This is a genomic window from Saccharicrinis sp. 156 (genome assembly GCF_050589685.1).
Classification (GTDB): Bacteria; Bacteroidota; Bacteroidia; order Bacteroidales; family Marinilabiliaceae; genus Saccharicrinis.
Genome location: NZ_JBNGOS010000009.1, coordinates 57,672 through 115,342 on the forward strand (window position 1 = coordinate 57,672; position 57,671 = coordinate 115,342).

Annotated in this window: 25 protein-coding genes and 1 pseudogene (2 of these 26 cut by a window edge); 23 read left to right on the forward strand and 3 right to left on the reverse strand. The window is 38.7% G+C overall.

All coding sequences use genetic code 11. The features are described 5' to 3' along the window. From ACRD64_RS07180 to ACRD64_RS07195, 4 genes are all read left to right on the forward strand, one after another. On the forward strand, nucleotides 1–2,946 hold the 3' portion of the coding sequence (locus ACRD64_RS07180; protein WP_430932596.1) for a glycosyl hydrolase. It extends 570 nt beyond the left edge of the window; only the last 2,946 of its 3,516 coding nucleotides appear in the window; its start codon lies off the left edge, out of view; it ends in the stop codon at nucleotides 2,944–2,946. Between the two features lie 328 nt (nucleotides 2,947–3,274). Next, nucleotides 3,275–5,527 carry a glycosyl hydrolase gene (locus ACRD64_RS07185; RefSeq protein WP_430932597.1) on the forward strand — a complete coding sequence of 751 codons (2,253 nt, stop codon included), beginning with the start codon at nucleotides 3,275–3,277 and terminating at the stop codon, nucleotides 5,525–5,527. A gap of 24 nt (nucleotides 5,528–5,551) precedes the next feature. Beyond that, nucleotides 5,552–8,827 carry a glycosyl hydrolase gene (locus ACRD64_RS07190; protein WP_430932598.1) on the forward strand — a complete coding sequence of 1,092 codons (3,276 nt, stop codon included), beginning with the start codon at nucleotides 5,552–5,554 and terminating at the stop codon, nucleotides 8,825–8,827. A gap of 207 nt (nucleotides 8,828–9,034) precedes the next feature. Next, nucleotides 9,035–11,341, forward strand: coding sequence for a hypothetical protein (locus tag ACRD64_RS07195; protein WP_430932599.1), 2,307 nt, complete (start codon nucleotides 9,035–9,037; stop codon nucleotides 11,339–11,341). Between the two features lie 304 nt (nucleotides 11,342–11,645). On the opposite strand, the pseudogene ACRD64_RS07200 reads toward ACRD64_RS07195, so the two are convergent. Both ACRD64_RS07200 and ACRD64_RS07205 read right to left on the reverse strand, forming a co-directional pair. Next, a pseudogene (locus ACRD64_RS07200) lies at nucleotides 11,646–12,672 on the reverse strand (IS1595 family transposase). Between the two features lie 268 nt (nucleotides 12,673–12,940). After that, nucleotides 12,941–15,583 carry a beta-glucosidase H gene (locus tag ACRD64_RS07205; RefSeq protein ID WP_430932600.1) on the reverse strand — a complete coding sequence of 881 codons (2,643 nt, stop codon included), beginning with the start codon at nucleotides 15,581–15,583 and terminating at the stop codon, nucleotides 12,941–12,943. Between the two features lie 110 nt (nucleotides 15,584–15,693). On the opposite strand from ACRD64_RS07205, the gene ACRD64_RS07210 reads away from it, so the two are divergent. The 8 genes from ACRD64_RS07210 to ACRD64_RS07245 all read left to right on the forward strand — a co-directional run bounded on the left by ACRD64_RS07210 (nucleotide 15,694) and on the right by ACRD64_RS07245 (nucleotide 31,595). Next, nucleotides 15,694–16,110, forward strand: a complete 417-nt coding sequence (locus ACRD64_RS07210; RefSeq protein WP_430932601.1) for a hypothetical protein — start codon at nucleotides 15,694–15,696, stop codon at nucleotides 16,108–16,110. A gap of 243 nt (nucleotides 16,111–16,353) precedes the next feature. Then, entirely contained in the window at nucleotides 16,354–18,066 is a 1,713-nt protein-coding gene (locus ACRD64_RS07215) for a GH39 family glycosyl hydrolase (RefSeq protein ID WP_430932602.1), read from the forward strand. A 13-nt stretch (nucleotides 18,067–18,079) separates the two neighbouring features. Beyond that, complete coding sequence (locus ACRD64_RS07220; protein ID WP_430932603.1) at nucleotides 18,080–21,565, forward strand: glycosyl hydrolase; 3,486 nt, start codon at nucleotides 18,080–18,082, stop codon at nucleotides 21,563–21,565. A gap of 27 nt (nucleotides 21,566–21,592) precedes the next feature. Further along, the gene (locus tag ACRD64_RS07225; RefSeq protein ID WP_430932604.1) at nucleotides 21,593–23,974 is read left to right on the forward strand and encodes an alpha-L-rhamnosidase C-terminal domain-containing protein; all 2,382 of its coding nucleotides are present in this window, start codon (nucleotides 21,593–21,595) and stop codon (nucleotides 23,972–23,974) included. A gap of 76 nt (nucleotides 23,975–24,050) precedes the next feature. Beyond that, a complete protein-coding gene (locus tag ACRD64_RS07230) occupies nucleotides 24,051–25,448 on the forward strand; it encodes a sulfatase (RefSeq protein WP_430932605.1) in 1,398 nt (465 codons plus the stop codon). A gap of 42 nt (nucleotides 25,449–25,490) precedes the next feature. Beyond that, nucleotides 25,491–27,110, forward strand: coding sequence for a sulfatase (locus ACRD64_RS07235; RefSeq protein WP_430932607.1), 1,620 nt, complete (start codon nucleotides 25,491–25,493; stop codon nucleotides 27,108–27,110). Nucleotides 27,111–27,155: 45 nt separating this feature from the next. Continuing rightward, nucleotides 27,156–28,595 carry a sulfatase family protein gene (locus ACRD64_RS07240; protein ID WP_430932608.1) on the forward strand — a complete coding sequence of 480 codons (1,440 nt, stop codon included), beginning with the start codon at nucleotides 27,156–27,158 and terminating at the stop codon, nucleotides 28,593–28,595. 30 nt (nucleotides 28,596–28,625) lie between these two features. Next, nucleotides 28,626–31,595 (forward strand): sugar-binding domain-containing protein, encoded by a 2,970-nt coding sequence (locus ACRD64_RS07245; protein ID WP_430932609.1) that lies wholly within the window; start codon nucleotides 28,626–28,628, stop codon nucleotides 31,593–31,595. A gap of 134 nt (nucleotides 31,596–31,729) precedes the next feature. On the opposite strand, the gene ACRD64_RS07250 is transcribed toward ACRD64_RS07245, so the two are convergent. Beyond that, the gene (locus ACRD64_RS07250) at nucleotides 31,730–35,788 is read right to left on the reverse strand and encodes a hybrid sensor histidine kinase/response regulator transcription factor (RefSeq protein WP_430932610.1); all 4,059 of its coding nucleotides are present in this window, start codon (nucleotides 35,786–35,788) and stop codon (nucleotides 31,730–31,732) included. Between the two features lie 413 nt (nucleotides 35,789–36,201). Here ACRD64_RS07250 and ACRD64_RS07255 point away from each other — a divergent pair, with 413 nt between their 5' ends. The 11 genes from ACRD64_RS07255 to ACRD64_RS07305 form a co-directional block, all read left to right on the forward strand. Beyond that, nucleotides 36,202–39,372, forward strand: a complete 3,171-nt coding sequence (locus ACRD64_RS07255) for a SusC/RagA family TonB-linked outer membrane protein (protein WP_430932611.1) — start codon at nucleotides 36,202–36,204, stop codon at nucleotides 39,370–39,372. A gap of 20 nt (nucleotides 39,373–39,392) precedes the next feature. Next, nucleotides 39,393–41,240: a RagB/SusD family nutrient uptake outer membrane protein gene (locus ACRD64_RS07260; protein WP_430932612.1), complete on the forward strand. Its 1,848-nt coding sequence runs from the start codon at nucleotides 39,393–39,395 to the stop codon at nucleotides 41,238–41,240. A 39-nt stretch (nucleotides 41,241–41,279) separates the two neighbouring features. Further along, entirely contained in the window at nucleotides 41,280–44,174 is a 2,895-nt protein-coding gene (locus ACRD64_RS07265; RefSeq protein ID WP_430932613.1) for a SusC/RagA family TonB-linked outer membrane protein, read from the forward strand. Between the two features lie 24 nt (nucleotides 44,175–44,198). After that, the gene (locus ACRD64_RS07270) at nucleotides 44,199–45,926 is read left to right on the forward strand and encodes a RagB/SusD family nutrient uptake outer membrane protein (protein WP_430932614.1); all 1,728 of its coding nucleotides are present in this window, start codon (nucleotides 44,199–44,201) and stop codon (nucleotides 45,924–45,926) included. Between the two features lie 28 nt (nucleotides 45,927–45,954). Continuing rightward, a complete protein-coding gene (locus tag ACRD64_RS07275) occupies nucleotides 45,955–46,884 on the forward strand; it encodes a BT_3987 domain-containing protein (protein ID WP_430932615.1) in 930 nt (309 codons plus the stop codon). A 166-nt stretch (nucleotides 46,885–47,050) separates the two neighbouring features. Next, nucleotides 47,051–48,436, forward strand: coding sequence for a cellulase family glycosylhydrolase (locus tag ACRD64_RS07280; protein ID WP_430932616.1), 1,386 nt, complete (start codon nucleotides 47,051–47,053; stop codon nucleotides 48,434–48,436). A gap of 40 nt (nucleotides 48,437–48,476) precedes the next feature. Continuing rightward, complete coding sequence (locus tag ACRD64_RS07285) at nucleotides 48,477–50,219, forward strand: sulfatase family protein (protein ID WP_430932617.1); 1,743 nt, start codon at nucleotides 48,477–48,479, stop codon at nucleotides 50,217–50,219. Between the two features lie 266 nt (nucleotides 50,220–50,485). Continuing rightward, entirely contained in the window at nucleotides 50,486–51,247 is a 762-nt protein-coding gene (locus tag ACRD64_RS07290; RefSeq protein WP_430932618.1) for a T9SS type A sorting domain-containing protein, read from the forward strand. A 439-nt stretch (nucleotides 51,248–51,686) separates the two neighbouring features. Beyond that, the gene (locus ACRD64_RS07295) at nucleotides 51,687–53,144 is read left to right on the forward strand and encodes a sulfatase (protein ID WP_430932619.1); all 1,458 of its coding nucleotides are present in this window, start codon (nucleotides 51,687–51,689) and stop codon (nucleotides 53,142–53,144) included. A gap of 20 nt (nucleotides 53,145–53,164) precedes the next feature. Next, a complete protein-coding gene (locus ACRD64_RS07300; RefSeq protein ID WP_430932620.1) occupies nucleotides 53,165–57,055 on the forward strand; it encodes an InlB B-repeat-containing protein in 3,891 nt (1,296 codons plus the stop codon). 155 nt (nucleotides 57,056–57,210) lie between these two features. Beyond that, a protein-coding gene (locus tag ACRD64_RS07305) for a hypothetical protein (protein WP_430932621.1) crosses the window boundary here: on the forward strand, nucleotides 57,211–57,671 show its 5' end (the start). It continues 2,008 nt past the right edge of the window; the window shows 461 of its 2,469 coding nt (coding positions 1–461); its start codon is at nucleotides 57,211–57,213; its stop codon lies off the right edge, out of view.

Consider the following 57,671-nt stretch of genomic DNA (forward strand, 5'->3'; position numbering starts at 1 on the left):
AATGATTTGGATATCAAAAGCCTGTCGGGCAAAGTACGTAATCATTTGGGGCCAGACGATAAATCAGTGCCTGCTTCGGCAGTCGTAAAAAAATCAGATATTATTGATTTGACATCGAAGTTGACTAGTGATGGTTCCTTAGAATGGAATGCACCTGCAGGAGAATGGGTGATTCTACGACTTGGTCATACGCCAACGGGCAAAAAAAATATTGCGGCACCTGATGGCGGACAAGGCCTGGAATGTGATAAGATGAGTCGCGAGGCTGTGGATGTATATTGGCAAGGAGCTATCATGCCCATCGTGAATAGACTCGATACGCTCATTGGTTCAGTGGTTAAACGATGCCATATTGATAGTTATGAAGTGGGGACTACAAACTGGACTCAGGGGTTTGCTAGTGAGTTCAATAGGCTTCGTGCTTACAATTGCGAGTTGTTTTTACCAGCCTTAGCAGGTTATTATGTAGAAAGTGGAGAAGAAACAGAACGTTTCTTATGGGATTTTCGTCGTACCATTGGCGATTTAATGGCTGAACATTATTATGGTTATTTTGCAGAACTTTGTCATCAACATGGGATGCAGTTTTCCACAGAACCTTATTGGGGGCCCTTTGATAATATGCAAGTTGGCGCTACGGCAGATGCCGTTTTGTCTGAGTTTTGGAGTGGACATCTGGCTTTTTTCGATTCGCCAAAATTTGTCGCATCCATCGCCAAATTAAATGGGAGCCCTATTGCCGAAGCTGAGGCCTTTACCGATATGGGTGGATGGCAGCAACATCCCGGTGCATTGAAAGCGATGGGAGACCTGGCTTGGGCGCAAGGTATCAACCGTTTTGTATTTCACTGTTATGTGCACCAGCCTTGGGATGTGGCGCCTGGTTTAACCTTAGGTCCTTTTGGTATTGACTTTAACCGTTTGAATACCTGGTGGAATCAAAGCAAACCCTTTGTCGATTATGTAGCTCGCGGTCAGTACTTGTTACAACAAGGTACATCCGTAGCCGATGTATTGGTATTTACAGGCGAGGCATCACCTAACGACGCCTTATTGATGCCCGAAATTAAAGCTTTGGGTTATGATTATGATCTGGTTGGTTCAAATACAATAAGGTCATTAACTGTCAGCGAAGGATTGATATGTACACCGCTTGGCGACAAGTACCAAGCCCTGGTACTTCCTTCAACATCCTGGATGACACCTCAGACGCTTGAAATAATAGAAAAATTGGCCAATGAAGGAGCAACCATACTTGCATCAAAACCACAAAAATCACCAAGCATGAATAGCTATCCCGCTTGCGATGAAAACGTAGCAGCCTTAGCATATAAACTTTGGACTAAAGGACTGATCAAAGAGAACTCTATCGTAGAGGTATTGCAAAATGGCACAATACCTCCTGATTTTACAATAGAAAAAGGAAGCCGTGAATCCATGGATTATATCCACCGTAAGACCGAGGATGCTGATATTTATTTTGTGGTCAACTCACGCAAAGAAAGCCGTGAGCTAGGCTGTCGATTTCGTGTGTCAGGCTTACAGCCAGAGCTTTGGAATGCGGAGACAGGTGAGATGACCAAGGCTGTTGTTTGGCAGGATAATGGTGATGGCACAACCACTGTAAGCATCCCTTTTGCTTCTGAAGGCTCTGTTTTTGTACTTTTTAGAAATCCCGTTTCGTCAGAAAAACATATGGTAAGTGCTTCAATGACCCTTAAAAAGCCTGCATCAAAACTATTGCCCAGTTTAGAAATCATAAAAGCAGAATATGGTACATTCTTGCCTAGTGGTTTGGTGGATATAACAGAAGTGATCAAAAATAAAGTCCAAAATAACAGCCTGAATATTCAAGCCACCCGTAGTCTTTGCAATTGCGACCCGGCACCAGGTTACCACAAGGAATTACGTATAGAATATAAAATTGGCGATGTCCTTTTGAAAAAGAATGCCATGGAGAAAGAATGGTTAGAGATTGCTACTTCTGATAAAGGAGAACTCGAAATTCTGAAAGCTGTATTTGGTAAATTTGAACGCGGAATCAGCGGTATTCCACCAAACAATCCGGTTTATGACGTTACAGAGAAAGTAAAATCGATGTTGGCATCTGGAGTTTATGAAATTCCGGTAAACGACAGTTTTGCCGAAGGAAAAGATATTAGAACTAAGAAAGCTTTGTACCTGACCTATGCTACCAATGGGGTGGAGAAATACGCTCATGTTTCTAATGGGGAGACTTTGAAATTGACGCAGGCAACATTAGAACCTCAATTGATTCATAAGGATGGTGTCGATTCTTGGGTAACACCTTATGCAGGGGAAATGACTTATCGTACTTCTGCAGATAAAACAAAAAAAGTAAAGGTGAAATCAGTTCCTGAACCCATGGAGTTAACAGGGGATTGGAATGTGAGTTTTCCTGTAAAAGAGGATGCATCTTTAGATGTTACCTTCGATCAATTAAGCTCGTGGTCAATATCAGGCAATGATGCTATTCGTTATTTCTCGGGTACAGCCACTTATAAAAAGCAGTTTGAGGTTTCTTCTAAATTTCTTAAAGAGTATTTTTCTTTACAGTTAGACTTGGGGAGTGTGAAAGAACTTGCTGAAGTTATTGTAAACGGACACAATCTAGGGATTTTATGGAAAGCGCCTTTCAGATTGAATTTGGATGATTACTTGCAAGAAAGCACAAATACCCTGGAAGTGAGAATTACCAACCTGTGGCCAAACCGTTTGATTGGTGATGAGCAAATGCCTTTAGATTATAAACGTAAAGGACCCAATGTGAAGCAATGGCCCGATTGGCTTTTAAATAATACAGACCGCCCAACTGAACGTGTAACTTTTGCAGCGTACAAGCATTGGCATAAACATTCTGAGCTTTTACCTTCTGGGTTGTTGGGACCTGTGAAAATTGTAGTCTCCAGGGTGGTAGAAATTTAATCTGTGGTTATGAACTATCGCATGCCATTACTTGGGAGGAATTAAAGGGTTCTGTGTTCAGGGGTTACGAGTTTTAGTTGATGAAAGAACCCCAAACCGGAAATGCGGATATGATATTGGAATACCTGCCCTGGAGTTTCCTTGGCTATTAAAATGAAGATTATTTGATACTGGTTTATCGAACGGATAAATTATTTGAACAATGAAACGACCATTAACTGTATTATTCATAAAGTACACACAGGTGGATGATTAAAAAAAGATAATGCGAGTTCCTGAATGTGCAGAAAATTTTGGCACATTTTCTTAAAACAAAAATTTTAAAAAGATGAAAAATATACTTTTTAATAAGATCACTTTTCTTGTACTATTATCGATATCTGTATATAGTTGCAAGTCATCGATGGAGAAAAACTTTAAGAATCCTCCCGGTGAATTTAAACCCATGCCTTTTTGGCATATTAATGGAGATTTAACCACGGAAGGTATCCGCAAGCAGATGAAAGATGCAAAGGATGCTGGGTTTTCAGGCGTCAGTTTGTTACCCTTGGCCGAAAAGAGTTCTACTCGCCCAGGTACTTCTCCAAAATTCCTTTCGGATAAATACTTTGAACGTTATCAGGATATGATTGACATAGCGGAGGAATTAGATATGGAAATCATACTCTACGACGATAATGATTTTCCAAGTGGAATGGCTGGTGGAAAAATGCAAGAAAAATATCCTGACCACACCATGAAACGTTTAGATAAAATTGAACATGAGTTGATTGGGCCTGTATTTTTTGTGGATAGCGTTCCCGGTATTCAGTTGATGGCCGCAGTAGCTACCAACATAGAAACTAAAGAACGCATAGAAATCAGTTCGTTTGTTAAAAATGGAATTATAGAATGGCAAGTTCCGAGTGGTAATTGGAGCATAATGCTGTTTCCTTTGATGAAAGATTCTTTCCATAAAAAATACTTGTGTATGGATTTTATGGATACTGTGGCAGTGCGTCATATGATCAATGAAACCTACGAAAAGTACAAAGAGCGCTTTGGGCAGTATTTTGGAAACACCATAAAAACTACTTTTTTCGATGATGTTGGTTTTTGGAGGCATCCACGCAATTGGACGGGGCGTTTCAATGAAAAGTTTGAAGAATTAAACGGTTTTGATCCACGCCCGTATTATCCTGCTTTGTGGTATAACATTGGATCAGATACAGAAGCTATTCGAAATGCTTTTTTTAATACACGTGCTGAATTACTGGCCGAAGGATTTCCTAAATTGGTGGGGCAGTGGAACGAGGCTAATGGACTGAATAGTACTGGACATCCTCCGGGTAATTACGACCCGACACCCATTGATATGAATGCGGATATTTTTAAGTTTTACCGCTATACTCAAATTCCGCTAACCGATGCCATTATTCGATATCAATTTGGACAAGATGGGCATAAATTGATTAGCTCTGCTGCCGACTATTACGATCGCCCTATGGTGGCTACTGAGATTTATGGTGCTTATAAGGAACATTCTTTCGATTCTTTGATGATGTATAGGGCTATGATGGATTTATTTGCTCGTGGGGTAAATATGGTTATCCCTCATGGCATGTGGTACAATCCTAAAAAAGTTTACATTTCGCCATTAGTGTCTCCATACAGCCAGAAATTAGCAGATGCATTACCTGCTTATTCAAATTATGTGGGACGAAGTAGTATGCTGCTTAGAGGAGGGCGCCGGGTAAGTGAAATTGGCGTAATGTATCCATTTGAAGGATTGGCAGGTTGGTTCTGTTTCGATAATCCAGATAATATAAGACAAGGTTTTTATGTATCTCCTGAAACAGATTATCAGACTATCAGTGGTTGGCTGACGAATGATATTCGTCGCGATTTCACCTTTGTACATCCTGAGTTTTTTATAGAAGATAATTACAGTGTTGCTAATGGTAAAGTAAAGTTGAATAATTCGGATAACTTTCAGGAATACAGTGTTATGATGTTAACAGGGAGTAATGTCATCTCCTTAAAAACACTTCAAAAACTAAAGACTTTTTATGATGACCGAGGAGCTATTGTAGCGACTACTCAGTTGCCGTACAAGGCAATAGAACTTGGTAAAGATGCTGAAGTTATAGCACTAGTAAGGGCTATTTTTGGAGTAGATCCGACTAAACAGGAGAAGTATGCTGAGCAAAGCAATAGCAATGCACAGGGTGGACGTTCTATTTTTATTCGTCGAGCAGATAAGGAAAAAATAGGGCGTGTTTTAAAGGAATATCAACCCTATCCTGATGTTATTTTTGCTGACAATCCAGAATTAAAGACGGATCTAGGAAAGCTAAATTATATCCATAAAATAAAAGAAGGGAAGCATATCTATTTATTTACAAATTCGAGCGATGAAACTATTTCAACAACTGTGCTGCTACGTGGCAAGTTGCAATCAGAAAAATGGAATCCGCACAATGGGCAAATTATAGAAGAAACAACGAGAGAAGAAGTTATTATCAATACAAAAGTTTATACCAAAGTGGAAATTATACTTCCTCCTGTGAAATCGATTTTTGTAGTAGGGAATAAAGAATAGATGCGTAATATAAAAGGTATTAATATGAAATTTTATACTGCACTTAGCTTTGCACTGTTATTGTGTTTCAATGTTTCTTTTGGACAGTCACTCCAAGACAACTTAGAACAAAACTTTAAAAAACCACCTGCCTCTGTAAAACCCAGAACATGGATGCATGCTATGGATGGCAATATGAGCAAAGAGGGTCTCACTAAAGATCTTGAAGCGATGGAACGAGTTGGGATTGGTGGTGTTTTACTATTTAATATAGATCAAAAAATTCCTGATGGAAGGATTAAGTATAATTCGCCACAACATCATGAAATGTTAAGTCATGCAGCTCAGGAATGTGAGCGTTTAGGTTTAAGCTTTGGGGTGCACAACTGCGATGGATGGTCATCGAGTGGTGGCCCTTGGATTACTCCCGAGCAGAGCATGAAAATGGTGGTGTGTAGTGAAGTACAAACCACAGGTGGCGATATTGCGATGCGCTTGCCACAGCCCACTACTCGCGAAGATTATTACCGTGATATAGCTGTCGTAGCATATCCCGCCTTGCCCTCTGAAATGGACGATGTTCAGAATAAACCTATTATTACCTCTTCGGATGCAAACCTTGAGCCTTTAGTTTTAATGAATAATCGTTTGGATGATCGTACTGTTCTTAAAAAGCAAGGAAAATCATTGCCTTGGATTCAATATGCCTACTCAGACATGAAGAAAATACGTTCAGTCTTTATCGTTTGTAATCAACGCGATCCGATTGCAACATTGCAAGTTTCTGATAATGGTGTTGATTTTACTGATGTGCGGGAATTATTTACTGTACGAACAGGAAAGCGCGAGTGGTCAATTAACGATAGTTTTGAACCTATAAGTGCAAAGTACTTTAGGGTTACTTTTAATCAAACTATGTCACTTCACGAAGCCAAATTGCTATCTACCCAGTGCCTACATAATGTTATGGGGCGCATCAGTATGGGGCGTACTGAGGATCATGCGATGACGCCAATTGGGGAGCCTGCTGCGGATATGATTATTACTAAAGATCAAATGATTAATCTTAGTGATAAATTGCAGGATGATGGCACTTTGAAAGCTTCTTTGCCCAAAGGTAATTGGACTATACTGCGGTTTGGCTATACGTCTACTGGCGCGTTTAATAACCCAGCTTCTGATTCTGGTCGTGGTTTAGAGTGTGATAAGTTTAACCGTGAGGCTTTCAAGGTTCATTACGATGCTTTTTCAAAGAAAGTGATAGATAATACCCGGGATATAGCTCCCAATGCGATGCAATACCTAGAGATAGATAGTTACGAAATGGGAGGTCAGAACTGGACCAAGGAATACGTATCGATCTTCAATGAAAAATACAATTATAATATTATTGATTTCTTACCCTTGTATGCTGGACGTTTTGTAGAAAGTGCCAAAGCGTCAGAAGCTGTTTTGTGGGACGTGCGCCAGCTTAACTGCCAGTTGATGACTGATAATTACTTCGGATATTTTGCTGAACTGTGTACCGCCGACGGTATCAAAAGCTACATAGAACCTTATGGGTTTGGCCCAGTAAATGATCTCGATGTAGGGGCAAAGGCAGATATTAATATGGGTGAATTTTGGATGGATCGTGAAATGACGATGGTACAATCAGCTGTGTCGGCATCACATATTTATGGCAAAAATGTGACTTCAGCGGAGTCCTTTACTTCCAATCCTCAAATCAATTGGAAGGGTCACCCAGGCAGGGCAAAAGTGTCGGGAGATTTGGCGTGGACATTTGGTGTCAATGAGTTTATGTTTCACCGTTTTGCACATCAGGCCAATCCTAATGTAAGTCCAGGTATGACGATGGGGCGGTGGGGCTTTAATTTCGACAGGGTACAAACTTGGTGGGATAATGCCGGTGCAGCTTGGTTCAAGTACATTATGCGTGGTCAGTATTTACTGCGCCAAGGTCAACCCGTAGCAGATTTTTTAGTGTTTATTGGCGATGGTTCGCCTAATTCTGTTTTCCTACGTAAGGATTTTGAACCTGTTTTGCCTGCAGGGAGCAACTTCGACTGTGTAAATGCAGATGTATTGCTTAACCGTATTCGTATAAAAGATAAGGCTTTGGTTCTGCCCGAAGGGACACAGTATAAAGCCTTGGTGCTGAAAAATTCTAAAAAACTTTCGTTAAAAACCTTAAAACGTATTGACGAAATAGCCCAAGCAGGAGTGCCTATTATTGGAGAAATGCCTGAGTGGGTGGCGGGCTATCTTAATTCGTCGTCTGATAGTGCTGCTTTTGAGCAATGCATAGTCAACTTGCGCCAACAAGATAATGTGTATGATGGATTTGTGTGGGACGAGATGATGAAGGCAGAACAAATAATTTCTGATTTTACAGTTAAAGGAAGAATGGACATATCATTTGCACACCGTAGTATGGAGGATAAACAAGACCTTTATTTTTTCTTTAATCCTGATTCTGCTGCACAGCGTTTTGAATGCACCTTTAGAGTGGATGGAAAGCTACCCGAGTTATGGAATCCTATGACAGGTGAAGTAGTGAAATCAGCTCAATTTGCACAAACTAATGGGCAGACCAAGGTATGGGTTGATTTGGAATCTCAGGAGTCCGTTTTTGTGGTGTTTAGAACTTCGGCAAAAGGAGTCCCTTCTGCATCATCAAAGCCACTCGATGCCACTTGCTTTACTTTGACCAACGATCTCAAGATTCAAAAGGAATCCCTTGTAAATACAGTGCCTGTAGAGCTTAAGAATGCTTGGGTGGTGACATTTCCTGAGGTGAAATCGGAACAAAAAAGTTATGACTTTCTCCAACTCATTGATTGGACGACTCACTCGGCTGATGTGGTGAAATACTTTTCGGGCACTGCCATTTATGAAAATGAATTCCTTATGGATAGAAAGATGTTGGCAGATAATCAAAGAGTCGCCTTAGATTTGGGTGAGGTAAATATTGCAGCTAAGGTTTTCATCAATGGTAAGGACCTAGGTGTAATATGGATGGCACCTTATCGGGTAGATGTAACTGATGCGCTAAAAAGAGGTAAAAACACGATTAAGATAGAAGTGACCAATCAATGGACTAACCGTTTGATTGGTGACGAGCAGTTTCCAAACGAAACAGGATTCGACCGTAAAGCAGATATGATGCCTGATTGGTTTTTGAACAATGAGCCAGCCCCTATTAACCAACGCTCCACATTTACGATTACCAATTTTTACAATAAAAAATCTAAGCTTATACCAGCAGGATTATGTGGTCCTGTACAACTAATGCTTTTTGAAAAAGTAATACAGGAATAGCTTTATAGGCTGATTGAATGAAATGTTAAAGGAATGAGGTGCTTGAGTGTGTCTTACTCCCTTCTTCTTGCAAACGAAATAGCTGATTTTTGTGACCGGAAAACGTCTGGAAATATGAAGAAAAGTCTTTTTAGGACCTGAGGAAATCGAGGTCTTTAATGTAGTCGAAGTAGAATGAATTAAGTGTCTAACTAAGAGTAATTTGATATGAGATTGATTGTATTTTTATTTTTGAGCCTGTGTTCTGTTGTCCAGGCTATTGAAGTGAAAGATTTAAAATGTGAATCTAGAACAAATCCAATAGGGATAACAAAGGCAAGGCCTGGCTTTAGCTGGACTTTTGTTGGCGATGATAAAAGCCCCGAGCAAGGTGGTTTCCGAATTATGATGGCCACAAGTATTGAAAAGCTTAAATATCCCGATATTTGGGATACGGGACCAACCAGTAAATCAGAAACTGGCCCCTATCATTACTTGGGCGAACCTTTGAAACCGGGACAGAAAGTTTATTGGAGAGTTTCTGTATGGGGTAACAATAGAGGGGTTAAACATAGCGAACCGGCCTGGTTTCAGATGGGTGAAATTGAGAATCCAGAAAAAGCATTTGAACCACCTGTATTTGAACAAAAGGATGGCGTAGTTAAAATCACTTTAAGTGCCAATGATGAGGGTAGAACATTTGAAGGCATTGGAGGAGTAAGTGCTGGTGCTTCAACGGATTTATTATACGACTACCAAGACCCCGTTCGCAGTCAGATTCTTGACTTGCTGTTTAAACCTAAATTTGGAGCAGCCTTTCAGCATCTCAAAGTAGAAATGGGTGGAGGCGAAAACTCAACCTGTGGCTCAGAACCCTCGCATGCCATTACGCGTGAAGAGTTAAAGAATCCCGTATCCAGGGGATACGAGTTTTGGTTTATGAAAGAAGCCAAGAACAGAAATCAGGATATGATTTTGGAATACCTCCCATGGAGTTTCCCGGGCTATCTAAAAGAGAATATTTACACCAAAGAGTCGGCAGAATACTTTGTGACATTTATGGATGTAGCAAAGCGCAATTGGGATTTGGATATGGATTGGGTGGCGGCAGCCGAAAATGAGAACTATACCGATAGGGATTGGTTGGTGAATGAAGTACGCCCCATGTTGGATGCTCGTGGTTATGAAAATGTAAAGATTCAAGGTCCGGATGATAACAGTGGCGATTGGCAAATTTTTGAAGAATTTGATGGTGATCCTGCATTTGATAAAGTGATAGAGGCCGTTGGATACCATTATGTTACCGGGCGCGAGTTTACCGAAGATATGGTCGATGGTCGTGGACGTCCAACGACTGAAAAGGCAAAAGCATCGGGCAAACCCCTTTGGGCCAGTGAAGATTGGAGCTGGACAGGAAAAGACTGGGGAGGTGCAGGCGCATTGAATCTGGCTCGTTTGTACAATAAGTTCTACATACGTGACAAAATCACTAAAACCTTGATATGGGCGCCTATCGGTTCAATTTATAAATCGGTTACCTGGGATAAAGCCGGAGCTATGAAGGCGAACAGTCCATGGAGCGGTTATTATGAGGTATGGCCAACCATTTGGGCTACGGCGCATACTACTCAATTTGCCGATCCGCATAGCTGGCAATATTTAGATGGAGGATGCGGACTTTTTGATACTTCTACTTACAAAGGCAGCTGTGTCACGCTTAAAGAAAAGCAAAGTAATAACTGGAGTATGATTATCTGTACAGAAGATGCTGAAAAAATGGAGGTAAATATTAGCAAAGGCCTATCAGATAAAATAGTGCATGTATGGAAATCCGATGTAAATGAGCAATTTGTTCAGCAGAACAGCATTAGTCCAAACAATGGAGTGTTTACCATTGAACTTGATCCTAAATGTATTTACTCACTGACAACTACTACAGGTCAGCAAAAAGGGCAATATGAAATACCTGAGGAAACAGCTTTTCCATTCCCCTATAAAGAGGACTATGAGAATAGGGAAGCAGGCGATTTGCCAAAATATCATTCGGATCAAACAGGTAGTTTCGAAATTGCCAAAAGAGAAGACGGAACAAACTGTTTAAAACAAATAAACCCGGAACAAGGTTACGACTGGATGCGCGTTTACCGACGTTCCAACGTTAAGCCTAATACTTTGGTTGGAGATGTAAACTGGAAGGATTTTACTTGTAGTGTGGATGTTTTTATTGAAGGTGGCGATGTTGAGCTCGGTGGCAGGGTTCAGGGCAGTTATTTGAAAGGTTATCGCTTTATGCTCGAAAAAAGTGGGGGCTGGAAACTTGTTTTTGATAAGAAAATGCTTGCTGAAGGAAGCATTACTCATTTTGATGGAGGGAGTTGGCACAATATCAAACTTCAGTTTAAAGATAAAGAGATTCAAGCCTTTGTCGATGGAGAACTCATGACAAAGGTGAACCACGAAAGTCGATCGGGCTATGTATTATTAGGAAGCTCTTATAATACTAATCTCTTTGATAATTTGGTGATATCAGATTGAAAAATCAGAAATCAATAATTCAATTAATCTGAGATGAAAATTTTCTGAATCTTACGAGCTATGATATGCGACCTCAAATCAATAAACCATAGTATGTCTAAGGTATGAACCTATAGTTGATTAATCAATGTTAAATGGTGGATTGGTTTGTAAATAATGAACCTGCTCCATTGGGTATTCGCTCCAATTTGCTACCTATTTTTTTTATGAAAATGGGCAGCGTTTTTCTCCTGCTGGTATGTTGGAAAGTATCAAACGGGTAGTTATACGCACAGTTAATATCATTAAAGAATAAGGCTGTAGTTTAATTATGCGTTGCATTATCTATTAATTGTTGATAGGTTTGATTTATTTTCATAAACCGTTCCTTCGCAGCAATATCCTCCAGGGACATTGTCACAAAGTCCTTCATGAACTCCTTCGACCTTTTTAGCCTTTCTTTCGTTTTAAACCAATTGACATACATCTGTAAATATTTTGTCGAAACACCACAAAATTGATACTCTATCCACTTTTTCAATCTGCTATCAATGGAGTTTACGTGCTGTACGTGATAGACCTTTTGCTTTACATGCTGCTTCAGGTTTGCTCTTATTGCGTGGTGTTCTATGTTATTATCAATGGCAAATCCCTTATAGCTAACATGACTGTTGGTACAAAATTGTATCATCAGAGATTTTATGGCCAATGGCATTTGCGATATCAACCTTTTTTATCCTTCCTAGCCGGGCCACTGTCATGTCTATTTCAGAGTTCCTGTCTGCCGTAACAATAACTGCCACCTGTTCGTTGCTTATCCCTCTTTTCTTGGCGGCACCCCCTCGCTTTCTTGGTTTGCGCCCTTCTGGCTTTCTCCCCTTTGATGATTCAAGAAAGAAGGTGTCGTCACTTTCTGTAATACCGGCAAAGGTTCCTGAACCAGTTTTTGCCAAACTTGACAAGATTTTGTGACGCCAATCGAAAGCAGTCTTTTTATTAATGCCCATTCTTTTCTTTATCTTATCAAGGCTTAGTTCTTGCTCCATCAATTCTAGATACTCTGAAACAAGTTCTTTTTTGTGTATGCCAGACAACCAAGTGCCAGTATATTCAGTAAATGTCCGCTTACACGCATTGCAATAATAACGCTGGCTACCCTTGTCCTTACCATGTTTGCGATACTTTTTGCTAGAGCAATGGGGACAACTACTGATTTTATCATCTAATTTCTGTCTGCTGTTTTCTAACACTGGAATATGCAAATCTGACTCCTCTTCGATTTCCTGCAAGAGAGTCTTGCGCTCTTCAACAGTAAGTTTCAGTAGAGCTTCTTTTATCTTATCTGTATCCATGACATTTTTTTTAAAGATACAAAATAAAACGCTATTTTAAACTATAGCCAAGTTGTAATTTAACCCGCAACCTAACAATAAAATACCCTTAAACAATTCATCCGGTGAAAATGCCGGGAAGCCCTATATCATCGGATGATATTTAGGATTGATTTAGGGCTCCTTTAGTGAACCTTATTTTTAAGCAATTAGTTGTTTACATTTTAAGAATTGTAATTTACTACCTATTAACCACAAGCTATCGGTACAAACTAAACTTTAAAAAAAACTATAAATTCACTGCTACAGTTTCTCTGATATTTCTGGATGAACTACCTAATTGAATCTCAAATTCACCTGCTTCTAAAGTCCATTCTCTTTTTTCAGGATGCCAGAATGAGAAATCAGCTGTGTTTAACACAAAGCTTAAGGTATGTTTTTCACCTGATTTTAACTGTATACTTTTAAACTTTTTTAATTCTCTTACTGGTCGTGGTACAGAGCATTCCATATCGGCCACATATACTTGAACCACTTCGATACCTTCTCTGTTACCAGTGTTTTCAATTTCTATTTGAACCTTTACACTTTCTCCATTTTTAACTACAGTTGGTTTACTATAGTTAAATGTGGAGTAACTTAATCCATGACCAAATGGAATTAATGGCTCAATTTCATATTTGTCGTACCATCTGTAACCTACAAAAATTCCTTCGTTATGATCTATCGTATCATTTTTATTCGCTATTTGTCTTGCTGGGAAGGCAGGGGAATCTTCATATTTTTTAGGAAAGGTTATTGGCATTCGACCGCCAAAATCAGCATCACCTGCTAATAGGCTGGCTAATGCATTGCCATTTTCTATACCGGCATAAAACGGCAATATTAAGGCCGATGCTTGATCAAACCATGAAGTCATCTCCATAGGTGTTCCACCATAAACTATTACGGCAGTATTTTTATTTACCTCCAGCACCTTGCTGATGAGTGAATTTTGATAATCGGGTAAGCCCATCGATAACCTGTCTAATCCTTCCGACTCAGTATTGTGATCTAAACCAGCTAACACAACTACCATATCAGCTTCTTTAGCTACTTCTACAGAGTTATTCAGAATAGCGTTTAATTTGTCTTCTGCATCAGGCTTTATCCAAAATAATTGAATCGACCCATCACCTCTTTTCTTTGAAAACTGAAGTTCTATCTGATACTCTTTTCCGGCTTCCAGATGAATGTTTGTTTCGCGTTGTCGTTGAATACGGTGTTTATTAGATGCTAATTTACCATTTATAAACAGACGAACAATTTGCGTCCCTTTTATTCTAAATACATGATTACCCGTTTGTGTTGGCCTTAAAACACCATTCCAGCTTGCTTTCCACCCATCGGGAGCTAGTTTATTACGGTAGGGAGAGGCCATCTCCCAGTTAAAATCAATTTTTTTATCGGTAACACTAAAGCTCACGTTTTCATTGGTATCAGGTGATTTACCCGAATAAGTGGCTCTAAAACCCTGTACCTTCTCGCCATCTTTATTCAGATGGTATACTTCGGGAGTACCAACCGGCTGATACAGCTTGGAGATGTCAAAAGGAACGTGAGTTATTTTGTTACCAAACTTGGCTTCCAGTCCCTCCAGTGGTGAAACATCATACATTACTCCAGCTACACCTGAACTGCCACCGCTTTCTTGCGAGAATTTTTTGGTTGCCATAGGGCCAATTACTGCAATTTGCTTAAGTTCTGACTTTATAGGCAATACATTATCTTCATTTTTTACCAAAACCATACTGGCTAAGGCCACATCGTAGGCCAATTTGTGGTGAGCCTTATAATCTACAGCTTGTTTATTTGGTTTCGGACTTCCTTTAATTCGCCCGGCAAAATATACGGAACGTAAAAGTCTCCTCACCTTATCATCTAAGGCAAGCAGGTCAATATTTCCATTCTCCCACTCCTTAGTCAGTTTTTCAATAGCCCATGGACCTTTAGGTTTACCAGGCATAGATAAATCTAAACCGGCATTAAAAGCGGGTAGGGTAGATTGCACTCCATTCCAGTCGGTATATAAAAATCCTGGCCAATTCCACTCTCTTTTTAAGACATCAATAATATGTGGATTTCCCGAAGCATGAGGGCCATTAACGCGATTGGCGCCAGTCATTATACTTAATACGCCAGCCTCACAAGCAGCCTTAAAACCAGGAAAATATATTTCGTGCAAACTTCTTTCATCAATAACTGCATTTAGTTGTCCTCGGTTTTGCTCCTTATTATTACCCACAAAATGCTTAGCACTGGTAATGGCTCCTGCTCTTTGACCACCATGAACAAAAGCCACTGTCATCTGTGCATTTAAACAAGGATCTTCAGTGAAATATTCGAAGTTTCTACCACATAAGGGGTCGCGGATAATATTCATTGAAGGGGCTTCCAGTACATGAAAGTTTCGCGCCATTAATTCTTTGGCGATGGCTCCACCTGTTTGTTCGATGAGTTCAGGACGAAAACTGGCTGCCTGAGCGACTCCGGTAGGAAATAAGGTGCTTCTTCCACTCATTTGAAATCCACGCGGTCCATTGTAAAATATAGCCGGCTTAATGCCTAAACGATCTACTGCTGCCGATCCTCTTGTAGGAGGTGCTTTGCGTTCAATATCTCCCTGAACCATTTTTAACTTTTCAGGAATAGTCATCAGCTTTATTATGCTATCTACAAATAGCTCCATTTTCTCGGTAAAATATTCATTATACACTTTGGTGTTATGATAAACAGGAATCTGTGGTGCAGGAATAGCAGCAACTCTTTTATGTAAACTTTCTGTTTGCTGTTTTACACTTTGAGGTGTTCGATTGGGTTGATTACATGAACTCAACACAAACAAAGAACAAATAATAAAATTCAGGACATTTCGCTTTTTGGTAATTAGCATGATAATATTTAAATATTTAAAATTTTAAAACTTGAACAAATAAAGGGTATAGCCTAAAAATTATTTCTCAAAAACACTTCAAAATATCTTCTTTTTGTTCCAAAATGATAATGAACCAAGATTTGTTGGTATCGCTTAATTATATTCTGATAGCCGGCATTGTTTCTAGTGTAAAAGGATTCAGATGCGTAACATTGGATCCATCTCTTTGTGATCTGGATTTTATAGTGGGAAAAATGCCTTACAGAGATAGAAAAATTTCCTTTGAGTTAAAGAGAAAAGGAAAGAATAGCATTAAAGGAAAAGTAATTTTACCTAAAATAACACATGCTACTTTCTGTTACGAAGGAATACAGGTAGAACTTAAAAAGGAAGAGAAAAGTATTAACGTTAAACCCGCAATATGCCTTAGAAATTCTATTACACATAGAAATTACTTTAAAACAAGGCACTTCGTTGCATCACTTCAAATCACCAGAACGATGCTCCCGAAAGTAATCGGAACAAGTTATGCCTCGTTTCAGTAATGCCTTGTTTTATTGTACTTGCAATGCTCATGACGAACCTCCAATACATAATCCAGGTTAAATAAATTTGAGTGCTACGATAGGTTTTTAGTATGAACATATGTTCCATTTTGCGAGATTAGTTCGTCTGTGGAGAAATTATTCATGAAGTTGATAGATTCTTTCAATTTATTTTGCCTTTCAAGGTCTACATTGCTTTTTTAAGTTGGTTTTCAAACCTATTAATCAATCAAATTTAAAAGTATGGAAAATGTACAGAAGGACTTGTTGCCGGGGAAAAGGATTACAATACTTCCTACAAATAATTGCTCAAGACAAATATTCAGGGTTCTGCCTGTAATCGTTTTTTTATCCATGTTTTTATCATGTTCTAAAGATTCAGGTGATGATAATTTTAAATTGCCGGAAACACCGGATACGAGCGACAAGGAACAAATTGATCCGAACAAAATTGTAAACATTAATACAGAAAGTGTAGTTGGAGAAATGTATAACTTTTGGTCAACCCGGCCAATGGTTAATCAAACTCGCTTTACGAGCTCCAACTTTACTGGTGGCTTAGAGTCCATCAAGACCTATGTAAAAAGTTACAACCTGGTAAGGGTGTTGGGTGGCAGAACGGATGGCTTAAACAATTTTTACAAAGGAGTTGATACCAATGGTAATATCATTACTGATTTTAGTGGTTTAATATCCAGTATGCAGGGTTTTATGCAAACAGGGTTTAAGCCTAGAATTGTATTAGATAATGTGCCATGGGAAATGAATGCTGTGAGGGAAGAAAATAAGTATGGTAATACCAATCCTCCCGATGATTACATCGTTTGGAGACAATACATCAATGCCTTTTTAAATGTGTTAATCGACGAATTTACATATGATGAAGTTAAAACCTGGCGTTTTAGAGTGGCAACAGAGCCAAATTATGTACCGGAACATTGGAATGGAACCAAGGAAGAGTTTTTTAAACATTACGATATTACAGTTGATGAGGTGTTGAAAGTGATTCCTGATGCGATAATTGGTCCGGGAAACCTGCTTACTGAAGGTGCAGCTGAATGGCGTACAGAGATTATTGACCACTGTGCCAACGGAACAAACTACGCTACTGGAGAAATAGGTACACGAATGAGCTTTTTCTGCCTTTCTTATTATGAGAAGATTGACCAGAATACCATAAATTTTCCCGAAACAGTGGAACCTTACAGAACTAAACTGAATAGTTACGCTCAGTTTGCAGATATTCCTTTCGATATTCAGGAGTTTGGAATACTCAGAGATGAATATGGAAATAGAGGACTTAGCCTAAGTGATGCAACAGAATTGGGTGCAAGTTGGTATGCAACCATTGCCGATATGGCTTATAAGTATAAAATAACGGAGATCTATGATTGGGGACAGGAATCTACGGATGCTTTAGCCACCGGACGAAGAAACGTTACATCCATGTTTTTAAAGATGGTAAATGGGAATAGGCTCGCAGCTACACATAATATGAGTGGGCATGTGGGTACCATACCTGCTATTAAAGACGGGAAAATTTATTTATTGATTTATAATCACAATACCACCAGAACCAGTACAGCAAAAAAATCTATTTATCCAAAAATAGAAGGCACGCAGATAGGCAGCACAACCCACTGGGAAATGAATGAGTGGACGGTAGATAAGGATCACGGTATATTTATGCACGAGCTTTATAAGGATGTAAAAGTTGCAGGGGTATCTAATAAAACGGGTAGTAGTGCCCGTATTTATGGAAACCGGCCTGATGATTATTTCAACACTGGTTGGGAAGACATATTTAATGCTAATAAATCAAAGTATACTGAATTGGCAAAACTACCACAAACCATTAACGATTCTATTGTGGGAAAAGCTGAGGATGGGAGTCTTACCCTTAAAGTAGATTTAGGTCCGCATAGTGTTAAACTTATAGAGTTAATACCGCAGTAAAAAAGTATCTAAAATGAAACAGGTTTTTTCAATAGGCCACCTACTTTTGTTGACTCTTATTGTTGTATTTCAGACAACAAAAGCCGATGGGTTTCTTAAGGATGGGTTTAAAAATCCACCTGCATCGGCCAAATCGTGTACCTGGTGGCACTGGATAAATGGCAATGTAACTCGTGAAGGAATCACTGCCGATCTGGAAGCTATGAAAGAGGTTGGCATACAGGAAGCGCAAATTTTTAACGTAAGTTTGGGAGAGCCCAAAGGTTCCGCGGCATATTTAAGTGATGCGTGGTTGGAGCTTTTAAAATTTGCATCCACCGAGGCACAGCGCTTAGGACTTGAGCTTACCTTTCATAATGGACCAGGGTGGTCATCTAGCGGTGGACCCTGGATTACTCCCAAATATGCCATGCAGAAGTTGGTTTATAGCGAACTGATAGTTAGCGGTGGCAGAAAAATTGAAGTACAACTGCCTAAACCCAAGGTCATATTAAACTATTACAAAGATATTGCAGTACTGGCTTTCCCAAATCCCCTGAGCAATGAGCGTATAAAAGATCTGGACATAAAAATTCTTGAAGGAAAGATTCGGAATCATTTATCTCCCAATGACAATAAGATCCCAGTTACAGCAATTGTACGTAAATCCGATATCGTTGACTTAACTTCAAAGCTTGATGAAGATGGAAAACTTCATTGGCAAGCTCCTGAAGGAGAATGGGTCGTACTACGTGTAGGGCATACAGCTATAGGTACAAAAAACCGCTTTGCTTCGTATGGTGGTAAGGGCTTGGAATGCGACAAAATGAGCAGTAAGGCAGTTGATGTTTTTTGGAGGGGAGGCATCAGCCCTATCATTGAAAAATTAGATACGCTCATTGGTACAGTTGTTAAGGGTTGCTTAATAGATAGTTACGAAGTAGGAACAAGCAATTGGACTGCAGGGTTTGAGGAGGAGTTTAAACGACTTCGATCGTATGACTGCTTTTCTTATTTGCCAACTTTAGCGGGTTACTATGTTGAAAGTTTAGAGGTTAGCGAACGCTTTCTGTGGGATTTCAGAAGGACGATAGGTGATTTGATATCCGAAAATTATTACGGTCACTTCAGCGATTTGTGTCACAAAAACAACTTGCGGTTTTTTGTAGAACCCTATTGGGGGCCTTTCGATAACATGCAGGTGGGAGCAACAGGAGATATGGTAATGTGTGAGTTTTGGAGTGGTAACCTGGCTTTTTTCGATTCACCAAAGTTTGTGGCTTCCATTGCCAAACTCAATGGAAATTCGATTGTTGGTTCCGAAGCTTTTACCGGGATGGGAGGCTGGCAGCAGCACCCGGCTATGTTAAAGTCCATTGGCGATTTGGCATGGGCACAGGGCATCAATCGTTTTATTTTTCATAGTTATGTGCATCAACCCTGGCATGTGCCTCCGGGTTTAACACTGGGGCCATTTGGTATCGACTTTAACCGGCATAACACATGGTGGAATCAAGGGAAAGCATTTTTGGATTACATTGCTCGCTCTCAGTTCCTTCTTCAACAAGGTTCGACTGTTGCCGATGTGTTGGTTTTTACCGGAGAAGCTTCGCCCAATAATGCTTTGCTATTTCCTGAGATTAAGGCCATGGGCTATGATTATGATTTAATTGGTTCAAATAAGTTGGGCACTTTATCTGTAAAAGATGGATTGATTTATACCACAAACGGGGATAAATATCAAATACTGGTATTTCCAGAAAGTGAATGGCTAACTCCCGTGACATTAAAAATAATTGAAAAATTGGTAAAAGCAGGAGGTATTATATTGGGTGCAAAGCCTCAAAAGTCACCAAGTCTAAAAAGCTATCCAAAGTGCGACCAGCAGGTTGCAGAATTGGCTAATCGCCTTTGGGGTGCTACACTTATAAAAAATGAATCCATCATTGATAAGCTTAAAAACGGAAAACTTCCCCCGGATTTTAAAGTGGAGAATGGTAAGGGCAAAGGCATTGCTTTTATACACCGAAAAGCCCTAAATGCCGATATTTATTTTGTAGCCAACTCAATTAAAGAGCGACGTAAAGTAAACTGCAAATTCAGAATAAGCGGATTACAACCGGAGCTGTGGAATGCGGAGACCGGCGAAGTTACAAAGGCCGTTGTTTGGAAAGATAATGGAGATGGCACAACTAGTGTTCCCATTAAGCTTGAGGCAGAGGAAGCTGTTTTTGTCATTTTTAGGGAACCAGCATTTAAAAAGGAACACATCGTAGAATCCCATGTTCAACTCCATAAAACCAAAGTTATTCCGCTACCTGATTTAAAAATAATCAAAGCAGAATACGGAACGTTTTTACCTCAAGGATTAGTGGATGTTACAGAGGTATTGCAGAAAAAGGTAAAAAAGGATAAACTAATAATTGAAGCAAATCGCTCGCTGTGCAATGGTGACCCGGCACCCGGTTACCATAAAGAACTTAGAGTAGAATATTGTTTAGACGGCAAAACCTACCATGTAGAAGTCATGGAAAAAGAAATGCTGAAAATAGAAGCCGAAGGTCAATTAGAAATTAAAAAAGCCATTTTCGGGAAGTTTGCAGGGGGCGTATATGGTTTACCTGCGGATGTCCATTCGATTGATATTACGGAGTCTGTTTCTACAATAGTAAAATCTGGTAAAGTGGATATTTATGTGGATGAAAATTTACTAAATGGTAAAACTATTGAAAACGAAAATAATCAACTGCATATTACTTACTCAAGCCATGGCCAGGTATTTGAAAAATATGTAGAACAAGGCAGAACACTGAAACTATCGCAGGAAAGTCCAAAATCAACCATTTCATATATTAAAGCTACTAAAAGCTGGGTTACACCAACTGCTGGAAAAATGAGCTATAAAACCACTTCCGGGAAATCAAAAAGCGTTAATGTAAAGTCGGTTCCCGATGTCTTGGAGTTAACAGGATCCTGGAATGTTTATATCCCATCTAAGAAAGATGGACCAATAAATACAACTTTTTCCGAACTAAAATCATGGTCCTTATATGAAGATAATAGGATTCGACACTTCTCTGGCACCACAAGTTATCGAAAGGAGTTTATGCTCAGCAAAGAGCTTCTTAATTCCAAAACTTCGTTGGAACTCGACCTAGGCAGTGTACAAATAATTGCCGAAGTGCTTGTGAATGGTAAAAATCTGGGAATTCTTTGGAAATCGCCTTTTAGAATTAATTTGGATGGGTATGTACATGAAGGAGTTAATAGTCTGGAAGTTAAAGTAACCAATCGTTGGACTAACCGATTAATTGGTGATGAGCAGAATCCTTCCGACATAAAACGCCAAGGTCCCAAAGTAAAACAATGGCCTGAGTGGCTTCAAAATCCTGAACAGCGTTTAACGGCGCGATTAACTTTTGCCGCTTTTAAACATTGGAACAAGGACGATGAATTACAATCTTCTGGTTTGTTAGGTCCGGTGGTTATTAGACCCTATCGAATTAAAAAAGTAAAATAGAAAGCCAGCAAGTTAGATAATCATATAATGAGAAACATATTTAAGAAAAACTCTATAGTTGTACTGATAATTTTTATGCTTTTACCCTTTGCGAAGTTATCTGGTGCAGCCAGTACTAAAGATTGGGGCAAGGCCCAATGGATTTGGCAGGAAGAAGCTGGACCGGCCAATACATGGGTCGCTTTTAGAAAGACGGTAAGTCTTGATGAAGTACCATCTGAGGCCATCACACATCTATCGGTAGATACCAAATATTGGTTGTGGATAAACGGTGAGATGGTTTTATTCGAAGGTGGGCTTTGCCGTGGTGCCGGTCCTAATACCATTTATTACGATCCTGTTGATTTTGGACCTTACTTGAAAGAAGGGGAAAATACGGTGGCTATTTTAGTGTGGTACTGGGGGCGTACACGCAAGCCCCACGATGATAGTGGACAGGGAGGCTTATATGTAGAAGCTGATTGGACTTCTGACCTGAACAGCAATGCCTCGTGGAAAATGAAAGTGCATTCTGCTTATGACCCGAAAGGTGGAGGTGGCGGAAATTCTGCAAACCGCGTCAATGCTTACAATGTGAAGTATGATGCCCGAAAAGCAATGGGGGATTGGACTGAAAATGCATGGTACACATCCGAATTTGATGATAATAACTGGGATGTGCCGACCGAAAAAGGGACAGCAAATAGTCTACCTTGGGGTGCTATGGTGGAGCGTTGCATCCCTCAATGGAATGACCGTGGACTGGTCGACTATCAGGCATTAAGTATACAAGCTGGGGAAGAAAAAATAGCTGTAAAGTTACCTTTTAAGAATAATACAGATACAAGCGTTGTAATTAGTGCCAAACTTTCCTTTAATCAACAAATAACGCCGTATTTGAAAGTGAGAAGCTCCGGCGGGAAAACAATTGTAATGGATACCGATAATGGATTTAATCTGTTACAATCAATCTATACAACTAAAGATGGTGTGCAAGCTTTTGAAGGTTATACCTGGTTTAATGGTCACTATGTTGAATATGCCATACCATCAGGAGTAGAGGTTCAGGAACTGAAATATCGCTGGACGGGTGTGGGTGATATGCCAGGTACTTTTGTGTGTAGTGATGACTTTTATACCCGCTTGTGGTGGATGGCGCGTAATACCCTGTATGTTTGTGCTCGCGATAACTATATGGATTGCCCCGACCGTGAGCGAGGATTGTGGATTGGTGATGTGGCCGATCAGACTGGTGCGGTGTTTTATACCCTTGATGAACCGGGACGTTTGTTGTTGAAAAAAGGTATTGACAATACGATAGCTTACCGTAATGGTGATACTATTCAGGGCTTAGCACCTGGTTTTGGAGCCTATCGTGGTAAGAGCAGTGAGCTGACGGGACAAAGTCTACAATATATCGATCAGGGGATATGGCAGTATTACTATAATTCAGGCGACACAGCTACCTTAGAAAATGCTTACCCCGCGGTTTTAAATTACCTAAAGCTTTGGGAAATGAAAACCGATGGTTTGCCTAAGCATCGAAAGGGCTATGCTAACTGGGTTGATTGGGGCGTAGATCCCGATCCAACCCCAACTAATGTTGTATTGTATTATATGGCGCTTAAAGCAGCCCAAAAAATGGCAGCAGCATTAAATAAAAATAAGGATATGGCGTGGTATGATAGCCGCATTAATAGCATTAAGAAGAATTTTGAAAAAGTATACTGGCAGGGTAAGCGTTATGGATCGAAAAATAATCAGGTAGAAGAGCGTGTCAGCTCACTTGCTATAATTAGTGGTTTGGCAGATAAGAGGCATTACGATCTATTGGTAGATAGTGTGCTGCTTCCGATACAAAAAGCGAGTCCACATATGGAATGGTTAGCGGAAGAGGCTATTATGCTTACAGGGCAATACGATAAAGGTTTGCTTCGAATGAAGCAACGCTATGCATCACAGGCTAATCAAGAAGATTTGAGCACTTTATATGAAAAATATTACCCAAAACTTCGAGGAACCTACAACCATGCATGGAATGCCCCCAACTATGTGTTGTCGCGCTACATTGCCGGGATTAAAGCTACAGATGTGGCTTGGTCGGAATTTGAAGTAAAACCTAATATGGCACATCTTTCACATATAAAACAAATTGTGCCTTGCGTTAAAGGTGACATTTTGTTAGAAGTAAATAAAACTAAAAGCACTTATACGTTAGAACTAACTTCTCCAGAGCATACTACCGCTACTGTTTTTATCCCTAAAAATGGAAAAGAAATTTCAGAAGTGGTTTTAAATGATCAAATAATCTGGAAAAAAGGAAAGTTAAAAAATAATGTGAGCGATCTGAAATTCGATCAATCTGATGAGGACTATGTCAGTTTTAAAGTAGCAGGAGGTCATTGGAATTTTAGAGCTTTAAATAAGTAAATTGACCATAAGTAATCGCTTAAAAAGCTGTTACTTTTGCGCGATGTATAGTTTGAGAACCTTAATTAATAAATAAATGAATAACAGGAATTTAAAAGTGGTTTTAACTGTTTTGTTAGTATCTGCAACATATTTTATGCATGGAGTTGAAGCTCAATCCGCAAAACCAAACGTATTGTTTATTGCCATCGATGATTTACGCCCCGAACTGGGCTGTTATGGGGCACCACAGGTGAAGTCGCCAAATATCGATCAATTGGCTGCAGAAGCCATTGTTTTTAACCGCGCCTATTGTAATGTCCCTGTTTGTGGAGCTTCAAGAGCCAGTTTGCTCACAGGTATTTTACCTACAAAAACACGTTTTGTTGATTATTTGGCAAAAGCCGAAGTGGATGTTCCTAATGCGCAGACTTTACCAGGGGTGTTCAAAGAGGCAGGTTATACGTGTATTTCTAATGGGAAGATATTCCATTATAATAAAGACGCTCAGGATAAAAGTTGGAGTCAAAAACCGTGGATGCCAGATGTTTCTCATAGGGCAAGCTTTGATCCCGCTTCCACTCAGGAGCTGACAAAATCGGGTAACGGTCGTGTATACGAAGCACCAGAAGTGGAAGATAGTGTATATCCTGATTATAAAATAGCCAAAAAAACCATCAGCGATTTGCAACGTTTTAAAGTATCAGGAGAGCCTTTCTTTTTAGCATGTGGGTTTTTCCGGCCTCACATGCCTTTTTATGCCCCAAAAAAATACTGGGATTTGTATAAAAGAGATGCTATTGAGATAGCTCAGAACCGTTATCGTCCCGAAAATGCCCCAGATGCATTAAAAGGGAGTGGTGAATTTAGAACGTACACCTTTGGCACATATACGCCTAACACTGACGAATTTCATAAAATGATGCGTCATGGGTATTATGCTTGTGTCAGCTATGTGGATCAGTTAGTTGGTGAGGTGCTCAGTGAACTTGAAAATCTAGGTTTGGAAGAGAATACCATCGTCGTGATATGGGGAGACCACGGTTGGCATTTGGGAGAGCACGAGTTTTGGGGAAAACACAACACCTTACATAATGCCTTGCAAGTACCTTTAATCGTGAAAGTACCAGGAAAGGCTCAAGGTCAACACACTCAAGCATTGGTTGAGAGTGTTGATATCTATCCTACGCTATGTGATTTAGCAAATGTGCCTGCGCCTGATTACATCATGGGAGAAAGTTTCAAATCCATTCTTGATGATCCCAACCAGCACTTTAGGGATGCCGTTTATGCACGGTTCAAAGTAGCAGATGCCATTGTTTCTCAAGACTTTAATTATTCGTTGTATGAAAACGGAGAGGAGATGTTGTACAACCTTAAATTAGACCCTGAAGAGAACATGAATGTTGTTTCAGAAGCAACTTATGACAAGTTGCTTGAAGAAATGCGAAATGCCCTAAAAGCGAAACAAAATCAAGCTGTTAACTATAAATAGAAATGGCCGAACTGAGTTCTGAAAACGAATAAAATAATTATCATGAAAAACCCAATATTCTTATCCCTCATCCTACTAGTGTGCTTCACTACCGTAATGATGGGGCAACCGAATGTTATCCTGATTATGGCTGATGATTTAGGCTGGACCGACTTAAGTTCTCCAAACACCAGCCTGGGCAACGCCTCTAAGTATTATGAAACCCCAAATATAGATAGACTGGCGAAGCAAGGGATGTCATTTACTTACGCCTATACGCAGCAAAACTGTCAACCTACCCGAGCCGCACTCCTCACTGGACAATATGCCACAGGGCCTCAAAACGGGGTGTATAATGTGGGTAGCCTGCATCGCGCTTCCAAAGGCCTTCGTGCTTCTACAGCTATCATTCCTCACAATCAAACCAACTATTTGACAAAGGAATGTGTATCTATGTTTGAAACGGTAAAAACGGTTGGTTATCATACTGCATTTTTCGGAAAATTACATGCTATAAAAACTGGAGAGCATGCTGAAAGTTATCTGGGTGTTGACCACAATCTGGCGCTAAGAAAAGAAACCAAAGCAACCGTAAATGGGAAAAAAGTGAATAATGAGTTTTTTGCGCAAAAAGACGATACTAAAGGCTGGATGTTTAGTCATGAAGGTTTAAAACCCTATGCTCAGCCCTATGATGCCAGCTATATAAAAAATGTATTGGAACCTTTACAAAATGGTAACGATCCTTGGATATTGGAAGGAACACCAAAACACCTTACCGATGCCTTAGGAGATGCAGTAGTAGATTATATTCAGGAAAGGACACAACAAAACACGCCATTTTTTGCCTATGTTCCTTTTCACGCCGTGCATGTGAGTATACTTCCCCGTCCTGATCTGGAAGCAAAGTATAAAGCCAAAAAATCAAAAGATCCGCGTCACTTTAGGGCAGATTATGCTGCATTTGTTGAACTGCTAGATCAAAATGTAGGTCGCATCTTAAATGCACTTGATGATCCGAATGGAGATGGAGATATCTCCGATGGAATTGCTGACAATACCTTAGTCGTTTTCTATTCAGATAATGGTGGGTTCATGGGACCTACTGATAATACCCCATTACGTTTAAGAAAAGGGACTTATTTTGAAGGTGGAGTTCGCGTTCCGTTGATTTTCAGATATCCGGGTACTATAGCCCCCAATTCTGTTAATACAACTCAAGAGGTTCATGCTATTGATCTTTATCCTACATTGGCTGATATGGTGGGAGCCGAACTTCCGGACCCTGGTGTACATGACATAGATGGAAAATCGGTGGCGAGTATTTTAAAAGGTGAAATGGAAGTAATTGAAAATAAAACGGAGCTTTATTGGCATTTTCCGGGCTATATGGATGTGCGGAATTGGCCTCAATCCGTTATTCATTATAGACATTCTAATAATCAACATTATAAACTTTTTTATAGTTATGAGGATGGATCATATGAGTTATATAACCTCAGTAATGATATTGGTGAAACGACCAATCTATTGGCAGGAAATCCAGACCAAACGACCTTTGATTTAGCCCTGAAAATGAATAATAAGCTTAGAGAATGGCTCATGAATAGGAGTGCACCTACAGGTACATGGAGAAATTCAGGGGAACCGGTGGCTTATCCCCCATTGAATATGGGAAATTAGTTCAATACAATCCAAGTAAATGCTATCAAATAATAATAAAGAACAATGAAACATATTACATATCAAAACAGGTTCAGCTGGATATTAATCTCGCTACTCATGGGCATATGCTTTGTAGGTAATGCTAAGAAAGTAGCAAAACCTAATATTATTTTTTACCTGGCCGATGATCAGGACATATACGATTATGGATGTTATGGTAATGATTATATAAAGACACCTGCCGTTGACCGATTGGCTGGTGAAGGTATGGTGTTCGAAAACGCCTTTACGGCACAGTCCATTTGCGCACCCAGTCGTTCGCAGCTTTATACCGGCAATTATCCTTTAAAGAATGGTTGTTTTATCAATCATTTTAGAACGAAGCCCGATATAAAATCAGTTACGACTTATTTGGGGGACTTGGGCTATGAAGTGATCCTTGCTGGGAAAAGTCACGTGCAACCGGCATCGGTGTACAATTGGGATTTGGAATGGCATTCAGTCGAAGGTCGTGGACCACGTAAAGATATTCCATTGGATAGTATTCAGGCTTATTTTAAAAACAGCAAGAAGCCATTTTGTATGTTCATCACCTCGTACTATCCGCATGCCGAATATTTTGATGAGCCAAGTAAACCAGCAGATAGCATTCAGTTCTATCCCTTTAATGAGGATAAGAAAACAGACCCTGCAGTATTAAAGAGAATAAGTGGTTATTACCGTAGTGTGGAAGAAGATAATATTCATTTAGCGCAGGTGCTTCAATATGTGGATGAGGAGTTAGATGACAATACCTTGTTTATTTATAGTGCTGATCATGGGGTGTCCGGGAAATTTACCGTTTACGACCGTGGATTGAATGTGCCCTTTGTTGCCCGCTGGCCAAAAGTGATAAAAGCCGGTTCTCGTACCAGTGCTTTAATTCACTATACCGATGTGGTGCCTACCTTTATAGAAATGGCAGGAGGAAAGGCTATCCGAGATGTTGACGGAAAAAGTTTTTTACCTGTTTTAAAAGATGAAAGTGCTGAAATTCACGAGTATGTTTATGGTGTACAAACCAATCAAGGTATTTTGGCAGCTTCCGTATTTCCTGCGCGTATGATCCGTAGTAAAAAATATAAATACATCCGCAATTTTAATTCTGTTGAAGTACTCGACCAGAATTTTGGGGATAATACATATGTCAATGCCTTTTTGAGCATTGGGGCAAATAAGCATAAGAACATGCCTTATGAGGAGTTGTACGATATTGAAAAAGATCCTTTTGAGCAAAATAATCTGGCTCAAAATGCATCCTACGATGCTATTAAACAAAAGCTGGTTGTTGAATTAAAGAGATGGATGAAAGAACAAGGTGATATTTTAACAGGAGAACCGGGGTATATGCCACTAATCTGGACACAAAAATTCCTTTTGGATCACCCAAGAAGTAACTTAAGCGTACCCGATAGTCTTGTAAATACCCTTAAAAAGGAAGATTACCTGATATTGGATTATTAATAAGTTATAGGATTGTATAAAAATAAAAAGATGTTTAAACCTAAATTACAATTAGCCTTAATCTTATTGGGAATTGCAGTTTTAAGTGCTTGCACAACACAAATGCACGAGAATGATTTGCCTGAAGGAAAGAGGACGAAGTATAATTTTAACCCGGACTGGAAGTTTATAAAGGAAAACCCGGACAACGCCCAGCAGCTTAAGTTTGATGATGCAAACTGGACACCAGTAAGCTGTCCGCATACTTTTAACGATATCGATACCTTTGACGATTTAAGTCCCGGGCATCACAATGGCGAACACAACCAGTGGAGGGGAACTGTTTGGTATAGAAAATATTTTACCTTGCCGGAGACAGAAAAAGGTAAAAAAGTATACATCGAATTTGAAGGTGTACGTCAAATAGCGGATGTATATATTAATGGAGAGTATTTAGGGAAAAACCAAACCGGATTTATTCCTTTCGGATTTGATCTAACACCATACATTAAATTTGGCGAAGAAAATGTAATTGCCGTTAAAGCCAATAACGATAGAGGCGACCATTTTAGGGATAATTTTCCTTTGGTGTGGAATCATGAGCACTGGCACCCTACGCATGGGGGAATTTACCGTAATGTGTATTTACACACGATGGATCCGGTACACATCACTTTGCCCTTATACGATAACCTTAAAACAGTAGGTACTTATGTGTACACCGAGGATGTGAGCAAGCAACATGTTACGGTTATCGTAAAGGCAGAGGTGCAGAATGAAGATACTACGGATAAACACATTGTTTTTGAGTCATACATTGTAGATGAAGAAGGTAATGTGGTACAAAAAAGTGAAGCAAAGCAAACATTAATGGCAAATGCAAAATTTACTTTTGAGACTAAAATGGGCCTCGAAAATCCTAAGCTATGGTATACTCGTAATCCCTATATGTATAAGGTGGTTTCTGTGATTAAGGATCAAAACAATGTATTAGATACGTACAACACTCCGTTGGGAATCAGGAGCTTTGAGTTTAATAAAGATACAGGCTTTCATATTAATGGAGAACATACTAAACTTCACGGTTGGGGACAAAAACCAACCAACACCTGGGCGGGTTTAGGAGCTGCTTTACCCGATTGGTTGCGCGATTTTACTTTTCGATTAATGAATGAAGCTGGAGGAAACTTTATTCGATGGGGACATTGTGCCGGATCTCCTGCCGAGATTGCCATGGGAGATAAATATGGTTTTGTTACCTTGATGCCTGGTGTAGCAGGCGAATCGGAAGACGAAGGTGAAACCTGGGACATCCGGATAGCTGCTTTTCGCGATATGATTGTGTATTATCGTAACCACCCTTCAATAATGATTTGGGAAGGGGGTAACTGGGCCGAGTCAGCAGGGCATTATGAAGAGATTCTTGATGTGATCAATACATATGATTCCAACGGAAAACGCCTGATGGGTAACCGGCGAGCTGATAATGCAAAGTGTTCGGAGAAATATATTAGTATAGAAATAGGAACAGAAGGATGGGAAGGTGAATATCCGAACCTGCCTATCATCGAAAGTGAATATTGTCGTGATGAAGGTCCGCGAAGAGTGTGGGATGAATATTCAAGAGATGATAATTTTTTTAGTCATCCTAATTTTAAACGAAATACATACAAGTTTGCAGCAGAGAAATTTGCTGTGCGCCAGGCAGAGCATTGGTGGGAAAAGATGGGTAAAAAGCCTTACCATTGTGGAGGTGCCAACTGGATATTCTCCGATGGTCCCCATGGAGGCCGTTGTCCAACGGAGGTTACACGCGCCAGTGGAGAGGTGGATGCGGTACGTTTACCCAAAGAAGCCTTTTACGCATTAAAAGCCATGTGGCGTCCTGAGCCGCAGGTGCATATTGTGGGGCATTGGAACTATTCAGACGACACCAAAAAAACGATGTATGTTATCTCCAACTGTGCAGGAGTTAAATTGTATGTCAATGATGAATTAATTGGAATGGATACCGTACCTGATAATGGCTATGTGTATCAGTTTGATGATGTTCAGTGGAAATCCGGAGAAATAAAAGCGGAAGCTTATATCAATGGTGAATTAAAAGGAACGCAGGTAAAGAAAACGGTTGGCGAGCCTTTCGCTATCAAATTAACGTCTATTGCAGGACCAAAAGGTTGGCAAGCGGATGGTTCAGATATTGCTTTAATCGATGTTGAGGTGATTGATAAAGAAGGTCAACGCTGTGTGCTAGATAGGGGACGCATTGATTTCACCATATCCGGTCCGGCTATTTGGCGGGGAGGTTATAATAGTGGAAAAGAAAATTCAACCAATAATTTGTATTTAGATACTGAGGTAGGTATTAATAGGGTAGCAGTACGTTCGTTGTTAGAGGCCGGTAAAGTAGTTGTTACAGCCACGCGTGAGGGCTTAAAACCAGCTAGTATACAACTGATTTCTAAAGCGGTGAATGTTGAAGGTGGTTTAACCACCCAAATGCCCCAGGTTTTTGATGTCGTAGCCAAAGAAGAACCACTTCCCGTGCATACACCATTCATACCGCCTTATGTACCGGGAGTAAGCAATAAAAGTAAAATATTTACAAAATTTAGTTATACAGGTGACTCTCCGGCTATGTTACGAACCAATATATTCTGGGGAAAGAAACCGTATACCGATTTAAATTATAACTATACGCGAATTCCAACTTATTTGCATGGAGCGGAGTATGTACGTCTGCCTAATTCAGATAGCCATTATTGGGCACGTGATTTATTGCAATTTATTGCGGGAAAAGATATTACCCTTTATGTAGGGCATGATGACCGTGTGCCACGACCTGCGTTTTTAAGAGAAGAATATTTGGATACAGGTGAGGATTTTAAATTGGGTGATGTAACCATGTCGTTATTCAAACGTGAAGTAAAAGAAGGGGAAAGTGTTGTGATGGCAGGAAACTGCGACGGTGCTGCTCCTGAAAATGGCAGGATGTACGTGGTGATAGCTAAAAAGAAATAGCTGTTATTAGGCACATCATTCAATCATAGAAAAACTAAAAAACCAGAATTTCTTGGTTATAAAGAAATTCTGGTTTTTAGTATTGTATATTTTTTTTAGTCTATTGTCTCAAATCTTAAAATCTACTGTCCGGGCTATTGCTCAGTCCCTTTGTTGACTTTGATGTCATGATAAAACTCAGTAGGTGTTTTTCCATATTTTTTCTTGAATGTTCTGGCAAAATAAGAATGGGAGTTGAAACCGACATAAGTACCAATTTCTTCGAGGTTGTATTTATTTTCTTTCATCAGTTCTATTGTTTTCTTCATACGGATATCCCTAATGAATTCTGTGATACTCAGTCCAGAATCTTGTTTTACTTTTCTATGTAAGGAACTTCTGCTTATATCAAGATCCTCAGCTAATGTTCCTACACTAAACTGAGGATTAAGAAGGTTTTCCAGAACAAGTATTTCCACCTTCTCAATAAATGTATATTTCTTTTTAATCGTACTTGAAGGTCTCTCTGCCTTTCCTTCTTCTCTTATTTGATTTGATATTTCTTTTCTGGTATCCAGAAGGTTTTGAATACGAGCAAACAATAAATCTATTTCAACAGGTTTTATTAAATATGAATCGGCCCCATGTTTTATTCCTTTAATCTGATCCGATTTATCGGCCATTGCGGTTAATAAAATAATAGGAATTAGTCTTGTTTTGGAATTTTCCTTCAATTTTTTAGTCATCGACGAGCCATCTAATACAGGCATTTTTACATCAGAAACAATTAAATCAGGAATAATTTCCTGAGCAATTTCATAACCTTGTAAACCATTGGAAGCTGTTAAAACTTTATATCTTCTTTCTAAGGTTTTTTTTAAGTATTTTTTTAAATCAACGTTATCTTCAACTATAAGGATTACAATGTCTGATTGTAGCTTTTGTTGGTTACTATCCTCTTCTGAAGGTTGATAAGTTAAAAAATCTTTGGCTTCTTTTTGGATGACATGAGTGTATTCGGCGGGCACACTATCCGAATTAAATGGCAGGCTTATGGTAAAGTTGGTACCTTCACTTTTTGAGGATGTAACCGAGATGTTTCCCTTATGTAGTTGTATAAATTCTTTACAAATATGCAGGCCTAATCCTGTGGCCGAAGATTGAACACTGTCATGCATAGAAAAACGTTCAAATATTTTAGGTAATTGATCGTCGGGTATGGGGTTGCCATAATTTTTTACTTTTATTTCCAGGGTTTCCCCTTCGAAGGATTCCCCAGTATAGTACAAGTTTTCATAGTCTTTATTCGTTTTGTTCGATGATTCTATCGTTAATAGTATATTGCTTTTATCATCTGAATATTTGAAAGCATTAGAAAGCAAGTTAAAGACGATTTTCTCCATTTTATTATTGTCAATATTCATTTCCAGGCTTTCAAAACGAGAGGAGAAAATGAAATTGATATCTCTTTCAGATGCTTCAAAAGTAAAACAACTATATACGTTTTTACAGATTTCTATAATATCAATTTTATCAGGGTTATATTTAATCTTACCGGTTTCAATCAACCTAAAGTCTAAAAATTCATTGGTTAATCTTAACAGCCTGTCGGCATTTCGTTTAACCGTTATGAGATGCTCCTGGGTACTGTTATCGTATTTAAACTTTTGAATTAATAAATTGATAGGCGATAAGATTAATGTTAATGGTGTTCGTAATTCATGAGAGATATTGGTAAAGAACTTTTGTTTTTCTTTAAAAAGCTTTTCATCAGATTCATGCTTAAGGCGTTCCATCAACAATTCTTTTTCCATATTTATCCTGTAGTATGATTGTTTTGTAACTATATAACCAATAACCAGAATAAGAATAAAGTATATAACAAAGGCATACCATGTAAGCCAAAATGGAGCTTTTATGTAAATAGGTAATGACAATGGGTAGACTGACCAAATTCCATTGTTGTTTGAACCCAATATTTCCAATGTATAACGTCCGGGAGGAATTTTAGTGAATGAAATTTCGCTTTTGGTCTTCAGGTCAATCCAGTCATCCTGATAATTAACAAGTCGGTATTTAAAATTATTTTTGTAAGATTTAATAAAATTGTTGGCTACAAAACTAAACGATAGGGTGTTTGCATGCGACGGAAGTTTAAGTTCTTTGATTACGTTAATATTTTTATCTTTTAACTGTTTAATGGAACTTTCATAAAATGGTTGGTTATTGATGAAAATCTCGGATAACATCACATCCGGGGCATGTGGGTTTAGGTTAATATAATCCGGATCAATAACATTAAAGCCGTTGTATCCCCCAAAGAACAAAGTGCCCTGTTTTGAACATAGCGAAGCATTGGGGCTAAAATTCTTTCCTAAAACACCATCGTTCTCATTAAAATTAAGAATCTTTTCAGTTCGGGGATTGTACATCTGAATACCTAAATTTGAGGCTATCCATATATTCCCGGTTCGGTCGGATATAATACTAAAAACTTCATATAACTCATCGTTCCATTTTTTTGGAAGTTTTTTAAAAGTGTTGGTAAGGGTGTCTAAGATTAAAATACCCTTATTGTTTGTACCTGCCCAAATCTCACCCTGGTCTGTTTCACAAAGAGAATGAATTACATTTCTAAAACTTTCATCATCTTCTCCCAGATTTTTAATAGCATCACTATCTGTTTTTTTTACACATATCCCTTGAATAGTTGCAAACCAAACGTTGCCTTTATGGTCCGTTAATGCGGATTTTATATTGTTTGTTAATAAGCCGGAGTCATCGGTAGGGATTCTCTTAAAGTTATTCACTGCCTTGTTTTGGGGATTATAAAACGTGGCGCCTTGTCCGTTCGAGCAAATCCATATGCCATCATTAAACGGTTCAATTTTGTGTATAATGGGTGCTTTGCTGGCAAATACTTTTTCATCTTTCTTAAAGTTTTTTTCGTTTGGATTTTTGTACCATAAACCACTATTAAAAGTACCCAGCCATATTCTACCCTTTTTATCAATAGCCAATGACTTAATGTTGATTAGTTCTCCATGATTGTTATATAGTTTGATGGAATTTACGGTTTCTGTTTTTGAATCATAAGTTTTTAATCCGTCGTTTTCACTGCCCAAATAAATAATTCCTGATTGGTCTTCAATAATAGAGGAAATGATATTCCGCGTTATATCACTGTGGTAGGGAATTTTTTTAATGTGTCTGAAGGAATAGTTGTACTCACTATAATGTGCTAAACCTCCTGCCCATGTAGCCACCCACATACCATTGTTTTTATCCTTTAATAAATCTAAAATACTGTTGTGGGGCAGATTGTTAAACTCGTTTTCTACAACATAATGGTTCTGTTTTTCGTTGAGAATATGAATTCCCTTATATGTGGCCACCCAAATATCGCCGTTGTCCCTAGATTCAATTTTTCGAATATTGTTATTGGATAGATTAAATGGAGCAGGTTGACTTTCACTGTAATGTTGTATAAAACTTCCATCTACACCCACCTTATCTATTCCTTGATTAGTGTATCCTATCCATATATCATGATTGTTGATACAGATGGAACTAATTGGAGATTTCCTAAACGATTTCCACTGGTCGATACTTTTCAGAGTAGAATCTGTTTTAAAAATATGGCCGCCACCCAAACCAATCCATATGTTTCCGTTATCGTCTTTTGTAAAAGTCCTGCACTGAACATCTTTTTGTTCGTCGTAAAAAAAGTGGATGCTTAATTGTTTATTAAACTTGTTATACTTATAGAAACGGTGATTGATAATGCATAAGTAAACAGAGTCGTTGGCTTGTAATATATTGTTTACATAATGATTTTTGCCCCTAACAACGGAAGGGTTTAATTTGATTCGTGTAAAATCATTAGTCTCGCGATTAAATGTGCACAAGCCATTATCTGTACATATCCACAAGTGATTATTATTATCCAGATAAACTTTTTGAATATTATTGTCAGGTAAGGTGTTTGTGTTACCTTCTATTGACCTGTAATGATAAAACTTATGGGAATTGTAATTGTAAAGCCCATTGCTCGAACCAAACCAAATTAAACTATTCTGATCCTCCGCAATGGAGGTAATACCATCAAAGGCAAAACCTGACTCGGGCGACTTCTTTTCAAAGTAATAGGTTTGGGCAGATAGGAATAGGTTTGCAAAAACAAAAAACAAAGCAATCAAAAGAGACTTATACATATTAACTCAAATTAACAATTGACACAAAATTAATAATTATTCACTGTAATTATCAGAAACCACTCTTGTTTAATCATATAATGTTTGTTGCAATATGAAACATTTGTTCAGGCATGGCATATTCTTACTAGTTAATAATACAATGATTCACCCCTAAATGGTTAAAAGCCTTTAAAATTGTAGCATAAAGTTAAAAAGGGTGGAGCAAGAGGGAAAAACCGATAAGATCATAGTGAGAAAACCTGTTTCGCCAATGTTTTTATACTGAGAGTTGTATTTATCATGAATTTTAAATTAATGAGTATGGACTAAATAAGTGAAAGTGTATAAGAGATATGGTGTAAAGGTTTATATCTCTGATAGGTTTTAAGAAATGAATGTTAAATTTAAGTGTAAATTAAATCAATAAATTTATGAAAAGAAGTAAGAACTGGGTTCCCATTATTGGGAATTATAAAAAAATAGTTCTATCCATGAATTTGTGTCTAATATTAATTTTAGGCTCATCGGTTTCTATAATGGCTAGCGAAAAGGAAGAGACTAAAGTTAATTCTCCATTTGTTGTTGTACAACAAGATGAAAAAACTCTGACAGGTACAGTTAAGGACCCACAAGGAGAACCTGTGCCGGGAGCTGCCATTATGGTAAAAGGAACTACAATCGGTACAATTACCGATTTTGATGGTGTTTTTAATTTGTCGGTACCTGGAAATGCTAATGTGATATTAGTTTCATTTATAGGTTATGCAAACCAGGAAATCACTATTGGAGCACAAACCAATTTTAATATTGTATTAAAAGATGATACCGAAATTATTGAGGAAGTAATGGTGGTAGCATACGGTGCCCAGAAAAAGGAAAGTGTTGTAGGTGCCATATCTCAAGTAAAGGGAGAGGCACTAACACGTTCAGGACAGTCAACCATCTCCAATGCGTTGTCAGGTCAAGCTCCCGGTGTAGTAACTGTTCAGCAATCAGGTATGCCAGGAGATACGGATGCTAAAATATATGTACGTGGTCAATCTTCATTTAGCGGAGATAACCAACCGTTAATTTTAGTAGACGGTGTAGAAAGAAGTATGAGTAATATTGATCCGTCTGAAGTGCAAAGTATTTCGGTACTTAAGGATGCCTCGGCTACTGCTGTATATGGTGTTAAAGGTGCAAACGGGGTAATATTGGTGACTACAAAGCGAGGACAGTTAGGTAGGATGGAGATTTCGGTTAATGCCGAGATGACTTTTACGAAACCTTCTTTTAAGCGCGAGGTCGAAAACTCCTATAATACACTTGTTGCCATAAACGATGTATATAGAAATAAACAAGAATGGGGTAAAGTTGTAAGTGACGAAATTTTGGAGCATTATCGTATTCAGGATATGCCGTATATATATCCCGATTCTGACCCTTCTGATTTTATGCTAAAAGATTGGGGTAAAGATCATAAAGTAAACGTTTCTGCCAGGGGAGGTACAAAAACATTAAAGTACTTTGTTTCTTTAGGAGCAGTGCACGAAGGTGGTTTGTTTAATTCCGATCCACAAACGCAATACGATGCAGGTTATAGCCATGATCGTTATACTTTCCGTATGAACTTCGATTTTAAACTTACAGAATCTACTACGGTAAAATTATCTTCAGGAGGTAACATTGGACAAACCAATACACCCGGCGAGACTTATACTTATATACCTAGTTTTATCATGTACAACTCTCCTTATGATACACCATATATCTATCCAGCTGAATTTGTAGAGCAGTATCCTGATGAAGATTGGCCTTATTTAGGAGATCGTTTAGCAGGGAGTAACATCGAGTTAGGTGAAAAAACACCTTATATCTTGCATAACTACTCTGGTTCAAGTCGTAATACCAATCATCAAATAGGAACCGATTTTACCTTGAAACAAGATCTGGGTTTTATTACAAAAGGGCTTTCTGCATCTGCGATGATTTCGTATAACAGCAAAGCCTACTACAATGCAGGTAAAATTAATTACTCCGCTGATTATTATGTATTTCAATATAATGGAGAAGATGATTACGACTGGACAAGGTTTATTGCTAAATCAGAAGATAATGAATCAATTATAAGACCAGCCTACTACAGTGCAGGAAGAAGAAACGGTAATCCAGTTAAAGATATGGTGTACCAAACCAGGTTAGATTACCGTCGTAATTTCGGATCCCATAATGTAAGCGGGCTTGCTTTGTTTAAAAGACGCGAATGGCAATCAGGATCTGCATTCCAACATTACGAAGAGGAATGGGTTGGACGTGCAACCTACGACTTTAAGAACAAATATATGTTAGAGTTGAGTGTGGGTATTAGTGGATCTGAGCAGTTTGCACCAAATAACAGGTTTGGTATTTTTCCTGCTTATGCTATAGGGTGGAATGTGGCTAAGGAGCCTTTTATGGCTGATTTGTTACCGGCTATGAATAATTTTAAAATTCGTTATTCGTATGGTGAAACGGGTAGTGATGCTACTATAGCTGGCTTTTTATACGAAGAAGCTTATGAAAACTCAAAAGGTTATAACCTTGGAGATATAAGCAGCAGCAGTGAGGTAAAAACCATAAAAGAAGATAAAGTAGCAAACCCATACGCACAATGGGAACATTCCATTAAAAATAACTTAGGTTTTGAAATGGGTTTCCAAAATAATACTTACACTTTTTCGGTGGACTTATTTAATGAGAAGCGTGATGGTATTTTGATGGAGCGTAACTCAATTTCAAGTTTGTTTGGTCAAGATATGAAAGCTCAAAATATTGGAGAAACAAAATCTCACGGTTACGAGATTGTGGCAGGTCTAAATAAACAAGTAAATAAAATTCGATATTGGGTAAATGCCAATTTTAACTTTAATGAAAACCGTATTGTAAAAAGAGATGAACCAGCAGGTACTCCTGATTACTTAAAAACGGAAGGAATGCCCATCGGTCAGGTAAGAAGTTCGTACAACATTGGTTACTACCAGAATATGGATGAGTTATTAAACTATTCTGTTGGGATGAGTACGCTGGATGTTGTTGGTAGAGACATGGTATTGGATTTTAATGGTGACGGTGTAATAAACAGCAACGATGTTGTACCATATGGTTATGCCAACCGTCCTAGTTATACATTTGGGTTAACTGCCGGATTGGCAGTGGGCAACTTCGATTTCAACTTCCTGGTTCAAGGGGCTACGCAGGTTACCAGAAGCGCGTTGCAACCAAACCCGGTTAACAACTACACAAAACAGGGAATCTTAATAAAAGGAAGGACTGATGTTTGGACACCTGACAATAGAGATGCTGAGTATGCCAACTGGGGCGTTTGGAGTGGGGCTCAAAAGAATAGAGTTCATGCAAAATATGCGAGACTTAAATCGGTAGAGCTAGGGTATAACTTCAAAGGAAATGTAATTAAAAAAGTGGGTTTGTCTTCTGCTCGTCTATATGTTCAAGGAACGAACCTGCTAACTTATGCACCTGAAATTAAGCTGGGTGACCCGGAAGCAGAGCCGAGCGCTACTGTTAATAATAATTATCCCTTACCTAAAAGGATAAATTTAGGAGTAAAAGTTAATTTCTAATGATTCTTAAAATCAGAAAAATGAAACGAATATTATATATATTATCTGTCATGTTGTTGGTGATGCTGACTACAGCATGTGAAGATTATTTAGATAAATCTCCGGATTCCGAATCCTTTACCAAGGAAGAGGTATTTAGTGATTATACTATGGCTCAGCAGTTTGTTGATCAATTGTTGATACCAAGTTATTGGGATTGTGACCCTTGGGATGACAGAGCCTGGGCAAGTGAAAAGGAAACAGCAACCGGTCTTCCATTACAAATGAATGGATCGCGCGACCGCATTACTGATGATTGTACACCAGCGCATTTAAAATTAACATCTGATAAAATGTATAATATCAGAAGAGGAGATTTTATTGCTGCTCAAAATGATAGAGATTTTAGATGGATGCCAAACCAATGGCGCAGATGGGATGTAAAATGGAAAGCGATACGTATCGCAAATCTATCAATCACCAATATCGATCAGTTGATTGATGCCACTGAAGAAGAAAAAGCCAATATTTTAGGTTTAGCCTATTTTATGAAAGGACACTTTTATTTTCAGGTAGTACAGAATTGGGGAGGTATGCCATGGCTTGATGGGCCTATGGATCCTTCTGGTGATATGGATTTACCACGTGATGACTACGCAACAACCATGCAGAATATTGCAGAGTCGTTTGATATGGCAGCAAAATACTTGCCAACGATTGTAGCTTCAGCAGAATGGGGACGCCCTTCAAGAGTAGCCGCTCTAACTTATAAAGCAAAAGCTTTACTGTTTGCAGCCAGTCCTTTTGCAAACCCAACTAACAATCAAAAAATGTGGGAAGATGCTGCCATCGCAGCTGGTGAAGCATTAGCTGCCGCAAAAAGTTCTGGTTACTATCAATTAATAGAAAAAGATAAATGGCGCAATTTATTTCATGGTTGTGTAGAGGAGACTTTCCAGGAAATCTTATTCGGAATCTTTCATAAAGATAAACAATGGAAAAAAGGTCAGCCTGATTGGTGGTATTCAGGCATTAGATCCAAAGCTTTTGGTAGTGGTGCCGCTGCGGAGTCTGTAACTGAAAACCTGGCTCAATGTTTTACATGGAGCAATGGTGACCCTATTGATCCAACGACAGCCGAATATAAAACAACTCCTTATACCGGAGATGGTATTAACCATACAGGTAGAGACCCAAGGTTTGATATGTCGATTGTGTATAACGGTCAAGCAAACCCAATGACAACCAGACTGGGCAGAAACGTTCAAATCTGGAACGAATCATACGATAATAAAGCAGCGGAAGAACTTAAGTTGGATGCTCAAGGTAGTTCTCAAAAAGGATATACCATTACAGGTTATTATAACTGGAAACTTAAAGCGGATGCTAATTTTAAGAACAATGCCAAAACATCACACATGTTTAACTTTATTCGTTTAGCAGATTTATACTTGTTTTATGCAGAAGCGGCTAACCGCGCATATGGTCCAACCACTCCGGCACCAGGTTTTAGTATGTCGGCAGTAGAGGTTTTAAACGAATTAAGAGCCAGAGTAGATATGCCTGCGTATGATAATTCTACTCCAGGATTAACCATTGGAAGCATTGACGAATTTGAACAAAAAATCCGTAACGAATATCGTGTAGAAACAGCTTTTGAAGATAAACGTTTTTACAACCTACGCAGATGGCGCATTTTAGATAAAGCAGAAACGTTGGAACAGATGGGGATGTATATTAAAAAGACTGGAGCAGATGAATTTGAATATTCTATAGTTCGTATAGACGAAACTTATCAGCTTTATTATCAAGAACAACATTATTTATTCCCAATCGAGAATTCAGATACTTTCTTAGGACCTGATTTCGTGCAAAACCCCGGATGGTAGTAGGGATTGACTGTTTATTTAATTAAAAAAGTAATAAAAATGATATTATATAAATATAGTTATAAAGCAGTGTTCGCGGTAGTTTTGGGTATGTTTTTTCATGCAAATGCTATTGCTCAGGATGCTGCCGTAAAAACAGAGAACCCCAAAGATACTGTCATCAATAAGATTGAAGTATTATTTGGCGAAAGAAGTGAAGACCGTTTTGTCGGAAATCAGAATACTGTTTCCGGAGAGGATTTGGAAAATTATCCGACTTTGGATGTTCGTGAAGCTTTAGCTGGGAAGTTGCCGGGATTGTTTATGTTACAGAAGAATGGTAATATCGGTTATGATATTACAACCATTGATTCTGATGAGGATAATTTCATGACGTATATACGAGGTAGTTATGGTGACTATATTGTATTGATTGATGGCTTTGAACGTCCGTTTGCTAATTTAAGCATGGAACAGATTAAGGACATTAAGGTGCTAAAAGATCCGGTTACTAAATCAATGTATGGAGGAAGAATGTCGAACGGCATTATCATGATTACAACCAAGCGAGGAGTGGTTGGCAAAAACCAGTTTAAAGCAAAAGTTCAGCGGGGTATTAAAATGCCAACCAGGTTACCTGATTATTTGAATGCGGCTGAATTTGCTACTCAGTACAATCAGGCACTCAGAAATGATAATGCTGGTGAAATTCCGGACGGACTAGGGTATAGCGATGAAGCTATAGCTGCGTATGCCAGCCAGTCGAACCCATTACAGTATCCTGATGTGGATTATTATGATGAGTTTTTGAATAACTCAATGGACATCACTCGTGTAAGTACCGAGTATTTTGGAGGCACAGACCAGACCCAGTATTATTTTCAGGCAGGTGTTCAAAACGAAGGTGGTTTGGAGAAGTATGGCAGCAAACAAACTACCATGAACATATACAACTTAAGAGCTAACCTGGATGCTGAGTTTAATGAGAATATAACCGTATTAGCCGACTTTAGTGGTTACCTTGGAGATAGAGAATATTCTAAGGGATTTGGTGCATACAAGTCCAATTCAACAAATAATGACGATGATCGTCCTATCATTGCAGGTTTTAATACACTGTCATCTCGATACCCAAATGCATACCCTGTTTTTGTGGCACCGGATAGTTTGGGAGGTACATCAACGTTTAAAGATAATCCTTATGGAGCACAGGTAAGAAGTGGATATATCAAAGAGACTTATGCGCAGATGCAAGCCAATTTAGGGTTTGTTTTTAAACTGGATAACCTGGTAGAAGGTTTACAAGTTAAACCTAATTTTGCATTTGACATATATCACCAGCAAAACTTAAATAGCAGCAATACAGTAGGTATTTACGAAATTGGCTCATTTGATGAAGAAGGTAATCCTATAGCTATAAATGAAATACAAGCTGAGAAACTGGCAACCAGCCAAACTATTGGTGATGATGAATATTCTAAGCGTTGGGCGCTAAATGTATTGACTTCGTGGAAAAAAGAAATGGGAGACCATAAAGTGGATGCCGATTTGCTTTTTCTAATGTCGAAAGAGCTCTTGGCAAGAAGGTTAGATGACTACAGAAGGCAAAATGTTACCTTGCGTTCAAACTACACATTCAAAGGTAAATATAACATTGAGGGAGTGCTTAATTACGCAGGTTCCAGTAGTTATGAGAAGGACAACCGATTTAAATTATTTCCTGCGTTAGGAGCTGGATGGGTTGTTTCGAAAGAAGACTTTTTAAAGGATAATTCATTAATTGATTATTTAAAATTAAATGCCACTTGGGGCATTATGGGAGATGGTAATATAGCTCATCGTTTATGGATGGATAGTTGGGATGCCAGTTCAGGTAATTATACGCTTAATAAAGCATCTCTTCCTTTGTCGGGTTCTCAATTTGCTCAAATAGCTAATAATAATCTGGATTGGCCGACCATACGGGAGGTAGATGTTAATATCGAAGCTCGTTTGTTAAAGGCACTAGGTTTAAAAGTTAGTTATTTCGATTACTTAACCTCCGGTACTTTAAGTAAAGGTGGTAATACAACACCATCTATATTAGGAGGCAATGTGTTTTTGCCTCAGCAAAATTTTGGAGAAACAAGTTTGAAAGGTACCGAAGCAGAACTTTATTTCAGAACCAAAACTAAAAATTGGACCTTTGATATAGGTACACATATGACCATGTCAAAAAGCGAGAAAATAAAGATTGATGAAGCATATGATCCAAACTACAGTAGAGTAGGTGATGCTACCGATGATATCAGAGGTTATAATGCCATTGGTTTTTATACACAAGCGGATATTGATAATGCTATTACAGGTGATTTAGCGATTCCTTCTGGTGTGAGTCCCTCCGATTTAAGAGTAGGAAACATCAAATATGAAGATGTGAATGGAGATAAAGTGATCGACAAGTACGATGAAAAAGTAATTGGTAACTCAACTCCTCGTTTAATGTATGGAGCCAATATGAAAATCGGATATAAAAACCTGCAGTTGTATGCTTCTTTCTTAGGTTATGGAAAATATGATCGTAGGCTGAACGGTAATTTAAATGACGGATCAACTTTAAAGTATTATCATGCATATAGTACTCGCAAATACTCTAAGGCTGTTATAGAGGGGCTTCCTAACGGAAACGATCATCCATTACTAACAACAGGTACACCAACTAACGATACAAAAAGTTCAACTTACTGGATTGTAAATGGTTCGTTTTTAAAGTTAAAGAATGTATCCTTATCTTATACTTTACCTAAAAATGTAAGCAATTCTTTAAAGTTAGGTGAGGTTAAACTTTATGTATATGGTAGCAACCTGTTTACAGTATCAAAAATCAAGGATTTAGATCCGGAGTCTCTAAGCGCAGGTGTAACTGCATTCCCATTGTTTAGCACTTATGCTGGTGGATTATCAATTTCATTCTAAATCACAAATTTAAAATAGAATATTATGAGATTACTTAAATATATATTTCTAACAATCATAAGCATGGCAACCTTGGTTTCATGTGATGATTTCTTAGATACGGTAACAGACTCGTCGATACCTACCGAAACAGCACTGCAGGACAGGGATATCTTTCTAGGGTTCTTTTATAAAGCATATCAGGACTTACCAGAACGAGTTAATTTTAGTTATGAAGCTGCTACTGATAATGCCATTGTAAACAAGGATTCTTATAATGAATCAAAAGCAGCCAGAGGTGGTATTACCACCCAAAGCAATCCTTTAGATGATGATATTTGGGAAACAAATTACAAGAATATCAACACTATAAACTGGTTTTTGGAGAAAATGGTGCTTGATGAAACAAAGGCTGTGCCTACGCCTGTTCGATTTGATTTAAACGAAGATGTAAACCTTAAAAAGTTTTACTTGACCTTAGGTGAAGCTTACTTTCTGAGAGCCTGGTATCAAATGGATTTGTTGGAGAAATATGGTGGAGTGGCTGAAGATGGAGTTGCTTATGGATTTCCAATTACAACCAGTTATCTTGAGTATTCTGATGATTTAAACTTACCAAGAAATACATACGCAGAATGTGTTCAGCAAATTTCAAACGACTGTGACAAGGCTTTTGAATACTTACCACTGCAATATTCAGAAAGTACCGGTAGCCTCGATGTTGGCTTATTAACTGATGCAGGAAGAGGATCGGGTATTGCAGCCCTGGCACTAAAAGCAAGAGCTTATTTATATCAGGCAAGCCCTGCCTTTAATGTGAGCAATAGCAACGAACTGTGGAATAAAGCGGCAACTGCTGCTGCAGAGGCTATCGAGGCAATTGGCGATGATGACTTAATGAGTTTATCGGCTTATTACAGCAAAAACAACCTGAACAATGGTACTGACTTTACCAACCCGGATTTGTTTTTTAGAGGACCCATTGTTGAAGATGATAATACTTTAGAAAGAGAGAATTTTGCTCCGAGAATGAATGGAGGTCAGGGGAAATTTAATCCCGCACAAAATTTAGTGGATGCATTTCCTATGTCTGATGGGTACCCCAAAGGGACATCTCCAACAGTTACTTTTGACGAGGATGCACAGTTTGCAGGGCGCGATGCTCGTCTGGAAAAGGCTGTTGTGCATCATGGAGAATCATTTGGAGGAATTACATTAAGTACTTTAACTGGCGGATTGGATGCTTTTGGTTCTGACCAAAATGCGACAAGATCGGGTTATTACCTTCAAAAGTTATTGGATTCAAGTGTTAGTTTAGAAGCCAATAATCAAGTTAAGACTACCAGAGCGGTGTATCTTTTAGGTCGACCAGAGTTATACTTAAACTTTGCCGAGGCAGCTGTTCAAGCTACCGGAGACCCTGATGATGCTCAGTTTGGTTATAGCGCCAGAACTATTTTAGCCAAGGTTAGAGATAGAGCATTAGGGCAAGGAAATGATCAGTATTTGCCAACCGTTACAACAAAAGAAGCTTTTATTGATGTTGTGAGAAACGAACGAAGAGTAGAGTTGTGTTTCGAAGATTTCAGGTTCTGGGATTTAAGAAGATGGAGTGCCGGCGTTGAGGACAAAAGTTTAATCGAAACGCCTGCTTACGGCATATATTCTGAGAGTCCGGTTGAAACAAGGTCGTTTGCATCTCCATACATGCCTATTCCATATACTGAAATTATTAAAACAAGTGGTACTCTTATAAATAACAAAGGGTGGTAGTTTTGTTCACTATTTAAAACTAGAAATGATGAGAAAAATAATATTTGCACTGATCGTTATTGCATTTACCGGATGTAAATATGATGATGAGTACTTAGATCCAAGTTTGGATACGATTGCATACTTTGCTTCTTTCGAGAACCATAGCCGTACCGTAGTTGTTGGCGAGGGATTGAACTTTAAGGTAGGTGTAGCAATGGCTGGTGAATTGACGAATACAGAAGACAGAACTGTGGATTTTATGATTTACCAAAGCGGTCTGGCTTTTGAGGAGGAAGATGATTTGCGCGAGCTAATGCCAACATCTTTTTATAATGCAGATGAATTAAGTGGCACGTTTCAAACTATTATTCCTAAAGGGGAGTTCTTAGGTTTTTTCGATGTGGTGATGGATTCAGTGGCGTTTTTGAGCGACCCATTGTCGTTGGACGGAACATACACGCTTCCGGTTAAAATACTTGCTACATCTTTAGATTCTATTGGTAAAGATTCTGTTAATATCTCAGTTAAATATATGTGTGGAGTCGATGGATACTATTTATTCGACGAATCCGTTATTAGGCGCGAAATAGAAGGGACTGTGCTTGAGGATAAAACAACAACCGAAGAATATAAAAACGAAAGCGATGATAGTGCCTGGAGACTGGCAACCTTAGCTCCTTTCCAGGTAGAGGCCACCGGTGCAACTACATCATTTAATGGTGGTTTAAAGTTTAATATCACGGTTCAGGATGGTAATGTTTCATTACAATCTATCGAAGGAGAGCCAGTGGTAGAGGCAGATGGCGAAAATACATATGATTCGTCAACAAGAGACTTTATGCTTAACTTTAAGTACCAAAAGCCTGAAGTTGGCAATGATACAATCTATCACGTTTCTACTAAACTTGTTTTCAGAAACAGGGTAAGGGATGGTGTTAACGAAACCAGAGATTATTTAAGTTATTTCAATAATTAAAATTTTGCTTACATGCCTTAATCGAATATTCAGCCAGAATATGGCAGAACTTTCAGGGTAAGGCACTAATAATGAATTAGGTTTTCCAACTGACCCCTCTAATATTTCTAATTGGAGGGGTCATGTTTTATACTCAAATATCAGACTATCTTAAATTTGTTCCTCAATGAAAAAAATACTACTATTAGTTATCCTTGTTATTTCAACGTTTGAATTATCAGCTCAATTAAAACATGCCCTTCGAGATGCTCATGGAAGACATGTGATAGGTCGCGGATTTGTTGTCGTAACCAATAATACTTTTTTCTCTGAAGATGATTATACCCGAATGGTTCGTCTTGGGGCAAATTATCAAGTGGTCCGTTTGGAGCTGGGTAAACTGGGCGACTTCCCCGGAGCCAGCCTTGACCCTAATTACCTGTTGAAATTGGACACCCTGGTGCAATTAGGCGCAAATGCCGGAATGAATACAGTATTTAAAATGACTGTTTATGGGGTGAAAGAGTTTTCCTGGGAAAAATTCTGGGTCAACGAAGACAAGGTACACGAAAAATACCTGGATGCTTGGAAGGTTGTTTGGAATCGGTACAAAGATATAAGTGCTGTTGTAGGCTATGATATTGTCAACGAACCGAGAAAACTTGCTATGGATATTAGTTATGATGACTTAACAAATCAATATCTAATCCCTTACTATCAGCGTTTAATTGATACGTCTCAAAAAATAAATCCTGACAAATACTGCCTTGTTCAATCTATTTTTATGAACAAAGGCGAGGCAATAAATGGTAACCAATATGCAGAGTTCTCTAGCCCTATTAAAAGAAAGAAGATTCTGTTTGCACCACATATTTACCAAAATCAAAAGGAGTTAGTTAAACCAACCCTCTTAAGATTCGAGAAAGAATCAAAGATATTAAAAGCGCCTGTTTTTATAGGTGAATGGGGTTTCCCTACTTTTAGTAGAACCGACTCTACCATGTCAGGCAGGCTGGGTCAATTAAATTATATGGATTTTTACATTCGAACTGCAGAATTGTTCGATAGCCTGGGCATTAATACCATTAAGGCATGGTTTTCAGGTAATCCCAGAATGCAGAACTTTTTGCCGGGCGGACCTTCAACCTGGGCAATTTTTACCGATAAACATGCAGTGGGTACCGCAGAACGAAAATATATAACCGATATAATTGCTCGTCCGTATCCTCAAAGCATAGCCGGGGACATTCAATCGTTTAAATACGATTTTGCAACCAGGAGCCTCGATGTGTTTATTAAAAGTGATAATTCTAAAGGGGTTTCAAAAATATTTGTTGGTGCAAACAGACATTATCCAGACGGATTTACTGTGGTGATAAACGATTCATTTATACTTTGTCATAATCCTTTAAAGACAACTGGATTAGATGTCGTTAAAATGGATATAGGAAGTAATCCGGCAGATGTATGCTGGAACAGTGCCAGACAACAGCTAATGATACAAAAGTGGCCGGTTGATAATAACGATGTTCACTTGCGTATTATCCCTGGAGTAAAGGATTATAAAGAATAGTCGCTTTTTACGTTGATCCGATTTTTAAAAATCAAAGTATATGAAGGTTAAAAGTTATATCGTTATTACAATTTCAATGTTAAGTATAAGTTTAATATCATTTATAGATATAGAAAACGAAACGCTTCAAATTTCAAAAGAGTACAATCAAATTAAATTGGCGGAGAGGCCAAATATCCTGTGGTTGGTAACAGAGGACATGGGGCCTTGGCTTCCTGCATTCGGTGATTCTACTGTTTTAACACCTAACTTAAGTCGGTTGGCAGAAGAAGGAATCATATATCCGAACTTGTATTCCGTTTCGGGAGTATGTGCCCCGAGCAGGTCGGCTATTGCTACCGGTATGTACCCAACAGGTATGGGCACAAACAATATGCGTACAGGATCTAATACTGAGCAAACGGGGCTAAAAAAGTATGAAGGAGTGCCTTCTTCAGACGTAAGGATGGTTAGCGAATTACTTCGTGTAAATGGATATTACTGTACAAATAATTATAAAGAAGACTATCAGTTTAGAGCGCCATGTACAGCCTGGGACGAAAGCAGTCCTTATGCACATTGGCGCAATAGAAAAAAAGGACAGCCCTTCTACGCCATATTCAATTTTACGGAAACGCATGAATCCGGTTTGTTTGAACCTTATGGTTACAGATATATAGAAACCAGGCATTACCAGGCAGGTGATACAAGTTATAAATGGGCATCCGGACGAATGACAGAGGAAGAAACATCAGTTCACTTATCTAAAAATACTGAATTCAAAATCCCTCCGTATTTGCCCCAGAATGAGGTAACGCACAGAGATATGTATAAGATGTATAACAATATTGTTGAAATGGACCGACAGGTTGGAGCGGTGTTGAAACAATTAGAGGATGATGGTCTGTTGGAGAATACAATCATTTTTTTCTACGGAGACCATGGAGGCCCCTTACCAAGGCAAAAACGATTAATTTATGACTCCGGACTGAATACACCTATGATTATTCGCTTTCCGAATAAGCAGCTTGCCGCAAGCAAAGATAACCAGTTGATAAGTTTTGTGGATTTTGCGCCAACACTGCTTTCTCTAGCTGGGATTACCCCACCCGATTATATGCAAGGACAAGCTTTTTTAGGAGATGATAGAGAAATAGAAGTAAGAAAATATATCCATGCAGCAGCCGACCGTTTTGATGAAGTAACAGATTGCTTGCGTGCTGTCAGAGATAAACAGTTCAAATATATTCGCAACTACAGGCCGGAGCAAGGATATTATTTGCCTCTCGCTTACCGGGAACAAATTCCTGCCATGCAAGAGCTATTGCGTTTGCGTGATGCCGGTAAATTGGATAGTATTCAAATGCAATGGTTTCGCAAAACGAAACCTAAAGAGGAATTGTTTGATTGTGAAAATGATCCTTATGAGTTAAATAATCTGGCGGATAATCCCGATTATAAGGAAAAACTAATGGAATTAAGGACTGAAATGGATCGTTGGATAAAAGAAATTGGCGACCAACCCAACCTGCCTGAAGCTGAACTTATTGAACAACTATGGAAAGGTAGTAAAGAGCAGCCTCAAACAGCGAAGCCTTTGATTGAATTCAAGGATGGCAAAATTACCATTACTTGTGCCACAGAAGGAGCATCCATAGGATATAAAGTTATTGAACAAGGTAGAAATGTACCCCAAAGCTGGACGGTGTACCAAAAACCATTTGGTGTTGCCAAAGGAGCTTCATTAATGGTAAAAGCACATCGGATTGGTTATAAGGCAAGTCAGGTTGTCAAATCAAATTAAAACCCGACTTGCATATATGTTAAAAACCTAAAATCAGCTAAATATTCTTTGCTTAATATGAACAAGTGTAGCATGCTGCTATAAATGTTCATTTTTGACATAAAACTTTCGTTTTAAGCAACATTGCTACAAGTGAAACTCCTCTAGGTTTCTTTACTTAGATACTGTAATCTCAATTAAAGGTATACGCAAGCCATTCGTTATAGAAAGGCAAGTAATTGTATGGGATAATTCTAATCTAATTACTAATTAAAAAACTTAAAAGGATGAAAAAAAATTTACGATTAACGAGTTTAGTAGCATTTTTAATGCTGGGTATTTTTGGTGTAAGTGCACAATATCAAGGAGAAGGTCAATATCGTTTGAAAAATTTTGGTCAGGAAACCTATATGTCTTATGATGCAAACAGTGATGATATTTTAGCAACAGATGTTATTACAGGATCAGATATTCTTTTTAACTTGGTTCCTAATGTTGCTAATTCTGGTAAATTCAATTTGTTTACGGGTGATGGACAACGTTTTTTAATTGGAGTAAATGGAGGGACCGCAAAAACCAGTGATTTAACTGGCGATATAAATCAGGCAGACGCGCTTATTACTGTTGAAACGGTTGATAATGTGCATGGCAATGGCGATACTGAAAGATATTATTTAAGCGTAACGCCTGCAAGTGGACCAAATACAGGTGTTGTAAGGGCTTTTAATGTTAAAAGTAGCGATGCATTTGACATTGGTATGGGCCTCTACACAAATAAAAACCACAACCATTATAAGTGGATTTTAGAATATGTGGGTGGTGTTCCAACTGCTATTGGTGATGAGGTGAAAGAATCAACCAATTATGTATATCCAGTACCAAGTACCAATGGTATTTTTAATTTAAAAGAAAGTACAGACTGGGCTGTGTATTCAATTTCAGGATCGGCTGTTGCTGAAGGTAAAGGTCAGTTAGTGGATATTTCAACTTCGCCTAAAGGAGTATATATCATAAAGTACGACGGAAAAACGCAGAAAATTATGTTTTAATAAGTAGTTTTTATATTTGAAAAGTGAAGAAAGCTGTCTTAACCAGGACAGCTTTTTTTATGAGCGGAATTCTAGTGTTTCCCTGACTTAAAAACATGAATTCACGGGTCCGGTTTCGGTGAGTAGAACGTTCAGGAAGTTCTATGGAACGGTTCTGTGCCGCAATGTGCGTATAAGGAGTCGTTCCTTAACTCCTAAAATGGCGTAAAGCGCTTAAAAGTTAATACTGTAGAGGCAGATGCCGACCAAGCTTACGAACAGCACATATGTTGCATTGTGAAACATTTATTCACTTGTGACCTAATGTTTACACAATGGGGCACAAAACTTAACAAAGATTGCTTCGCAAGTAACTTATTTAGTATTGTGAATCAGAAAGGCAAATTTCGATTCAAACCAACCATTCATCTATTTATAATTTACGATTACGGTATAAAAAATGGCACAATTAAGGACAATGTTTTTGGGACTGGCAATATTTTTCGCAACCATAGGTTGCTGCCATTTCACTTTTGCAAAAGGAGCACAACCCAATGTGGTAGTTTTTTTAGTAGATGATTTAAGAGCAGAACTAGGATGTTATGGAAGTGATATTGTTAAAAGTCCTAACATTGATGCACTGGCTAAAGACGGTGTTTTGTTTAACAATGCCTATGCGCAACAAGCCATTTGCGCACCTTCGCGCATGAGTATACTGACTGGTTTGCGACCGGAGTCCATTGGCATTTATTCCATATTCACCCCACTTCGTAAGGTGCATAAGGATATGGTGACTATGCCTCAGTTTTTCAAAGAGAGAGGTTATACAACAGTTAGTGTAGGAAAAGTTTATCATCATGGGCATGATGATATGGAGAGTTTTTCTATACATATCCCTAAAGAAATAAATTCATGGGTGAAGCCTGAAAGTTTAGTCATCATCGATAGCTTAAAAAAGGCAGGAGTCAAAGGCAATGGACCTCCTTTTGAATGTGCTGATGTAGGTGATGACGCTTATAAGGATGGGCGTGCAACAACCAAAGCTATTGAGATACTGCATAAAATTAAGGATAAAAAATTCTTGATGTTCGTGGGCTTAACTAAGCCCCACCTACCATTTAATGCACCCAAAAAATATTGGGATCTTTATAACAAAGACGATTTAACAGTGCCTGAAAAAACGACACCTATAGGTATGCACCAACTGGCATTAACCCGCTGGGGAGAATTGCGAAATTATGATGGAATTCCTAAAGAAGGACTTTTGGATGATGACCTGTCGAGAGATCTAAAACACGGCTATTATGCCTGTGTGAGCTATATGGATGCGCAAATGGGAAGGATAATGAAGGCTTTGGAAGAGTTGGACTTAAGAAAAAATACCGTGGTTGTGTTAATGAGCGATCATGGATGGAAACTAGGTGAATATGGAGCGTGGTGTAAGCATACGAATTTTGAGTTGGATGTGCATGTGCCCATGATTATCAGTCGGGAAACAGGTTATAAAGACAGGGTTACTAATGTAAAATCCGATGCATTAGTCGAAAATGTCGATTTATTTCCCACAATAGCTGAGCTATGGGGATTAAAAACACATCCTCTTGAAGGTAAAAGTTTATTGCCATTGGTGGATAACCCAAAATTAAAATGGGATAAAGGGGCTTACAGTTTATATGCAAGAGGTAAGGCCATGGGTATTACTTGTACGGATGGCGAGTGGCGTTATACCGAATGGCGTAACGGCATAACGCAAGATGTAAAAGGAGCTGAGCTTTATAGATATGAAGAAAACCTTCAGGTGGCAAAGGAGAATTTTGCAGGAAATCCTGAATATAAAAAGGTAGAAGTTAGAATGAAAAAACTACTGGAGAAGCAATTTCCGGTTGACAGAACCTCTTTCTATCCAGACGAAAATTAGAATCAAAAAAAATCTACAAAATGAAAATAGTTAAAACGAAAATTGGGTGGTTGTTGTGTGTATGGCTATTGGCAGCTTCTTCTTTTGCGCAATCCTTGCAACATCCTGTAATTTGGACTACACCAAAAGACAAACCTACAGTATTAGCGAAAATTGAAAATTATACCTGGGCCGAAAGTATAATCACAAAAGCGAAAGCGGCCATTGATGATAAAGTCAATACGCATGTAAGCAACCCGGATGCTATTTTAAATACCATACCTGTCCTTGCATCAGATGATAATTTATCTGAAGCTGCAGCCAGTTCAAATAATGCTAAGCATTCCAAAGTGTTGAATTATGCATCTTATGCTGCCATGGTGTATTACGTAACAGGTGAAGAAAAATATGCGCAATTTGCAGCAGATATCCTATGGTATTATATCGAACAGCTAGCTCCGAGAACTCCTGCAAATACAGCAATGAGTGGAAGTAACTTTTATGATCCTCGGGCCGGATATGTGCAGTTTTCCATCGCTTATGATTTTATGGTCAATTATTTGAAGCAATCGGGCACCAAGGTATATCAGAAATCTACCAGTACTAAAGTGGCTTTTGATAATGTTATGGCGCAAAAAGCAGTTTATAATGTTGCCATGAATGCCTTGCATGAGCATGGAGGAGCAGATACTAAATATGGCAAAGTGGTAAGCAATCACCCTATATTAAGGGCTCCCGGTGTTTTGTTTAGCATTCTGTGTGTGGAAGATGATAATGAGCGAGAAAGGATGTTTGATGTGTTCTGGCGGGTTGGAACAAAGGAGCAGAATTCATTTACCAAAAGCATCTTACCAATGTTCGGGGAACAAGGTATTTGGCCGGAAGCGGTAAGCTATAGCTTTATGCAAAACATTACATTGGTACTAAATATTGTTGATCGCCTTAAGCCGGAGTTGAATGTGATGGATGATAATATGCGAATTCTCGATGGTAATTTTCTTTTCGATAACCTCAGGATGCCCAATAGACGTTTTGTTCGTTATGGTGATTCTCATAGAGACATTGACAAAACCGGTGAAATTTACCGTTATACCTTAAATTTGGCTACCAGAAGAGGATATGATGCTTATATACAAAAAGCGAAAGTCGCTTTAAGGCATGGTTATGATGCTGAGGGTGGCTATAATCCCATTGTTCCGATTACTACTTTTGGTAACTACAGGGCTTTTGATCAATTGTTCTGGGGTATTGATATTCCTACAACCATTGAAGGTGAAATAGACTTCCAAAAACCAACTGTTATAATAGAGCATGCCGGTGTAGCTCTTCAGCGTAATTATGTAGAAGAGAACAATGAAGATTACGGATTGTGCGGTATCATTGGAGGAGCGCATTATGTACATTCGCATTGTACAGGTATAACCATGGAGCTTTACGGAGCTGATTATATTATGGCAGCAAATGCGGGACTGCCCAAAACCCTGGCCGAAAGAAGCGAGCCTGAACATGAAAACTATTTTTGGCGTCATGCGGGTAACAATACCATGATTGTAAATGGAACAACACACGGAACTCAGCCAGGATCCTGGAATACGGATTCTTATTTAATGATGAATACCACAGTAAATGTCGCTGCCGAACCAAAACATTTGGAGGATCCCATAAATCCTAACTTCAGTTTTGCAACCCAGTTTTTAGATGACAAAATAAATGATGACCAACAGCAACGAACTTTGAGTACGATCAGAACAAGTGAAACAAGTGGGTATTATTTTGATTTGTTCCGTTCAAAATCTCTTGGTGCAAATAATTTTCATGATTATATCTACCATAACCTGGGCGATGCTATCCATATCACAACCATGGATGGAACGGAGCTGAGTGTCTCCCCAACTACCAGGTACCAAAATGACATAGGTGATTTTCAAAAATCTCCGGGATGGAGATTTTTTGAAGAAACAAATGTGACAGATGCAACCGATGAAGCTATTCAGGTACGTTTTGATTTAAACGAAACCAATACCTATATGAATATGTTTGCCCCTGCTGGTATAGCGCGTGAGTATACCAAGGCGCTTGGGCCTGCAACCCGTGAAGCAAAGGGTGGGTATATCAATAAAAAAACACAAATACTAGCCGTAAGACAACAAGGTGAAGCCTGGAATAAACCTTATGTACATATTTTCGAACCTTCAAAATCTACCAACTCAAGTGTGAAATCTGTAGAACATTTATATAGTGGAGATGTAATTGTTGGCGCTAAAGTTTACAGTCAGATTGGTGATAAAGTAGTTACGGATTATGTGATTTGTCAGGAGGATGCCGCAAAGGTGTTTACATGGACCGAAGAGGGGATAAGTTTTACGGGAAGATTTGCAATTGTACGTTCAGAACAAAAACTGGATAAGGCATATGTAACCTTATATATTGGCGAAGGAACGAGTCTGGCTTATGGCGAACACTCACTTGATGCGGATAGTGACAAAAAGGGGCAAAAGGTAATTGAGGTCGATGCCGATATGAGTCGCATTATAGGTTTTAAAGATCTTGAAAATAACCAGGAAGTGGCCAAAGGATCTAATATAGATGTTGAAGCGATTGTGGGTGCTGATTTTACCGAAGCAACCCTATTTGTAAATGATGTTAACGTTGGAACGTTAACCGAAGCTCCTTATGTTTGGTCGTCAGTTCCCGAGTTAACAAATATGACGGAACTGGAATACCTGATAAAAATTGTAGCTAAGGATGCACAGGGAGAAGTGGAAGAACGCACACTTACTATTTTAACCCCTAATCAATGGGCTTATACCGATGATAATCTGCCTCACCCAATTCCAGGAAGAGTGGAATTCGAACATTATGACAATGGAGGCAAGGATATAGCCTATTGGGACAAGTTAAATCAAAATTCATCCTCATTTAGACCGGATGAGATGGTGGATATCAGTTCGGATGGTACAAAAGTCCGTGATATTAAAACAGGTGAATGGTTGGAGTTTACGATTGATGTTACGGAATCAGGAAATTATGATCTGGAGGTTCGACATCAAACACGTCGTAGCCCCGCATTTAAGCAGCTCACGGTGTCTTTTCCCGAAGAAAACATCACTTTTTTAAGTGATATAGTAATGACTAACACAGGTTCTGGTAGTTATTTAACAGAGACTATTGGGAATATTTATTTAGAAGAAGGAACCCATGTATTACGGTTTAATATGCTGGAATATGGCTTTGATTTAGATTATTTTGAGCTGACCAAAACCTCAGATGCTTATAAAGTCACTTTTAATGGGGGTGAAAATATTACAAATGCATACTCAGGTAATGATGGAACTTGCGAGCTTCCTGCAACACCTACACAGGTAGAAAAGGTATTTGTAAACTGGGTTACAAGTACAGGTGAGACGTTCGATGAAAATACAGTGGTAACAGAAGATATGGAAGTGACTGCAACATGGACATGGAAGACATTTAGTCTGAATATTGTATCTGAGCATGGTCAGGTAGCTGTAACTCCCGAACAAGACGAGCACGTAATTCATACGGAGGTGACCATAACCGCTACTCCTGATGAAGGTTATGAATTCGTATCCTGGTCGGGGGATTATACAGGAACCGATAATCCATTGACATTAAAGGTAGTATCCACTTTAAATATGACTGCTAATTATCAAAATAATACCGCCGTCAAATCCCATGTGGAAAATATCCTGAGAATTAGTCCAAACCCTTCTGAGGGGGTGTTCACTATTAAACTAATTCAAAGTGAGAATGCAGAATATAATTTGTATAATCTCAATGGAACAATTGTGAAAAACGGAATTTTCTTCTCTGAAGCAGAGGTTATTGTGGAGAGAAATATAAACGGACTGTTTATGCTGGAAGTAATAACCGAGCGTGGAAGAGAAGTTCAAAAAGTAATAATAAGATAGTTGTTAGGTTAACTCCATAATACACCACAGCAAAGGTCTTAGGACAACCTGTTGCTGTGGTGTATTTAAAAAGACAAGATGATTAAGTTTTATGGAAGAACAGAAACTTGGCAGTCAGTAGAAAACAACAATAAAGTAATTACAAGATATTATTTATGAATTTTCAATATATTAAAATATTTGCTTTAATCTTTTTAGCCTTATGCAGTGCATTAATAAATGCACAGTCTTTAAAGCATCCAGTGATATATACAACGGTTGATGAGCGAGAGGAAGTTTTAAGTAAAATAGAAAAATACGACTGGGCAAAAAGTATCGCTTGCCAATTGCACACGCAAGTGGATCCGCACATAAAAATCCATCAGGCTGATCCGGGAGCTATTTTAGGAGAAATTCCTGTTTTTGCAAAGAATGATCATCAGAATGCGGAGTCTCAGGCGGCACCATTTGCCCAGGGGCATAATAGAATATTGTCTTTAGCCGCTAAAGCAGGGATGCTTTATTATATAACCGGGGATGAAAAATATGCACAATTTGCGGCAGATATTTTAGCGGCATACGTTGATGAAATAGCCCCAAGAACCCCGCAAACAACTTCGATTTGTGGTTTTGCATT

Coding starts and splice junctions, on each gene's coding strand:
- ACRD64_RS07185 (WP_430932597.1), top strand. CDS start 3,275: ATGAAAAATATACTTTTTAATAAGATCACTTTTCTTGTACTATTATCG.
- ACRD64_RS07190 (WP_430932598.1), top strand. CDS start 5,552: ATGAAATTTTATACTGCACTTAGCTTTGCACTGTTATTGTGTTTCAAT.
- ACRD64_RS07195 (WP_430932599.1), top strand. CDS start 9,035: ATGAGATTGATTGTATTTTTATTTTTGAGCCTGTGTTCTGTTGTCCAG.
- ACRD64_RS07205 (WP_430932600.1), bottom strand. CDS start 15,583: ATGCTAATTACCAAAAAGCGAAATGTCCTGAATTTTATTATTTGTTCT.
- ACRD64_RS07210 (WP_430932601.1), top strand. CDS start 15,694: ATGAACCAAGATTTGTTGGTATCGCTTAATTATATTCTGATAGCCGGC.
- ACRD64_RS07215 (WP_430932602.1), top strand. CDS start 16,354: ATGGAAAATGTACAGAAGGACTTGTTGCCGGGGAAAAGGATTACAATA.
- ACRD64_RS07220 (WP_430932603.1), top strand. CDS start 18,080: ATGAAACAGGTTTTTTCAATAGGCCACCTACTTTTGTTGACTCTTATT.
- ACRD64_RS07225 (WP_430932604.1), top strand. CDS start 21,593: ATGAGAAACATATTTAAGAAAAACTCTATAGTTGTACTGATAATTTTT.
- ACRD64_RS07230 (WP_430932605.1), top strand. CDS start 24,051: ATGAATAACAGGAATTTAAAAGTGGTTTTAACTGTTTTGTTAGTATCT.
- ACRD64_RS07235 (WP_430932607.1), top strand. CDS start 25,491: ATGAAAAACCCAATATTCTTATCCCTCATCCTACTAGTGTGCTTCACT.
- ACRD64_RS07240 (WP_430932608.1), top strand. CDS start 27,156: ATGAAACATATTACATATCAAAACAGGTTCAGCTGGATATTAATCTCG.
- ACRD64_RS07245 (WP_430932609.1), top strand. CDS start 28,626: ATGTTTAAACCTAAATTACAATTAGCCTTAATCTTATTGGGAATTGCA.
- ACRD64_RS07250 (WP_430932610.1), bottom strand. CDS start 35,788: ATGTATAAGTCTCTTTTGATTGCTTTGTTTTTTGTTTTTGCAAACCTA.
- ACRD64_RS07255 (WP_430932611.1), top strand. CDS start 36,202: ATGAAAAGAAGTAAGAACTGGGTTCCCATTATTGGGAATTATAAAAAA.
- ACRD64_RS07260 (WP_430932612.1), top strand. CDS start 39,393: ATGAAACGAATATTATATATATTATCTGTCATGTTGTTGGTGATGCTG.
- ACRD64_RS07265 (WP_430932613.1), top strand. CDS start 41,280: ATGATATTATATAAATATAGTTATAAAGCAGTGTTCGCGGTAGTTTTG.
- ACRD64_RS07270 (WP_430932614.1), top strand. CDS start 44,199: ATGAGATTACTTAAATATATATTTCTAACAATCATAAGCATGGCAACC.
- ACRD64_RS07275 (WP_430932615.1), top strand. CDS start 45,955: ATGAGAAAAATAATATTTGCACTGATCGTTATTGCATTTACCGGATGT.
- ACRD64_RS07280 (WP_430932616.1), top strand. CDS start 47,051: ATGAAAAAAATACTACTATTAGTTATCCTTGTTATTTCAACGTTTGAA.
- ACRD64_RS07285 (WP_430932617.1), top strand. CDS start 48,477: ATGAAGGTTAAAAGTTATATCGTTATTACAATTTCAATGTTAAGTATA.
- ACRD64_RS07290 (WP_430932618.1), top strand. CDS start 50,486: ATGAAAAAAAATTTACGATTAACGAGTTTAGTAGCATTTTTAATGCTG.
- ACRD64_RS07295 (WP_430932619.1), top strand. CDS start 51,687: ATGGCACAATTAAGGACAATGTTTTTGGGACTGGCAATATTTTTCGCA.
- ACRD64_RS07300 (WP_430932620.1), top strand. CDS start 53,165: ATGAAAATAGTTAAAACGAAAATTGGGTGGTTGTTGTGTGTATGGCTA.